The sequence below is a fragment of the Alkalihalobacillus deserti genome (assembly GCF_020734105.1).
GTDB classification, from domain to species: domain Bacteria; phylum Bacillota; class Bacilli; order Bacillales; family Bacillaceae_D; genus Halalkalibacter; species Halalkalibacter deserti.
In genome coordinates this window covers 1-57,671 of sequence record NZ_JAJAFR010000010.1, presented here as the reverse complement: position 1 = coordinate 57,671, position 57,671 = coordinate 1, and the positions used below count along the sequence as shown (strand labels likewise).

At 36.8% G+C, this 57,671-nt stretch carries 48 protein-coding genes, 6 pseudogenes and 1 riboswitch (1 of these 55 running past the window's edge); of the genes and pseudogenes, 16 read left to right on the top strand and 38 right to left on the bottom strand.

The genetic code is table 11. The annotated features are described in order from the left end of the window. Positions 1-681, top strand: the 3' portion of a protein-coding gene (mreBH, locus tag LDX58_RS16835; protein WP_289623512.1) for a rod-share determining protein MreBH. 321 nt of this gene lie to the left of the window's left edge; 681 of the gene's 1,002 nt are visible here — the last part of the coding sequence; its start codon lies off the left edge, out of view; the stop codon is at positions 679-681. Positions 682-824: 143 nt separating this feature from the next. Here the strand turns inward: mreBH and LDX58_RS16830 are convergent, their stop codons facing one another. The 16 genes and pseudogenes from LDX58_RS16830 to ggt all read right to left on the bottom strand — a co-directional run bounded on the left by LDX58_RS16830 (position 825) and on the right by ggt (position 17,297). Further along, complete coding sequence (locus tag LDX58_RS16830; RefSeq protein WP_227937975.1) at positions 825-1,619, bottom strand: carbon-nitrogen family hydrolase; 795 nt, start codon at positions 1,617-1,619, stop codon at positions 825-827. Continuing rightward, a complete protein-coding gene (locus tag LDX58_RS16825) occupies positions 1,616-2,212 on the bottom strand; it encodes a DUF3052 domain-containing protein (RefSeq protein WP_308017550.1) in 597 nt (198 codons plus the stop codon). Before LDX58_RS16825 ends, LDX58_RS16830 begins: the two co-directional genes overlap by 4 nt. Positions 2,213-2,246: 34 nt before the next feature. After that, positions 2,247-2,345, bottom strand: a riboswitch (TPP riboswitch). A gap of 232 nt (positions 2,346-2,577) precedes the next feature. Continuing rightward, on the bottom strand, positions 2,578-4,452 hold the full coding sequence (locus LDX58_RS16820; RefSeq protein ID WP_227937974.1) for a PTS fructose transporter subunit IIABC: 1,875 nt from the start codon (positions 4,450-4,452) through the stop codon (positions 2,578-2,580). A 1-nt stretch (position 4,453) separates the two neighbouring features. Beyond that, positions 4,454-5,377 (bottom strand): 1-phosphofructokinase, encoded by a 924-nt coding sequence (pfkB, locus tag LDX58_RS16815; RefSeq protein WP_227937973.1) that lies wholly within the window; start codon positions 5,375-5,377, stop codon positions 4,454-4,456. Then, entirely contained in the window at positions 5,374-6,126 is a 753-nt protein-coding gene (locus tag LDX58_RS16810; RefSeq protein ID WP_227937972.1) for a DeoR/GlpR family DNA-binding transcription regulator, read from the bottom strand. Before LDX58_RS16810 ends, pfkB begins: the two co-directional genes overlap by 4 nt. Positions 6,127-6,374: 248 nt before the next feature. Continuing rightward, complete coding sequence (locus tag LDX58_RS16805) at positions 6,375-8,267, bottom strand: ABC-F family ATP-binding cassette domain-containing protein (RefSeq protein ID WP_227937971.1); 1,893 nt, start codon at positions 8,265-8,267, stop codon at positions 6,375-6,377. Between the two features lie 112 nt (positions 8,268-8,379). Next, positions 8,380-9,141, bottom strand: a pseudogene (locus LDX58_RS16800) (nitric oxide synthase oxygenase). Positions 9,142-9,302: 161 nt separating this feature from the next. After that, the gene (locus LDX58_RS16795) at positions 9,303-9,782 is read right to left on the bottom strand and encodes a glutathione peroxidase (RefSeq protein ID WP_227937970.1); all 480 of its coding nucleotides are present in this window, start codon (positions 9,780-9,782) and stop codon (positions 9,303-9,305) included. 80 nt (positions 9,783-9,862) lie between these two features. Beyond that, positions 9,863-9,946, bottom strand: a pseudogene (locus tag LDX58_RS16790) (trehalose operon repressor); the annotation flags it as partial. Positions 9,947-10,152: 206 nt separating this feature from the next. Further along, positions 10,153-11,460, bottom strand: a complete 1,308-nt coding sequence (locus LDX58_RS16785; RefSeq protein ID WP_227937969.1) for a polysaccharide biosynthesis protein — start codon at positions 11,458-11,460, stop codon at positions 10,153-10,155. A gap of 164 nt (positions 11,461-11,624) precedes the next feature. Beyond that, entirely contained in the window at positions 11,625-12,320 is a 696-nt protein-coding gene (locus LDX58_RS16780; RefSeq protein WP_227937968.1) for a pseudouridine synthase, read from the bottom strand. Further along, the gene (locus LDX58_RS16775) at positions 12,317-13,630 is read right to left on the bottom strand and encodes an ATP-binding protein (RefSeq protein WP_227937967.1); all 1,314 of its coding nucleotides are present in this window, start codon (positions 13,628-13,630) and stop codon (positions 12,317-12,319) included. Before LDX58_RS16775 ends, LDX58_RS16780 begins: the two co-directional genes overlap by 4 nt. A gap of 451 nt (positions 13,631-14,081) precedes the next feature. Beyond that, positions 14,082-14,399, bottom strand: coding sequence for a LysM peptidoglycan-binding domain-containing protein (locus tag LDX58_RS16770; protein ID WP_227937966.1), 318 nt, complete (start codon positions 14,397-14,399; stop codon positions 14,082-14,084). 113 nt (positions 14,400-14,512) lie between these two features. Further along, positions 14,513-15,043 carry a chromate transporter gene (locus LDX58_RS16765; RefSeq protein WP_227937965.1) on the bottom strand — a complete coding sequence of 177 codons (531 nt, stop codon included), beginning with the start codon at positions 15,041-15,043 and terminating at the stop codon, positions 14,513-14,515. Continuing rightward, complete coding sequence (locus tag LDX58_RS16760) at positions 15,043-15,615, bottom strand: chromate transporter (RefSeq protein ID WP_227937964.1); 573 nt, start codon at positions 15,613-15,615, stop codon at positions 15,043-15,045. Before LDX58_RS16760 ends, LDX58_RS16765 begins: the two co-directional genes overlap by 1 nt. Before the next feature lie 38 nt (positions 15,616-15,653). Next, positions 15,654-17,297, bottom strand: a complete 1,644-nt coding sequence (gene ggt / locus LDX58_RS16755) for a gamma-glutamyltransferase (RefSeq protein ID WP_227937963.1) — start codon at positions 17,295-17,297, stop codon at positions 15,654-15,656. 583 nt (positions 17,298-17,880) lie between these two features. On the opposite strand from ggt, the gene LDX58_RS16750 reads away from it, so the two are divergent. The 3 genes and pseudogenes from LDX58_RS16750 to LDX58_RS26060 all read left to right on the top strand — a co-directional run bounded on the left by LDX58_RS16750 (position 17,881) and on the right by LDX58_RS26060 (position 19,366). Beyond that, the gene (locus tag LDX58_RS16750) at positions 17,881-18,270 is read left to right on the top strand and encodes an EAL domain-containing protein (protein WP_227937962.1); all 390 of its coding nucleotides are present in this window, start codon (positions 17,881-17,883) and stop codon (positions 18,268-18,270) included. A 115-nt stretch (positions 18,271-18,385) separates the two neighbouring features. Further along, a pseudogene (locus LDX58_RS26065) lies at positions 18,386-18,607 on the top strand (protoglobin domain-containing protein); the annotation flags it as partial. 240 nt (positions 18,608-18,847) lie between these two features. Further along, positions 18,848-19,366: a methyl-accepting chemotaxis protein gene (locus LDX58_RS26060; protein ID WP_308017554.1), complete on the top strand. Its 519-nt coding sequence runs from the start codon at positions 18,848-18,850 to the stop codon at positions 19,364-19,366. A gap of 72 nt (positions 19,367-19,438) precedes the next feature. Here the strand turns inward: LDX58_RS26060 and LDX58_RS16740 are convergent, their stop codons facing one another. The 7 genes from LDX58_RS16740 to LDX58_RS16715 all read right to left on the bottom strand — a co-directional run bounded on the left by LDX58_RS16740 (position 19,439) and on the right by LDX58_RS16715 (position 27,137). Then, positions 19,439-20,257 carry an Fpg/Nei family DNA glycosylase gene (locus LDX58_RS16740; RefSeq protein WP_308017552.1) on the bottom strand — a complete coding sequence of 273 codons (819 nt, stop codon included), beginning with the start codon at positions 20,255-20,257 and terminating at the stop codon, positions 19,439-19,441. Positions 20,258-20,500: 243 nt separating this feature from the next. After that, positions 20,501-21,016 (bottom strand): hypothetical protein, encoded by a 516-nt coding sequence (locus LDX58_RS16735; protein ID WP_227937960.1) that lies wholly within the window; start codon positions 21,014-21,016, stop codon positions 20,501-20,503. A gap of 214 nt (positions 21,017-21,230) precedes the next feature. After that, the gene (cydC, locus tag LDX58_RS16730) at positions 21,231-22,949 is read right to left on the bottom strand and encodes a thiol reductant ABC exporter subunit CydC (protein ID WP_227937959.1); all 1,719 of its coding nucleotides are present in this window, start codon (positions 22,947-22,949) and stop codon (positions 21,231-21,233) included. Continuing rightward, positions 22,949-24,664 (bottom strand): thiol reductant ABC exporter subunit CydD, encoded by a 1,716-nt coding sequence (gene cydD, locus LDX58_RS16725; RefSeq protein WP_227937958.1) that lies wholly within the window; start codon positions 24,662-24,664, stop codon positions 22,949-22,951. The genes cydC and cydD overlap by 1 nt, the downstream gene beginning before the upstream one ends. A gap of 3 nt (positions 24,665-24,667) precedes the next feature. After that, a complete protein-coding gene (gene cydS / locus LDX58_RS26795; RefSeq protein WP_372459223.1) occupies positions 24,668-24,769 on the bottom strand; it encodes a cytochrome bd oxidase small subunit CydS family protein in 102 nt (33 codons plus the stop codon). A 14-nt stretch (positions 24,770-24,783) separates the two neighbouring features. Continuing rightward, a complete protein-coding gene (locus LDX58_RS16720) occupies positions 24,784-25,800 on the bottom strand; it encodes a cytochrome d ubiquinol oxidase subunit II (protein ID WP_227937957.1) in 1,017 nt (338 codons plus the stop codon). Continuing rightward, a complete protein-coding gene (locus LDX58_RS16715) occupies positions 25,797-27,137 on the bottom strand; it encodes a cytochrome ubiquinol oxidase subunit I (protein WP_227937956.1) in 1,341 nt (446 codons plus the stop codon). The genes LDX58_RS16720 and LDX58_RS16715 overlap by 4 nt, the downstream gene beginning before the upstream one ends. Positions 27,138-27,462: 325 nt before the next feature. Between LDX58_RS16715 and LDX58_RS16710 the strand changes: the two genes are divergently transcribed. Then, positions 27,463-27,825 carry a DUF2188 domain-containing protein gene (locus LDX58_RS16710; protein ID WP_227937955.1) on the top strand — a complete coding sequence of 121 codons (363 nt, stop codon included), beginning with the start codon at positions 27,463-27,465 and terminating at the stop codon, positions 27,823-27,825. A gap of 255 nt (positions 27,826-28,080) precedes the next feature. Here the strand turns inward: LDX58_RS16710 and LDX58_RS16705 are convergent, their stop codons facing one another. The 9 genes and pseudogenes from LDX58_RS16705 to truA all read right to left on the bottom strand — a co-directional run bounded on the left by LDX58_RS16705 (position 28,081) and on the right by truA (position 37,139). After that, complete coding sequence (locus LDX58_RS16705; RefSeq protein ID WP_227937954.1) at positions 28,081-28,446, bottom strand: cupredoxin domain-containing protein; 366 nt, start codon at positions 28,444-28,446, stop codon at positions 28,081-28,083. Positions 28,447-29,098: 652 nt separating this feature from the next. After that, positions 29,099-29,872 carry a HipA family kinase gene (locus LDX58_RS16700; RefSeq protein WP_227937953.1) on the bottom strand — a complete coding sequence of 258 codons (774 nt, stop codon included), beginning with the start codon at positions 29,870-29,872 and terminating at the stop codon, positions 29,099-29,101. Beyond that, complete coding sequence (locus LDX58_RS16695) at positions 29,869-30,966, bottom strand: glycosyltransferase family 4 protein (protein ID WP_227937952.1); 1,098 nt, start codon at positions 30,964-30,966, stop codon at positions 29,869-29,871. The genes LDX58_RS16700 and LDX58_RS16695 overlap by 4 nt, the downstream gene beginning before the upstream one ends. Positions 30,967-30,996: 30 nt before the next feature. Then, the gene (locus LDX58_RS16690; RefSeq protein ID WP_227937951.1) at positions 30,997-31,830 is read right to left on the bottom strand and encodes a hypothetical protein; all 834 of its coding nucleotides are present in this window, start codon (positions 31,828-31,830) and stop codon (positions 30,997-30,999) included. Positions 31,831-32,496: 666 nt separating this feature from the next. Next, positions 32,497-33,179: pseudogene (locus LDX58_RS16685) on the bottom strand (acetate uptake transporter). A 135-nt stretch (positions 33,180-33,314) separates the two neighbouring features. After that, positions 33,315-33,914, bottom strand: a complete 600-nt coding sequence (locus LDX58_RS16680; RefSeq protein WP_227937950.1) for a response regulator transcription factor — start codon at positions 33,912-33,914, stop codon at positions 33,315-33,317. Beyond that, positions 33,911-35,047, bottom strand: coding sequence for a sensor histidine kinase (locus LDX58_RS16675; RefSeq protein WP_227937949.1), 1,137 nt, complete (start codon positions 35,045-35,047; stop codon positions 33,911-33,913). Before LDX58_RS16675 ends, LDX58_RS16680 begins: the two co-directional genes overlap by 4 nt. Before the next feature lie 132 nt (positions 35,048-35,179). Beyond that, entirely contained in the window at positions 35,180-36,232 is a 1,053-nt protein-coding gene (desA, locus tag LDX58_RS16670; protein ID WP_227937948.1) for a Delta(5) desaturase DesA, read from the bottom strand. Positions 36,233-36,404: 172 nt separating this feature from the next. Further along, a complete protein-coding gene (truA, locus tag LDX58_RS16665) occupies positions 36,405-37,139 on the bottom strand; it encodes a tRNA pseudouridine(38-40) synthase TruA (protein ID WP_227937947.1) in 735 nt (244 codons plus the stop codon). 267 nt (positions 37,140-37,406) lie between these two features. On the opposite strand from truA, the gene LDX58_RS16660 reads away from it, so the two are divergent. From LDX58_RS16660 to putP, 5 genes are all read left to right on the top strand, one after another. Continuing rightward, positions 37,407-37,544: a hypothetical protein gene (locus LDX58_RS16660; protein ID WP_227937946.1), complete on the top strand. Its 138-nt coding sequence runs from the start codon at positions 37,407-37,409 to the stop codon at positions 37,542-37,544. Positions 37,545-37,982: 438 nt separating this feature from the next. Then, complete coding sequence (locus tag LDX58_RS16655) at positions 37,983-39,026, top strand: ATP-grasp domain-containing protein (protein WP_227937945.1); 1,044 nt, start codon at positions 37,983-37,985, stop codon at positions 39,024-39,026. Between the two features lie 104 nt (positions 39,027-39,130). Then, entirely contained in the window at positions 39,131-40,240 is a 1,110-nt protein-coding gene (locus LDX58_RS16650; RefSeq protein WP_227937944.1) for a M20 family metallopeptidase, read from the top strand. Between the two features lie 1,806 nt (positions 40,241-42,046). Beyond that, entirely contained in the window at positions 42,047-43,612 is a 1,566-nt protein-coding gene (locus tag LDX58_RS16640; RefSeq protein ID WP_308017548.1) for a sigma-54 interaction domain-containing protein, read from the top strand. A 301-nt stretch (positions 43,613-43,913) separates the two neighbouring features. After that, positions 43,914-45,440 carry a sodium/proline symporter PutP gene (gene putP, locus LDX58_RS16635; RefSeq protein ID WP_227937943.1) on the top strand — a complete coding sequence of 509 codons (1,527 nt, stop codon included), beginning with the start codon at positions 43,914-43,916 and terminating at the stop codon, positions 45,438-45,440. 202 nt (positions 45,441-45,642) lie between these two features. Here the strand turns inward: putP and LDX58_RS16630 are convergent. The 5 genes and pseudogenes from LDX58_RS16630 to LDX58_RS16610 form a co-directional block, all read right to left on the bottom strand. Continuing rightward, a pseudogene (locus tag LDX58_RS16630) lies at positions 45,643-46,508 on the bottom strand (aldehyde dehydrogenase family protein); the annotation flags it as partial. Positions 46,509-47,329: 821 nt separating this feature from the next. Further along, on the bottom strand, positions 47,330-48,346 hold the full coding sequence (glsA, locus tag LDX58_RS16625; protein ID WP_227937942.1) for a glutaminase A: 1,017 nt from the start codon (positions 48,344-48,346) through the stop codon (positions 47,330-47,332). 139 nt (positions 48,347-48,485) lie between these two features. Next, on the bottom strand, positions 48,486-48,737 hold the full coding sequence (locus LDX58_RS16620; RefSeq protein ID WP_227937941.1) for a biotin/lipoyl attachment domain-containing protein: 252 nt from the start codon (positions 48,735-48,737) through the stop codon (positions 48,486-48,488). A 13-nt stretch (positions 48,738-48,750) separates the two neighbouring features. Then, positions 48,751-50,046 (bottom strand): Glu/Leu/Phe/Val family dehydrogenase, encoded by a 1,296-nt coding sequence (locus LDX58_RS16615; protein WP_227937940.1) that lies wholly within the window; start codon positions 50,044-50,046, stop codon positions 48,751-48,753. A 59-nt stretch (positions 50,047-50,105) separates the two neighbouring features. Further along, positions 50,106-51,023, bottom strand: coding sequence for a proline dehydrogenase family protein (locus tag LDX58_RS16610; RefSeq protein ID WP_227937939.1), 918 nt, complete (start codon positions 51,021-51,023; stop codon positions 50,106-50,108). Between the two features lie 416 nt (positions 51,024-51,439). On the opposite strand from LDX58_RS16610, the gene LDX58_RS16605 reads away from it, so the two are divergent. The 6 genes from LDX58_RS16605 (at position 51,440) to LDX58_RS16585 (ending at position 55,755) form a co-directional block, all read left to right on the top strand. Then, on the top strand, positions 51,440-51,625 hold the full coding sequence (locus tag LDX58_RS16605; protein ID WP_227937938.1) for a hypothetical protein: 186 nt from the start codon (positions 51,440-51,442) through the stop codon (positions 51,623-51,625). 612 nt (positions 51,626-52,237) lie between these two features. Then, positions 52,238-52,369 (top strand): sigma 54-interacting transcriptional regulator, encoded by a 132-nt coding sequence (locus LDX58_RS26785; RefSeq protein WP_227938038.1) that lies wholly within the window; start codon positions 52,238-52,240, stop codon positions 52,367-52,369. A gap of 24 nt (positions 52,370-52,393) precedes the next feature. Beyond that, the gene (locus LDX58_RS26990; protein WP_443627131.1) at positions 52,394-52,561 is read left to right on the top strand and encodes an AAA-type ATPase lid domain-containing protein; all 168 of its coding nucleotides are present in this window, start codon (positions 52,394-52,396) and stop codon (positions 52,559-52,561) included. A 91-nt stretch (positions 52,562-52,652) separates the two neighbouring features. After that, positions 52,653-52,844: a helix-turn-helix domain-containing protein gene (locus tag LDX58_RS26780; protein WP_227937937.1), complete on the top strand. Its 192-nt coding sequence runs from the start codon at positions 52,653-52,655 to the stop codon at positions 52,842-52,844. Positions 52,845-53,530: 686 nt separating this feature from the next. Further along, positions 53,531-54,937, top strand: a complete 1,407-nt coding sequence (locus LDX58_RS16590; RefSeq protein ID WP_372459222.1) for an alanine/glycine:cation symporter family protein — start codon at positions 53,531-53,533, stop codon at positions 54,935-54,937. Between the two features lie 179 nt (positions 54,938-55,116). Further along, positions 55,117-55,755 (top strand): transposase, encoded by a 639-nt coding sequence (locus LDX58_RS16585; RefSeq protein ID WP_227937935.1) that lies wholly within the window; start codon positions 55,117-55,119, stop codon positions 55,753-55,755. A gap of 537 nt (positions 55,756-56,292) precedes the next feature. Here the strand turns inward: LDX58_RS16585 and LDX58_RS16580 are convergent. Further along, positions 56,293-57,572 (bottom strand): annotated as a pseudogene (locus LDX58_RS16580) (IS110 family RNA-guided transposase). Positions 57,573-57,671: the final 99 nt, after the last annotated feature.

Below are 57,671 nucleotides of genomic sequence, written 5' to 3'. Positions count from 1 at the left end.
GGTTCAACTTCTGTTGAGCGTCGCGCCATTCTAGATGCTATTAAAAGCTGTGGTGCCAAAAATGCTCATATCATTGAAGAACCATTAGCGGCTGCAATTGGCGCCAATTTAACGGTAGAAGAACCTATTGCCAATGTCGTGGTCGATATCGGTGGTGGAACAACAGAAGTCGCTATTATTTCTTTTGGTGGCGTTGTGACCTGTCATTCCATTCGTATCGGTGGAGATAAGTTTGACGAAAGCATCATCCAGCATGTACGAAAAACCTATAACATTATTATCGGTGAACGAACAGCCGAGCGGATTAAAATGGAAATTGGATATGCCCCTATTGCACATGAAGAACTGGAAACGGAAGTTAGAGGGCGAGATCTTGTTCACGGCTTACCCAAAACAGTAACGTTACAATCAACCGAGATTCAAGAAGCTTTAAAAGAAGGAATGCTTCAACTTCTTGAATCAATTCGAGCGACACTTGAAGATTGCCCTCCTGAATTAAGTGGTGACATCGTTGATCAAGGGGTTACCCTTACTGGTGGAGGGGCTTTGTTAAACGGCATGCAGGAATGGTTAGCAAATGAAATTTTCGTTCCTGTTCATATAGCTCCTAACCCACTAGAAGCTGTAGCTATTGGTACAGGGCGTTCTTTAAAATTCATTGATAAATTACAGAAGGTATAAGAAAAACGGCTCTAGCCGTCTTTTCTTATCGAGTAGTCTTTCATCCTTATTGAAGACACATCGTGTATTCAATCGAATTTTATGCTTTCTTATCTTTTTAAAAAAAGGATAACTCAGGAAAATTTGAGTTATCCTTTTTCTTTTTAAAACGTTTCGTATAGCTTTGGTACTCTACTTGAAAACACAGGTACTTCTTTTCTTATGCGATGAACCTCTTTTAAATCTAATGTTACACGAATGGTTTCTTCCTCAGTTTGAGAAGCTTTGAAGACCATTTCCCCCCAAGGATTAACCACCATGGAGCGACCTGCAAACAAAACCCCATCATACGTTCCAACACGATTACAGCTGACTATATAAACTTGATCTTCAATTGCTCTAGCCTGTTGGAGGATTTCCCAATGTGACGCTCTTGCTTCTGGCCATTCTGCCACAACGAAAACCACTTCTGCTCCTTGCAACGCCAGTGATCGAATTAATTCAGGAAAACGCAAATCATAACAGATAATGACCCCCATCTTTTTCCCATCTAATTCAAAGACACGTCCTGTATTTTCACCACCTTTTAAGTAAAGATGTTCGTCTAGCATCGGTACTAGGTGCATTTTATCATACGTATGAACGATTGAACCTTCGCGGTTAACGATGATTGACCGATTATACATGCTACCCTCTTCCTCAATAGCAAAAGAACCTGCAACCAGATTTACGTTAAACGTTTTAGCAAGGTTTTTTAAGAAGGGTTCTGTCATTCCTTTATCAGCCTTTACGATCTTTTCTAACATAGGAAGTGTATAAGCGGTAGTCCACATTTCAGGTAGGACGAGAACATCGACATTGCCCTCCTTACAAACTTCCTTCACCCATTCTTGGACTCTCTTTCTATTTTCAGACGGATTGCCCGGTACCAAGTCCATTTGATAACTAGCTATTCTCATGTCGTTTCCTCCTTACTTGTTCGTTCTTTCCCTTCTTTAGTTACAGCAAATGTTCTATTCATTGTTTTTATCAAGCTAACATGGCGGAAGCGTAACGCGGACCAATCCTCATCAACTGCTACTTGACGGACTGGCTCAAAACCATGCTCTCCCAATAAGGTTGCAACCGTATCTCTATTACAATCTGAACCTTTGTATTTTTTTGACGTCTTCTTTGGATAACTAAGCCAGAGTAAACCATCTTCTTTAAGTAAGTCAACAACTTGGGTAGCTCTCGTTTTCAAATCATCATTTGTTGTGCCAAACACATGAATAAATCCATACTCATTCTCTTGAAGCTCTGTATGGACCTCAACATCAAAACAAGCCATTGCTTCCTTATATTCCTTAGGCGCATGTAAAACAAGGATAGGATTGATTTCTAGTTTTGACTGAAGCTTTTTCATAACAGGGTGTTGCTCCATCTGGGCGATCATCCTTCCTGCACTTTTTACTCCCTTTATTATATCATTCGTATTGCCTCTGGTAATAGGTTCTAATAAGAAAAACGGCGGCACTAACCGTCTTTTCTTAGAAGCAATCAGCGGAACCACTGCTTTCTTTTAAGCCGAACAACAAATGAATTTCTTCTCGTTTCAGCCACTTCCCTACGCTAGTATGAACTAGATCTGGTTCTTAGAGTTGAGGGTTACCTCTCTCAGTCATTTGACACCCCTAGTGGATAAACAGTATTTAATTGACACCGGTATTATAAGATAGCAGTTATGGAACAAGGTTATTCTTTGAAGCTCATCTAGTGTTGTATTTGGAAACTAAGTTTCTCTACTACCTTTAATTAGGGTTTATCATGAGTATACCGACTCTCTAAATTTATTACGGCTCTTTTGAGAAATACTAGCATGTAATCGAACACCATAAAAAGCGGGAAAGAATCAAAGCTCTCTCCCGCTACAATCGTCTATACTGTTTTCTTTTTCCAAAATCCTAGCATTAGTGCTGTGACAACTGCACCAATTAAAATCGCTATTAAATACATGACTGCACTTCCATAAACGAATGGAATAACAAAAATTCCTCCGTGCGGAGCTGGTAATCCAATTTTAAATACAGCAGTAAGGGCACCAGCAACAGCAGAACCTACGATAATGGAAGGAATCACTCGACCTGGATCAGCTGCAGCAAATGGGATCGCTCCTTCTGTAATAAAGGAAGCTCCCAATATATAGTTCGTTTTACCAGCCTCACGTTCTTGCTTCGTAAACTTACTCTTGAACAAAGTTGTAGCTAGGGCAATTCCAAGTGGCGGTACCATACCACCTGCCATTACAGCTGCATGAGGACCAAAGTTTCCAGCGTCAATCATCGCAATACCGAACGTGAAAGCTGCTTTGTTAATTGGTCCACCCATATCCACAGCCATCATCGCTCCAAGGATTATGCCTAGTAAAATCATATTCGCTGTACCCATACCTCCAAGCCACTTTTCAAGACTTGCATTGAAAGTAGAAAGAGGTCCAACCAACCAAAGCATAACCATACCAGTTAAGAAAATATTTATGACCGGATAAAATAAAACCGTTTTGATACCTTCAAGCCATTGTGGTAAATTTTCTAAAGCTCTGCGTACGAATAATGCTAAATAACCAGCAAGGAAACCGGCGATTAAACCACCTAAGAAACCAGCTCCACCTGTTGATGCAATCAAACCACCAACCATACCAGCAGCAAATCCAGGGCGATCAGCTATACTCATCGCAATAAATGCTGCAAGAACAGGGATCATTAACCCAAATGCATTCCCACCACCAATGGTCATCAGCATCTCAGCAAAAGCATTATAAGTTGGATGATTTGGATCAGCCGCTTCTATACCAAACATGAACGAAATAGCGATTAATATACCTCCACCAACTACAAATGGAAGCATGTTTGAAACTCCATTCATTAAATGTTTATAGAAACCAGACTTCCCTTTGGAAGTAGATTCGGAATCTTCAGTTGAGCTTTTAGAGTTCCCTTGGTAAATTGGGGCATTTTCTGTTTGTATTTGATCAATTAATTCTTTTGGTCTTTTTATTCCATCAGCTACAGGAACTTGTAAAACAGGTTTTCCCTTAAACGGTTCCATCTCAACCTTCGTGTCAGCTGCAACGATAATCCCTTTAGCTTGCTTTATTTCTAGTTCTGTTAAACGATTCTTTACACCACCAGAGCCATTTGTTTGAACTTTAATTGTTATCCCTTGTTTTTCAGCTTCTGCTTTTAAAGCATCTGCTGCCATATACGTATGAGCAATTCCTGTCGGACAACCCGTTACAGCTAAAATCGTATAGCCATCTTGAGCATTAGTTTGCTCTTTTTCTTCTTTTTCTAATGTTTCATTTTCCTTGCTGTCAATGGCGGCTAGAACATCATCTTCTGAATTGGCTTTCAATAACTTATCACGGAACGCTTCATCCATTAAGAATGTAGACAATCTTGATAATGTAGCTAGATGTTCTTCATTTGCTCCAGCTGAAGCAGCAATCATGAAGAACAAATGAGTAGGCTGACCATCAAGTGCTTCGTAATCAAGACCTGCCGTTGAACGACCGAATGCAATCGAAGGTGTTTTAACTGACTCGCTCTTAGCATGTGGGATCGCAATTCCTTCTCCAAGCCCAGTCGTACTTTGTTCTTCGCGAGCCCAAATTGCCTTTTTGTACTCAGTGGCACTATTTAATCTACCTGCTTTATCGAGGTTTGAGACTAGCTCATCAATAGCAGACTCCTTGTTTGCAGCCCTCATATTAAGCACAATTGTTTCTCTTTTTAATAAATCTGAAATTCTCATATTACTCACCCTTTCCCCAATCCAGTATTGTTATTTCTTTTGTTAAGGCTACTACTTGTTCTCTAGAAGCAAATGCCGTTGAAAATGCTGTAGCACTACCTGAGGCTACTGCAAACTTAAAAGCATCCTCCAAAGACATCTCTTCTGTTTTAGCAGCTATGAAACCAGCCACAACGGAATCACCTGCCCCAACTGAATTTTTCACCATTCCCTTTGGCGTATTCGCAAATAAAAGCTTATCTTCAGTCGCCAAGATTGCCCCATCTCCTGCAAAAGAGACTAATACATTTTTAATACCTTGTTCTACAAGTTTTTGAATATAAGGTACAGCTGCTTTCGGAGTTGATATTTTTACTGAAAACAGTTCTCCTAATTCATGATGATTCGGTTTAATAAAAGTTGGTTTTGCCTCAAGCACTTTTCGCATCGGCTCACCACTTGAATCAATATACACTTCCGCTTTTCTTTCAAGTGCCTCCTGGCATAACGCTTCGTAGATGACTACCGGAATCGTCGACGGAACACTTCCAGCAAGTACGAGAACATCCCCTTCATTCAAAAGAGATAATTGCTGTCTTAGTTGTTCAAGATCTTGTTCTGAGATTTCAGGTGATACTCCATTGATCTCAGATTCTGTTTGACTGTTTATTTTGACATTAATTCTTGTATCACCATGCACTTCAATAAAGTTGGTATTAATTTCTTCTTTTTCAATTACTTCTTTTACGTAATTACCTGTAAAACCTCCAATAAAGCCAAGCGCTTCACTTTGATGTCCAAGTCTTTTTAATACTCTTGAAACATTAATTCCCTTCCCACCTGGCGCTTTATGATCTAATTTGGAACGATTAACCGCTCCGAGATTGACCTGATCAAGTTGTACAAAATAATCAAGAGCAGGATTTAAAGTAACAGTGTAAATCATAAGGAAACCACCTCTAAGTTTGTCATTGTCCTATAGTTGTTCGTAATTTCTTCATCTACGTTAGAAGTTATAAGAATGATCTCATCTAGATCGGCAAATTTTGAGAATGATACTTCGCCAAACTTAGAATGATCAGCTAAAACATAACTTTGTCTCGATCTTGCTATTGCATTTTCTTTTATGAACGCTTCTTCTGGATCTGGGGTTGTACACCCATCAAACTTAGTAATCCCATTAACCCCTAGAAACGCTTTATCAAACCGAAACGTCTCAAGTGCTCGAATCGCATTACGTCCGACAAATGCCTTTGTTCCTGCTTTTACGTACCCACCAATAACGTGCGTAGCAATGTTTAAATCAGCCAATAAAGCAATATTCGTCAATCCATTCGTAACGACAACGATGTCTTTTCCTTTTAGAAATGGAATCATTTCAACCGTACTCGTTCCTGCATCGAGAAAAATACAATCACCATTTTCAATAAAAGCAGCTGCTTTTTCAGCAATTCCCTTTTTTTCACGACTGTTTTTGACTGTTTTTTCAGCAACTGACGGTTCATCTAACTTTTTTTGAAGGAGTGTTGCCCCTCCATGAATGCGCTTTAATTTTTTATCGTTTTCAAGATCTGTTAAATCTCTACGTATCGTTGACTCAGATGCATCTAATTCTTCAACTAATTCTTTCATTTTTACGATCGTTTGTTTTTTAAGTAAGTCGAGAATCTTCTGATGTCGTTCTATTGTTAACATTTTATTCACCTCAACTTATCTATAACGTTAGTATACAATCAATAACGACCATAATCAATCACTTTCACTCATTATTCACAAAAAAAAAGAAAGCGGTTACCATTTTATGGTTCCCACTTTCTCTACTATCTATTAATACGCGAACAAATGACTGTTCTTATTGCTCACTACATTGTGAAAAAAAGTGTCAAGAGGTGAGCATTCTCACATCTTGACACTTCTCCATTCAAAAATTTCACCTACATTACTTAGATATTTCGCTCGATTTCTTCTATTAACATGGAGAGTTCTGTCCAGCGATCCATAGCTTGTTCTAGTTTGGACTCCACTTCTTCTTTTTCTTTCATAATCTCTGAGATTTTTCCATAATCACTTCCAGCATCGATTACGCTTTGCTCAAGTTCCTCTATTCTACCTTCAAGCATCATGATCTTCTCTTCAATTTGGTTCCATTCCAGTTGATCTTTATACGAAAGTTTTTTCCTTGGTTCCTTTTTTACGACAGTCGCACCGCTTTTTTCTTTAATAGATTCGTTAGCTCCCTGCTTAGATTCATGAGCTAAATAATCAGTATAATGTCCTTGAAACCGCGAAACGATACCGCCACCTTTGAATACAAGTAAATGGTCTACAACTCGATCTAGGAAATAGCGATCATGCGAGACTGTAATCACAACCCCAGGAAACTGCTCAAGGTAGTCTTCAAGCACCGATAACGTTTCCGTATCTAAGTCATTGGTTGGCTCATCTAAAAAAAGCACATTAGGTTCCGACATTAACACTCTTAGTAAATATAAACGTCGCCGTTCTCCACCTGACAAGCGGCGAATGTACGTATACTGCATCGATCTCGGGAACAAGAAACGCTCAAGCATTTGCTCAGCAGTAATGACCGTCCCATCAACGGTATACACAATCTCTGCAATCTGTTTAATATAGTCGATAACACGTAAGCTACCGTCAATTTCCTCGTCCTCTTGGGTGTAATATCCGATCTTCACGGTCTCTCCCGTTATGATTTCACCCCCGTCAGGAGAAACTCTTCCCGCTAACATATTTAATAACGTTGATTTCCCACTGCCATTTGGGCCAACAATTCCTAAGCGTTCACCTTTTACAATTAAATAATCAAGCGATTGAATGAGGATTTGCTCTCCGTACTTTTTAGACACCTGTTGCAACTCTAAGACTTGTTTCCCTAACCGTTTGGAACCGATCGCAAAGTCAAATTCACCACGCCCAGAGAATCCCTCCTCTTCTTTTAGTGCTTCGACACGTTGAATCCTTGCCTTTTGCTTTGTAGTCCTTGCCTTAGCACCACGTTGTAACCAGGCTAATTCTCTTCTGAGGATATTGGCACGTTTTTGATCCCGGTGTGCTTCTTCAAGTTCACGCTCCGCCTTTCTTTCCAGGAAGGTCTGATAATTGCCTTCGTATTTAAATAAGCGGCCTTGATCGAGTTCGAACATATTATTGGTTACGCGATTTAAGAAATAACGATCATGTGTAATTAAAATAATTGAACCTTTGTATGTAGACAAAAATCCTTCAAGCCACTCGATCGTTTCATGATCGAGATGATTTGTTGGTTCATCTAATAGAAGTAAATCCGCTGGTTGGATAAGCGCTTTCGCAATGGCAACCCGCTTCTTTTGTCCTCCAGATAGTTGTTTGATTGAAGCTTGATAATCATTAACTCCAAGCTTTGAGAGAACCGTTTTGGCTAGGGTATTCGCCTCCCAAGCGTCAAGTTCATCTATTTTTTGTTGTGCTTTCATAAATTGTTTTTGATATTCTTCTTTTTCGGGGTCTTTCTCAAACAAAAGTAAGCTTTGTTCGTATGCTCGCATCGCCTTCATCACAGCAGAATCGCCAAAATAAATTTGTTCAATAACTGTCAAATTTTCTTTTAGATCAGGTTGTTGAGGAAGATACTCTATTTGAAAATCATTGGCATGAATGAGTTGCCCTTGGTCCGGTGATTCTATACTAGCTAGAATTTTCAACAAAGTAGATTTCCCCGTCCCGTTAATCCCAATTAAACCAATTCGCTCTTTTTCACCGATCGTAAACGAAAGATCATTAAATAGCACCTTATCGCCAAACGTTTTAGTTAACCCTTCAATCTGTAAAATACTCATTATCATTCCGCCTTCATTTGATTAGCTTTTCCTTCTATCTTAACGCAAAACAAATTTTGTTGCATTAATTGACCTGTCTCCTGATACGTAAAGCTCTAGATTGAGTATTATTTTAATACAAGCGCTCTTGATAAAAATAGTTTGGTGTCACTACATTATCCTGATACGATTGGTGGAAAATATGTGTCACAGCAGGTGATACAGGAGGGATAAGCCATGACCAATTTTCCGTTATCCTCCTACCTTCTCCTACTTCCCTTTGTTCAAATTGTTTAAATTGTTTTGCGGCCGTAGGGTGTGTTATATTCACCTCACCAACACACGTCTCTGGTATTGGAAACCATTTAGGTTCTTTATTATGAACTTGAACAACGAGAGGAAGGATATCATAAGCTGTCTTATCTCCTTTCCAGCCAAGCGATTCACATATTTTTGTAAATGCAATGGAGTCAGGGTCTCCAAGAACCCCTTCCGTTAGTTCATATCCCGCCTAACGAATAAGCTGATGATTCCATATCCGAACTTGCCTTGGTTGAAATATATTTATAGTAGGAATTACTCGTCCCCCATTCGTTCCATACCGCAAATGAAAAAAGAGGGCATTAGCAATTTCCTCCTCGGTCTCAAGCTTTCTTTTATCGAGAACATGCATCGATTCCCAAAATAAACGACCAATACAGCGATTGCTATTTCTCCAAGCCATTCTCGCTCCATGAGCCAATTCTTCATATGTATGTGTGAACATTCCTGTTTTCCTTATTTCTTCTTCGATCATCAGAAGTCTTTTTTCAATTATCTGCTCACTACTCGCTAGTTCTTGATAGCAAATATTAATAAATGTCTTTGCTTCTGCTAATATATTCGTCAAATTCATCCACCCCTATATGATCGATTTGTTTTTTTATTGTTGGCGAGAATAAACATTTTACACCGGTACTAGCATCATACTTCAGTTTTATATTTTCAAAGGAATATTAAGCTGTACCGTTCATAATTCAGCAAAAAAAAGCCGTTTTTTAAAAACGGCTTTTTGTTCTATATGGCTATTAATCTTTTTATATCGTCTTCAATTTTTTTCGGTTCCACATTTGGTCCATAACGTTCAACCACTTGTCCATCTTTATCAATTAAGAACTTTGTGAAATTCCATTTAATTTCCGAACTTAACAGACCTTTTTTAGCCTTCTTTAAATATTTATAAAGTGGGTGTGCATCTTTGCCATTTACATTAATTCTTGTAAAAAGAGGGAAGGTGACGCCGAAGTTGAGCTTACAAGTCTCTTCCATTTGATCGTCATTAACAGGCTCTTGATTCATAAATTGATTACACGGAAAACCAATTACAGCAAGTCCCTCTTCAAGATATTGCTGATGCAACTTTTCCAATCCATTAAATTGAGGAGCTAATCCACACTTTGTTGCTGTATTGACAATTAAGAGGACCTTACCTTTATACGAATCAAGTTGAACTTCTTCACCATTTGCTTTCAATACTGAGAAATCATGAACACTCATTCTTATCGCCTCCTACATGCTAGCTCCATTATACATAGAACCCATGTCAAGTACGATTATCATGCTCAGGATTGTTCGTGCTATCGTCTAGTAAAATCAACAAAACGAAATTTATCTGGTCGATGCCTCGATTCGGTATACTGAAACATCGTGGCATCATCTAGCTTTTCGCTACCACTATAAATAAACCCAGAAATACGGACTTGATTTACCTTTCATTGGTATTTTACTTAAATAGTTGTGAAATACTCTGTTACACTTCAAACTAGTCGGTTACTTCCACTATAATTAGCCGACTCTTCACACAACAAAGGCCTATACCACGCAAAAAAAAGCGATGCTCACCTAGTGTACATCGCCATCATTACCTTTATTTTAAAAGTAAATTCACATTTATTTTTTTGCAAATAGTTACATAATGCAACAGTGTTAGCAGTACAGCACTCATATTCATCCCCAAAATGATTCCATCCATCTGTAAAGTAGGCATCGAACCAAGGAAATACATCATAGTAAAAGAAAAAATGGTCGCATAGAGTGCATGAACGAATGCATCTTTTACTAAACCGAGTCCGATTAAAAAGGCCTGCATCGGTATAACAAAAAAATGAAATAAGAAATACGGAACCAATAGCTGTAAATATCGAACCGCAGGAGAATTCTCAAAAAAAAGTGCTGTTAACGGATCAGCCCAAAAGTAAAAGATACATACGGCTGGGAGTCCATAACATACTGTTAATAACATCACTTTCCTTAACAATGTACGCAATCGCACTAAATCTCCTTTTGCATAGGCTTCAGAAACAGTAGGGATTAATACAATTAGCAATGAATGAGCAATAAAAGCCGGAAAGAAACCAATTGTAAATGCTACCCCAGCCATTTTTCCATACTGCACCATTGCGACAGTATCTATCATACCTGCTCGAACTAGAGTTTCCTTAATGAAAAATGGCTTCACAGCAAAGGTGGCCGCATGAAATATTCTTAATCCTGTTGTTGGTATGGAAACTTCCAATAAGCTTTTACGTACTTTCTTTCCAGGTAAATGAGCTCTCGGTCTACTTTTCAACACGTGCATTTCCATGAGAAATGTAATAAATAAATAACCGAGAACAAGGAATTCGCTTGCAATAAGTGTACAAAGAGCGATTAATATAGCGGATTCTGATTCAAAGGAAGTAACTCGGAAAATGACAATTAACAATACAAGTTGCCCAGCTCTTCTTAAAAAGTTTGCAACCGCAATTTTCCCCATTCTTTGCGCACCCATAAAATACCCTCTTGCAACTGAGGTAAAAGCAATGACCGGGATGAGTAGTAGAAATAGCCAAGGTACAAGTGGATGATATCGATCAAAGACAGGAATTAACGGAAGGAGCCATAATGCTATAAGTGAAAATACAATTGTACAAATCGCTGCAAATCGTAGTGCATGCATTAACATACTACGATGGAAAATAGGATCTTTTTCAGCAACGAACTTCGAGATAGAAATGGGAAGTTCAAGACTAGCAATAACAACGATAAACAGGATTGTTGGCAGTATCGACATGTATAAGCCGAGGCCCTCTTCTCCCAATTCTCTTGCTAGCACCATGTTAACCAAGAATTCAATGCATTCACCTAGGAAAGCAGCGATAATCAATAGTAACGCGCTTCTAAAAAAAATATTCATCGTTTCTCTCCCCTACTTCCTGTCCATAAATTATATGAAACAAGTTAGTTAAATATGGTTCGTATTGGAAAAAAATGATGATTTCACAATATTTTTTTTACAAGTTACTCATCCTACTTATGCTGGGTAAAAATGAAAGACGAAAAAAAATCCAAGTCAATTAATCACTTGGATCTGAGATGATTTTTCAATTGTTCCGTTTCTCTCACTTCTAGTTCTCTCCATTCACCAACCTCTAAGTGATCAATGGTTAAATGTAAGATTCGGATCCGAATTAATTTTTTTACATGGTACCCGAACACCTTTGTCATTCTACGGATTTGCCGATTTAAACCTTGTGTTAAAACAATCGTAAACGTATCACTTGTAACACGTTTAACCTTACATCTTTTTGTTTGTTGTCCGAGGATCTCCACACCTTGTCCGAGCCTTGCTAAAACTTGATCTGGAATAGGTCTATCAACAGTTACAACGTACTCCTTCTCATGATTTCCTTCTGCCTTCATTAACTTGTTTACAATATCACCGTCATTAGTGAGGAGAATTAACCCCTCAGAATCCTTATCTAACCTTCCAACTGGAAAGACTCTTTCAGGGTTTTTTAAAAAATCAATGATATTATTTTTCACAGTAGGTTGAGCCGTACAAGTAATCCCTACCGGTTTATATAGCAGTAAATAGATACCTCTTTTTTTATTTACAAGCTCTTTACCGTCCACTAATACAACGCTTTCATCTTCCACTACACTATTTTTTGTTGCAATCGTTCCATCAATTTCAATCCGTTGAAGGGCGATTAAGCGATTCACTTCTCTTCTTGATAAAGCTCCTGTTAAACTTATATATTTCTGAATCCTCATCCATTTGATTCCCTTTTACTCTTTACGAGCATTAATTGTTGTTTCTTTGCTCTCTCATCTTGAGCTAACGGTAAAATAACTGTTACTTCTGTCCCTTGATTTAATTTACTTTCAAATCTAAGGGAACCACCCATATCCTTAATAATACGAAAAGATATCATCGTACCCAGTCCAGTACCTTGTTCCTTAGTAGAGTAAAATAATGTTCCTATTTTAGCTAGTTGCTCTTCAGACATTCCACTTCCTGTATCTGTAATCGTAATTTCCACAAAAAAATGAACTAGTCTTACATTAACATGTACTTTGCCTTTTTTAGGAGTGGCCTCAATCGCATTTTTTATAAGATTAATCAGTACTTGTTTAAATTGATTTCGGTCAACGTATATATATAGTTGCTTTGTATTCTCAATTGTTAGCTCAACATTTTCTTTAAGTGAATAAGGTGTTAATATATTAATAATTTCGTTTATGATTTGATTCACTTCTATCATTTTTGGCGAAACTATTTCCGGTTTTGCAAAATTTAAATAATCATTGATTATTTCTTCTGCTCGTTTCATTTCAGTTAGGGCGATTGAAAAATATTCTTTCTTCTTACCAACCTCATCTTTTTCCATCAATTGTAAGAAACCCTTTACAACTGTTAATGGGTTTCTTACCTCATGAGCAATGGAAGCAGCTAATTCACTAATTGCATTCATTTTTACAGCACGCTGCATTTCTTCTTGCATTCGAACTCTTTCTTTCAGTTGCTCGAGCAAAAGTATTGAAAATCCAGTAGCAATAACAAGAGTACTCGTATAAACACTTACATACATTACATAATGTCCAACTTCAGTTTGAAGTTCACCTATTATCTCCAAATAAATTCCTAGTAGAATTGAAACAGCTATACTAGGCCATAGACTAAGGTGTAGCGAAAAACGAACCCGATCCCATTTCTGAGCTTTAAGTTGATAACGATGATAAAAACAATGATAGATCAAAGCAGCTATTAAAATAACAGCATAGCCAATTAGTAAACTATCGTCATTCATGATCGTTCTTGTCACAAGTAAAACCCCACATACCACCCAACCTGCTTTTTGTCCTCCATACCAAAAAGCAAGCATTAGCAAAACATAACGTAAATCCCAATATAATCCCTTTTCTTCATATGCAAACACCATACAAAAAACAGAAGCAATTGCCAACAGCACAACTAATATCGATTTAGACCGTTTTCCTTTTCTATCATTGACAAAAAAACTCACCACTAAGATTGGCATTATTACAATTAGGACATGAAATAGGAGTTTTTCAGCAATCATTAAAGGCTCCCCACCTTTTTATTATGATTCTTAACACTTTCTTATCTATTATAACATCATAAATTCGACAAACTTTCTTTAAACACCTGCAAAAATTGAATTATTATGTAGAAAAATTAACTGTTTTAGGCCTTTACCAAGCTGTAATTTGAGCAAAGAGTCTATATAAATAATCTATCTTCTTCCTAATTAAAAGGATATGATTCAAGAAATCAAAAATAGCCTCCCGCCTTGGTCTATTAATCTCAAATAAGGAGCCAAATCAATTGGCTCCTCAGAAGGCCCTTTAAATATTAAACTTACTAGCAAATTAATATTCGTTTTAACACACCATCAATTACTTGTTATACTGCTATAGAACCACCTTTGTATAAAAAATGTAAAAAAACACTCGGTAACTACCAAGTGTTAGAAAGTTTCGTTATGAAAGGAATCCCCAACCATCCAACAGCTACTCATTTACTCTTTCTGTAATTCGCTTAGGGACTTGAATAAATTGATCAACCTCCATTGTAGCGGGGTTCATTGTTTGGTTAATCAGAATTAAGCGATCAAGTGGCATTTCAAGTCGTTCTGAAATTCTCCACAGAGAATCCCCTTCCTGAATCTTATAGGGAACTAACCTATAACCTGGAATGGATACTTTCATTCCTACAAGAAGTTGATTAGGAGTAACGGAGCGATTAGCATCGATCAACGTTTGAAAAGGTAACGAGAAAAGTTGGCTATAATACGTTAAGCTATCTCCTGAACGAACTGAAACATCCATTGCAACTCCCTCCCATCTACCCAAGCATATGTATAACTCTGGTTAATCATGTACGGTTTTTCACCTAAATAAAAAGAGAGGCAGTCCTTCACCGCTTAACAAATCTTCTCTGATTAACTTAAGAAAATCGCCCCATAGCTAAGACCACCAACTATGACGAAAGCAGGATGTACTTTCCACTTTTCCAACAGAAAAAACCCCACCACTAATAAAAACAATGTATGCCAAATACCTGCTCCAACATACGAGCTTTCTAAGAAACGATATGTTAAGGTACCCAAAAGAATAGCAATCGTTGGGCGAACTAGTGCGGTCATACGCTTTACTTTTGGTGAATTTTTAAACTTGTATAAAAGTCCTAAAAGGGCAATCATTAAAATAAGAGAAGGCGCCACTGTAGCAAAAACACCGACAAAGGCTCCGAAAACCCCTCCAACTTCATACCCAATGTAACCAGCCATTTTCGTGGCAATTGGACCTGGTAACGCATTTCCCAATGCGAGAACTTCACTAAATTCTTCTACTGTCATCCATTGATAGCGTGCCACTACTTCATATTCTACTAAAGGGATCGAAGCAGGTCCGCCACCATAACCTAGTATACCTGGTATAAAAAATGCTAGAAAAATATCCCAGTAGATCATTAGTTTACACCTACTTTCTTTTTAGCCTCTTCTTGTTTTTTTGTCGGTTTTAATAAAGCATAAAAGAGTAAAACCGCAATAATTATTCCTGGATGAACATGAACTAATTCTATTAACAAAAAGCTTATTAAAAGAATGGTAATGCTTATTTTCCAGCCTAACCCTTCATTCGATTTTTTTAAAAAATCCCAAGTTAAAACCGCCATCATCACAACAACAATCGGGATAACGCCTTTGGTCATCCCCGAAACCCAAGGTTGATCCTTAAATGATGTTAGTGTTGTTAACAAAATGATCATCATTAAAATCGACGGAATAATCGAAGATAAAACCGCAATAATCATCCCCGCTATTCCTGCGACACGATAACCAATGTAACCAGCCATTTTCGTATTAATCGGTCCTGGTAATGTATTTCCTAGTGCAAGCACATCACTAAATTCATCATCATTCATCCACTTAAACGTCGTGACAACTTCCTTATGGACAAGTGGAATTGCCGACGGTCCTCCTCCAAAACCTAAAATACCTGATCTAAAAAAAGCGATAAATAAACTTACATAAGTTTTCACTGTTAATCCCCCATTGTAAAATCATTTCATTGTTTTAACTAGTAACCAATCGCTGCTCCATCACCTCTCGGATCCGCACCAGCTAACTTTACATTGTTCTCAGGATTTATAAGAATTGCACCAGCGTGTCCCATGACATCAGTGAATTCCTCAACTACTTCAATATCATGCCCAAGATCTTGCAAAGACTGAACAGTAACTCGTGGGACTCGCGATTCAATTTTTAAGTTATTTGAACTTGCCCCCCATGTTCTCCCATACAACCATCTTGGAGCTTCAATTGCTGCTTGTATATCAAATTTATAGTCAATAATTCTAGTTACGAGAGCGGCTTGTGTTTGCGGCTGACCTTCTCCGCCCATTGTGCCATAAACTAACTTCAAGGCATCACCATCTAAGAGCATAGCTGGATTTAATGTATGGAATGTTCTTTTATTAGGTTCTAAGCAGTTAATATGCTTTTCATCTAAAGAGAAAAAGCTCCCTCTGTTTTGCAACAGTACTCCTGTGTTTTTTGGAATAATTCCTGAACCAAAATCATGGTAAATACTTTGGATAAAGGAAACCGCATTACCTTCGTTGTCGACTACCCCAAACCAGACCGTATCTCCTTTTGGATCTAACTGTTTAGTCATAACCTTCGAAAAATCCATGTTAATTTGTTGTGCCAAATTCATTCCGTGAGACTTAGCTAGCAAATCATCTAAAGGAATATTTATGAATTCAGGATCCGTTAACCACTTATCTCTGTCCGCAAAAGCTAGTTTAGTAGCCTCAATTAATAAATGAAAATATTCAACTGATCCTTCCTTAATGGATGAAAGGTCAAAGTTATTTAATATGTTTAAAATTGATAAAGATGCCATCCCTTGTGTGTTCGGAGGTAGATTATATGCTGTATAGCCTCTATAATCAACACTAATCGGATCTACCCAATCAGATCTGTGATTTTTAAAATCATTAAGAGTGAGTATTCCTCCATTTGCTTGAATGTCATCAACCATTAGTTGTGCAATGGCACCTTTATAAAAAACATCGCTTCCTTCATCGGCAATGGCCTTTAGTGTTTGTGCTAAATCAGGTTGCTTCATCAACTCTCCTCTGTTATATAGAGAACCATCCTTCTTCAAAAATACGCGTGAAAATTCTTGAAACCGTTGTAAAAATCTAAATTCTGTATCATCTTTGTTTACATTTACATTTGTCCAATGTTCCTGACTAGGGGTAACAGCAAATCCATTTTTCGCATAATTAATTGCAGACTGTAATAAGCGTTTCCATGAAATGGTCCCTTTGAGTTGCTCTTTTGAATATTGATAGGCCTGATCCCAACCAGCCACAGCACCTGGAACTGTATTAGCAGATAAGAATCCTCTTGCCGGGATTTCACTCAAATTATATTCCTTGTAGGTTGAAATAGTAGCTTTTTCGCCTGATCTCCCACTACTGTTCAGAGCTTTCACTTCTTTTGTATTCGCATTGTAAATTAACCAAAAATTATCTCCGCCAATACTATTCATATGAGGATAGACAACGGCGATGGTTGAAGCAGCAGCAATTGCTGCCTCAATAGCATTTCCGCCATTCTGTAAAACATTAACACCAGCTTGTGAAGCTAAATAGTGTGGAGTTGTAATTATGCCATGCGGTCCCATTGTCGTTGTGCGATATACCTGTTTCATACGTACCACCCTCTCTATAACTATATACACCATTGTAATACCACTTGTTAATTTAATTAATTATTTTGCTGGTATCCCTCATGTCGACAAATTGCCAGCATCATCTGGGTGAAGTCTTGGCATACCCCTTTTTTTTGACAAACACCTTTTTATCTTTTTTGTACGATTTGACTAAACCAAACATGAAGTTCGTTAGATTTACTGCCACAAAAATTAAAGTCTGATTCTTCCAGTCAAAGCCAAAAGGGGTTTTCCCTATTAAAACAGTTGCAATTATAATAAATATAATTATAAAAAAAGTAGTAGTCTCCCTATTAATTCGTGTGAGATAATTTACATATATAGTAATTCATTAAAACAACAAACGTTTGATTAACCCTCTAGTAGTAATGACGATGAAGAGTTCATTTATCCTTATGAGAGCATAGAGGAAGTTCAACAGCTTGCTCACCAGATTATTCAAGAGATTTTTTCAAATCCCTTTTAACTTCGGCAAAGAAATTTATCTTTCTGTAAGTATTCGTATTAGTCTTATCCGCAGGCGTTGAAGAATTACTTAAACAAGCTGACATTGCCATGTATAGTGCAAAAAAAAACGGCAGGTAGCCGATATATATTCTATAGTGATGAGCAACAAGAAATCATTGTTGAAAGACTTAAAATAGAAAAAGGTTTGAGAAAAGCTATTGAGAAAGATGAATTTGAACTTTACTACCAGCCAAAAGTGTATATCCGAGCAGGCAAAATAGTTGATTTAGTGGCTCTTATTCGTTGGCATCATCCTCAAGAAATTAACATTCAAGATAACCGAGTAGAGTTAGCTATTATTGATGCGATTAATAGTCATACTTTAGGGTACTCGGTTATAGCTGAAGGGGTTGACACAAAAGATCAATTAGAATTACTGAAAGAAAAGAATTGTAATGAGATACAAGGTTCTCTTTTAGTAGACCTTTATCTGAATCAGCTTTAGATTCTTATTTGATTGAAAATAAGGGTGTTTTTTACTAACTTATCGTTAATGAGGATGTGTATAGAATGGGTAATTTTTTTGGATTTAAGAAAGAGAAACACCATTTAGTGGTCAACTTAACGATGCTTTCATTAAACAACGAAATGTAATAGCTCATGTCCATGTCCGAATCGGTTTACAACCAAAATGGTATATGTGCGCATTCCAAGATTTGTTGCTTTCTTTAGTCGATATTATTGATCAACATACTTTGAACAAAGATGAATTTAAAAAATCGATAACAGCCGTTACAAAAATCTTAAATTTAGAACAACAACTTGTTTTAGAAGCTTACGAACTAGAAACCGAGAGAATTCGAAATGAAGCTGAAGCTCAAACGAATGAATTGAAAAATAAAGTAAATAAAAATGCAGAAGAATTAGCGGCTGTAAGTGAAGAAACAAGTTCTTCCTTACAAGAGATATCATTTAAAACAACTGAAATTAAAAAACTTACTGAATTCAGCTCAGGTATCGCCGTTTTAGCCGAGGCAAAATCAAAAGATGGAAAAAAACGTTTAATTAGTTTAGAGCAGATTATGATTGGTACACAAGGAAATATGAAAAAAATCTCAATTGAAATGGAGCAACTAATTTCAACCTCTAAAAAAATCGAACAGATTTCACAAATTGTCACTTCAATAGCTGACCAAACCAACTTACTTGCCTTAAACGCCTCAATTGAAGCAGCTCGAGCAGGCGAACATGGAAAAGGTTTTGCTGTTGTAGCAAGTGAAGTTCGTAAATTAGCTGAAAATACAAAGGATACAGTTTCTGAAGTATCTAGCCTAGTAAACGAAATTAACCGCTATACGAATACGATGTCAGAATCTATTGCAGAAAACAACAAATCAATTGAAAAAGGAAAGATCGAGTCAAGCCAAACGAATCATTTTTTTGATGAGATCTTAAAATCGATGGAAGAGATGAAGCTTCAAAATGTTGTGATTGCAGACGAAATGAAAAACTTAGCAGAGATCTTCGAAGAAATTAATCAAGCTGCTGAACATGTTGCTGCAGCTTCAGATCGATTAACAGGTATTACGTCCAGTCTATAATAATGCTAAGAGCTAGAATCTTGTTGATTCTAGCTTTGTTGATTTCTTGATTAGATTCTTAACCACGGCTATTTAATTCTCGCATTGTTGGCAAAAGAATGTCTTTCGAGAAGAGATCACATCTTTAATAATTGGGGCACTACAACGAGGACATGGTTCACCTTCACGATCATAAACATAACAATTATCGTTATAACTCCCTGTTAGTATGTCTCCTTTATAAACAGGTAAATCAATATACCCTCCAAGTGAAATTCCTCTTCTTAACACCGATTGAATACTGGTATAGAGCATTGTTTTTTCTTGATTATTCAATTCATTCATTTGTCTTTTCGGTAGTAACTGGGCTACAAAGCAAATTTCATCAGAAGATAAATCCCCAATACCTGACATTACTTTTTGATTAACTAAAGTGGTTTTGATCACCCCTCCCCTCTTTCCCATCACAGAATTAAATTCCTCTAATGTGAAAGATGCGTCTAGTGGTTCCGGACCGAGGTCTCTAAATTGTTTTTCTAATTCTTCTTTCGAAAGTAGATGTAGATAACCTAACCGCAAACCTATAAAGAACAATTGAGTCTCACCAAAAGAAAGCGTCACTTGTTTAGTACGGTCAGGACTATCACTTAAAGTACCTACATACATAAGACCACCTAACATCAGGTGCAGCAATAGCCCTTTTCCTGAATCTAGTTGAAAGACTAGATGCTTCGCACGGCGCTCAATCTTTATAATCGTTCGACCCTCTACTTCATTTATAAACTCATCAACTGACATGTTAATTGTTTTTTCTCTCGTGACAATAACTTCGGTAATTTTTTTACCACTAATCTTCTCCATTAATAAATGTTTGTAATTTTCCATTTCAGGTAATTCCGGCAATACCCTCACCCTACCTTTGTACATTTAATTGGTTCTAGTATCTGTACAAGATTCAATCAAATACAGGGACTTATTTTTCAACCCAAAAAGCAAGGTCCCTCACAAATGAAGTTACCTTGCTTTTTTTAAAAATGTCTTTATCTCCCCTGTCTTTCTATAACATCTTAAAGTTTTGCTCTCTGGCGATCTTTATTACAAAATAACCAGTGTTTCCATTTTCAAACGGGGTTTATCAATCTCTTACTTTTATCATTATATCCTATTTAGTGCTAGGAGAGTTTGCATAACATGATCAACAAGCTCAGGAATATCAGCCATCTGATCTTCATTTATCTGACGATTAAACTTAATTTCTATCTGATTGTCGTACAGATTATTCGCTTCTCCATAAGTAAAACTTAACGTTTGAGTTGGCTCGATCTCTTGGTTCCAAATTCGCTGAACAAGAGTTTGAATTTGCCTACACTCTAAAGTTACATTTATTATTGGCTTATAAAAGCGGATTAGTAAGGTACATCCAGGATTCACAATAGGTGTTTCCAAAATTTCTGCTGCTAAATCCTTTAGAGAAGCTAATAAAATGATTTCGGCACTTACCTCTTTTTGATTAACAAGGTTGAATTCTAGTGCAAACTCTCTGGACATTACAGACATTTCCAAACGATCCTTTCGATTCGTAACCTCAATTTGCCCAGTGACATTATCAAGATCATAAACATGATTTTCCATCGCAACCTTAAGATTTTCAAAGATAGTCGGATCAAACATCATTTATCTCCCCACCTCTTTCTGCTTTTAACTCCTATGTATTATTTACCCATTATGTATTAAATAATAAAAGCCCTGCAAAAGATTATATGCTACTCTTTTTATATTCAAGAAAAGGGAATAAATTCGATTCCCTTTTCTATATAAACAATTTAAGTTTTCCAGCCAGCTAACTTCATGCTTTTCCCTAAGGAGAACCACAGCTTTACATACTTTATTGTAAAATGACTTTCTCGACTTGCTTGAGTTTATAAAAATAACCTTTTGCCTCTAAAAGCTCAGTGAAAGTACCGTTTTCAACGACCTTCCCTTGATCCATCACTATAATTTGATCCATTAGCTCTAACCCTGCAAGTCGGTGGCTGACAACGACTACCGTATCGTTCTTAGCTCGGTGATATAAGAGATCATAAAGACGGCGTTCCGTCCATGAATCTAAAGATGAAGTAGGCTCATCAAGAAGCCATAAGGAGGCTCCTTTTGCAATAGCACGAGCCATCGCCAGTCGCTGCTTTTCACCGCCAGATAAATTTTGACCTTTCTCCATTACCTGATCGGATAAAGAAAAACCAGCTAAATCAGCATCCTGTAACAGTTGTTGTAATTGTTCATCTGACCACAAGTCGGTCGACAATAAGAGGTTTTCTTTGATCGTTCCAAAGAAAAAGTGATTCTCTTGAAGCACTACGTTTGTCCTTTTCCAAAGGCTCTCTTGTTCAATATGACTAACTGGCACCCCACTCAAATAAATTTCTCCTTCTGTTACTGGATATAAGTTAAGAATAAGCTGTAATAGAGTCGATTTTCCTGACCCACTTGGCCCGACAATAGCCGTTTTCGAACCCGCCGGCAAAAATAAATTCACATGATTTAATGCATTGCGATGCTCATCAGGAAAAGTGAAATTGAGCTGTTTTAATTCAATTGACGGTGCGTCATTTGAAATTCCGTTTACTTCTTTGGATAAGGACTCTTTTTCTTGATCCTTTTCTACAACTGAATACAAACGTTTCGCTGCTCTTTCACTATCTTCATAATAAATAGGGAAAGCCGCCATCGGTGTAGAATGCTCAAACACGGTCAAACTAACCATGACAAGCATCGCTAAAAACAAACCATCCAAATCTCCGTTAGCTACTAAGAATGCGCCTACAGCTAACACCGACCAAGAAATGAATAATGAGAATGCCAGATTAATAGACTGATTATTGCTAGACTGAATCCCTTCTCGTTGCTGTTCCTTGATATAAGCATCGGAAGCCGATAAAAGTTGTTGCTCTTTCTCTTCTAGCTTTTGATGAATCTTCAATTCACGAAAGCCATGAAACCACTCCGTTACTTCCGAAGATAAATAAGCTCGCTCCTCACGTATTTTGCTGCTCGTTTTTTTCTGTTGTTTTGCAAACCAGACTGGAATGATTAATCCTGTCAAAAACAGTCCGCACATTAGTAATATCACGATAGAAATAGAATAAAAAGAGACAAATACAATCGTACTTACAAATACCATAATCATAATGATTGGAGGATATAACACACGGAGGAAAAAGTTCTGCAAGCTTTCAACATCTCCGACAATCCGTGCTAAAAGATCCCCGCTTCGATACTGTTGGAACAAACGAGGCGCATGGAGTTCAAGCCTTTCATAAAAATAAACTCGTACATCACTCAGCATCGTAAATGTCGCTCGATGTGAATAATATCGTTCTGCATAACGACTGAGTCCACGTAAAAAGCTTCCAATCTTCACAACTGCGACCATCGTAATTAATACATAAAGCGGAGGCTCAAGAGCAGCGCGTGAGATTAAGTATCCGTTTGCTGCAAACAAACCGACCGCTGTTACACCTGCTAAATAGCCAAACACGATAGATAGGATTACATCTTTCTTTTTCATCATAATGAAACCAACAATGCCTATAAGCTCTTTCATCAATGCTCCTCCTCTTGTCTAGAAAATAACTCTAGATAAGCAGGAACAGATGCCTTTAAATGGTCATGTGTTCCTTGTGCCACTAAAGTACCTTGTTCCAGAAAAAGAATATGACTAGCATGCTTGATCGTCTGTAATCGATGAGCGACGGTAATAATTGTCGAACGCTGCGCTAGTTCTTGAATGGATTTCAAAAGTATCTGCTCAGTAAATAAATCAAGCCCTGTTGTTGGTTCGTCAAACAAAATAATCGATGGTTTTTTTAAAAAGGTACGTGCGAGCGCAATCCTCTGTTTTTCTCCTCCAGATAGCCCTCTGCCACCTTCTCCAATCTTCGTGTCATATCCATCTGACAGGGTTTGAATTAAATCAGAAATGCCAGCTTTACAAGCCGCCTTCTTGATTTCATCTTTTGTTGCATCGACACCAAGAGCGATATTCTCTGAAATGGTCCCTGCAAATAAATAAGGATGCTGTGTAATATAACCGATTGTTCCAAACCATTCTTCTTCCTTATAATCCGAACGTATCCGTCCGTCCACTAGGATCTGACCGTTTAAAGGAGGTAACAACCCTGCTATCACATGTAATAAAGTCGTTTTACCTGTACCACTTTTACCGACAATAGCAACTTGACTTAAAGGCGGGATGTGTACATTTATATCTTTCAAGGTAAAACCCTCTGATCTATATTGAAATTGTACATTCTCTAATTCAATCGACACAGGATTCGTAGGGAGTAGACGGTTGCCCCACTCCATCACTTTATCTCCTTTTTCAAGTTCTTTATCTATTTTCACAGCAGCGCCAAGGCTACTACGTCCCGCATGGAAAGCGCTACCTAACTCCTTAAGGGAAGCGTAAAACTCCGGCACTAATAAAAGAATGAAAAAAGCTGTAAAAAAACTAATCTCACTAAATACAACAAGCCGTAACCCTAACTCCAATGCCACAAGTCCAATACTCAGCATCGAAATAAACTCAAGCATTAAAGAGGAGGTAAACGCTACTTTCAATATACTCATTGTCGCATTACGAAAGTCTAGGCTACTCCGGCGAATAACATCTTTATACTGTTTGGATCTACCGTACAATTTCAAACTAACCAGACCTTGAAGTGTATCAAGAAAGCGACCCGAGAACGCCGCTAAGCTATCAAGCTGGGCTTCTGATTTACGTTGAGTTGACCCGCCAATAATGATCATAAAAAGCGGGATGAACGGTGCAGTTAAGATGATAATAAGACCGGAGTACAGATGCTGGCTAAATATAACGACTAAGATCATGAGCGGAACGACTGTCGTCAAAATTCGTTGCGGAACATATTTACTAAAAAAACTATCCAACTCATCTACCGCATCTAGTATTACACTCACTTTTTCACCGGACTGTCCTTTATAGGATGCGACTAATGAATTACGCGAATGAGCTTTAAGCAACTTCTCTCGAAAGGACCTTTTTACTACAGCAGCCATTTTGACACCAATTTGACCACTCCAATAAGAAAGAAACGCTCTAACAATAAGCACACCCAATAAACCAAATAAGAAAAGGTAAATTTGATCAAACGTTTGTTTATTTAGAAAAAGATCATCCACAATCGTAACGATCATAAAGGCTTGCAAAATAATGACAAACCCTAAAACAAAAGCCAAAATAAATAGTGCATAATAGCGTCCCTTCTGAGCAGATGCGAGCTTCTGAAGTGACTTCATTACTTAATCCTCATATTTCGTGCTTTTTACTGCGACGAATACGGAAGTGATCATGGCAAACACAACAACTAGGAGCGGTGCGTAAAAAATTAAGAAATTATGCATGTTCGCTTCCTCCCTTAAGATTTTCTTTTTTGAATGTAAGGCTTGTTCATAATAAATAATTTAAAGACTAAATAAAGGGACGGGATCAATAGCACAAACCCAAAGATAAACGCCGTGATAAGCGCATAAGCCATCGTTTCATTCGTAAACCCATCATAGATTGTTAGATTCGGATACAATAAATAAGGGTAACGGGATAATCCATAACCATAAAAAGCAAGTGCAAACTGAAAGACTACGAATATAAAAGACCATCCAAATTCTCTTTTTTTCAATAGCCATAAACTAGCAATAAAACAAACAAATGATAAAGCAAACAGCCACCAAAGAGAAATTAAACCTTCAAAGTGAGAAGGATTATGCCATTTCATCTCAATAATGATTCCAATCGCTGTCACAATCGTTGGAAAGCTCCAAATCCATGTGTAACGTTGGAATAGCTTTAGCGCCTCTTTGTCTTTTGCAACAGAAGAATAATAAGCCAGGAAGCTAGCCGAAATAAATAACACGCTCACAAGACTAAGTGCGACAATCGACCATGCGAATGGACTTGTAAACAGAGCAAGATAATCCAACTCTATTCCCCCTGCTTGCGTGTCACGAATAAAACCTCCTTGGGACACAATTAAAGCCGTCGACAATGAGGCTGGGATCAGAACACCGGTTACCCCATACATAAGGGTATAACCAATATGTCCTTTTGTTCCATATGTTCCAAAAGCATAATAACTTCCACGCAGCGCTAACAAAATAATTGAAATGCTTATTGGTATTAATAACACGGTACCGAAATAGTACGCAGTCTTTGGGAAAAATCCAATCATCCCAATAAAAAAGAACACAAGAAACACATTGGTGATTTCCCAGACAGGAGACAAGTACCGCTGAATCACACTGTTTACGATATGATTTTTTCTAGTAATAATTGTCGATGCATTGAAGAATCCAGCTCCAAAATCAATAGACGCTACAATGACATAGCCGAACAGGAACATCCACAAAACTGAAATTCCTATCACCTCAATCGTCATTTCGCCACACTCCTTTGTTCAATAGAATCTTTCTCTAATTCACGCTCAACAGGATTCTTTTTGAACATACGTGTTAACACTACGGCTGTTCCAGACACTAGGATGATATAGAGCACAGCAAAAGCAATGAACATAAAGCCTACATAAGGTGAATCCGTTGCTCCATCAGCGGTTCTCATAAATCCATTCATAATCCACGGCTGACGTCCCATCTCTGTAAACCACCAGCCCGCTTCAATCGCAACCATCGCTAACGGCCCAGATGCGACAAGCAATAACCGGAATGCACGTGTTTTAATAAATGACCAATTACGAGAGAGGGCCACCCAATAAAGCAGCGAAAGAAACGTAAGCCCAATCCCAATCGTAACCATAATGTCAAAAAAGTAATGAATAAAATATGGTGGGTGGACTTCCTCAGGGATGTCATTCAACCCTGTTACGACTCCAGTTGGATTGCTGTGTACAAGGAAACTAAGTGCATAAGGAATCTTAATCGCATACTTCACTTCATTCGTTTCTGTTAACACACCATAGAGAACGAGCGGTGCCTCCCCTTCTGTTTCAAAATGCCATTCTGCTGCCGCTAGTTTCTCGGGTTGATATTCTGCAAGATACTTCCCTGACAAATCACCGATAAGTGCTGTCGCAATTGAGAAAATAAGCGCAACCTTCATCGTTAATGCAAGTGCCTTACGATGATACGGATGACGATTCCCCTTCCATAAATGAAAAGCTGCAATCGATGCTAGTAAGAATGCTGTTGTCATATAAGCAGAAGATAAAACGTGTGCCACTTTCGTAGGCATTGCAGGATTAAACATCGAAAGTAACGGCTGAATGTTTGTCAACTGACCATCGACTAGCGTAAAGCCTTGTGGTGCATTCATAAACGCATTCACCGATGTAATAAATAATGCTGACATGGCAGAACCTAAAACAACTGGTGCAAGTAAATAAAAATGAAGCTTTGGATTCTTAAAACGATCCCATGTATATAAATAAATCCCAAGAAAAATAGCTTCAAAGAAAAAGGCGAATGTTTCCATAAATAAAGGAAGCGCAACAAGCTGACCGGCAAATTCCATAAAACGAGGCCATAAAAGTGCTAACTGTAACGCAATCGCCGTACCGGTTACTACACCAACAGCTACACTAATTACATAGCCGCGCGCCCAGCGTTTAGCTAGTAATAAATAATGCTCATCTTGTCTTTTTAAACCCAACCAGTGAGCAATTGTTATCATGATCGGAACGCCGACGCCGACCGTTGCAAAAATCACATGTACTGACAGTGTCAGCATCGTTAAATAACGGCTAAATTCTACAGACTCCATTTTCTTCCTCCTCTTTAAATGTTTCTATTGGAGATATGAATATTGTATATGCTATATGTATGTGAAATACATCACAAATTATACGATTTAGTTACAGAGAAGTGATCAATTAATGACAAAATACAATTTCACACTATAATAATCCTAAAAATGTAAATTAGAAAGAGTCTGCTTATTTGTGATCGCTTTCCCCTAAAATAAAATATTTAAACACTACCAATTACAACGTTCCTCCGTCTCTATAAATCAGTGTATAAAAACTAGTTTCACAACCCATTAAACGGGTAAACCATCCATAATTAAATATTTAAAGGAGTTGATATTCATGCCTTGGGATAAGCACGATTATCCTGACTCTATGAAAAATCTTGAAGGACCGATTAGGGACAAAGCAATTGATATTGCTAATAAACTTGTTGAAGAAGGCTATGAAGAAGGAAGATCGATCGCTATTGGTATAGCACAAGCAAAAAAATGGGTAGGTGAACAAACGCCTCCTCATCATTTAGTCCCACACTCAGATGGTTGGGCAATACGAAGAGAAAATGCCGATAAAGCTAGTCATATATTTGATACAAAAGCAGAAGCACTAAAAAAAGCTCAAATGGTTGCTAGTAATCAAGAAACAAGTCTTATTATACACAGACAAGATGGATCAATTGAGCGACAACAAAATTTTTCACGTTAGGTAAAAGCTAAGCGAGTCCCCATCAAGCCTTCTCCATTAGAAGCGAGGGCACTGAAAAAGTTAAAATCCGACCTTTAGCACTTTGAGGAAGCGACAGTGACTTCGCCTGCTATGAGAAACCCACTCATAGCAGGCTTAAAGGTGTGAGAAGCGTCTTACACCAATCGCAACGGCTTCACTCATTGCTTAAGAGGCTACTAAAAAAAGAAAGTCACCCTTTTTCAGTAGCCTCTTAGATAGGAGAAGACTTATTTTCTATTCTTCTACAATTAAGGTTCCCACCATTTCTTCATGTCCCTCTTCATCACAAAACATTTCATACTTTCCTGCTTTATTTGCTATAAAAGTGATAGAATCTTCCTGATTAGGGTTAGCTTCTAGTCGGATTTCATTTTCTCCATTCGAAATATCAATAGGTTCTATAATTAGATTATGAAATACATTACCACGATTATTAAAAGTTAGAGTGATCTCTTCCCCTTTTGGAATAGTTATTTCTTCAGGAATGTATTCAAAGTCCCTTCCTTCCACTTCGATTGACGTCTCCATCTCATTACTACAACCTACGATCATAAAGACCATTCCTACCAGAAAATAAATAGTCAAATTTCTATAAGACATTAACTTCCCCCCTTACATTTTGCATTGACTTCACTCGCTGATTGCTTCGAGGTTATTCAATTAGGGTAAAAACTGACCATTTTGAACAATCTCTTATACTTTACCAACCTTAAGGCATAATGAAACTACTTTCCCTATATGTTTCATTTTTATTGCAATGGGAACGGCTTTTTAAGAATATATTAAAATTCTTTTTCACTTGAGACTTTCTTATTTTTTGTTAAGGAGGGTTATTATGTCGGCTGATATGATTGGATTTAGTATTATATTAATCGGATTCTCCTCTTATTAGGAAAGACGAGTAGCGAACGGAGCCATTGCAAGTATTATAGAGTACCTTTTTGATCACGCTCTACTAGCTTTAACTGGTATCGTATGGAATATTGCGGCGTTTGTTTTTTTAGCGCTTCGAATGATTCTAGAAAAATGGTTTGAACGGTCGGGGGCGGACCATTCACTGCCGCATCTGTTCCGCTTATTTATCAATTCGGTGCATTCCTATATTTATTTTCTGTTTAATGATCATGATTATTTGGATCGCAATAGGTTTATTCTATTTCGGGAAAAAATGATCATCAATTTCATCCATTTTCGGAGCACATAAAAAACAACTCTAAGTATCGATCACAGAATTGTTTTACTAAAGAGTTGTTCAACTTTTATTAGTCTGAAGAGGACGGTATACTTTTCTAATAAATTTCTCAATTAACAGGTGCAGCGTAAAGTAACGTCTGAAGTTAAGAGTTTTTATTAATTCTTGTTTTTCATCAGATGATAAATTCCAATCTTCTGGAATGCTCGATACGATTTCCTCTATTAATTGTGTTGGAATAACTTGAATTAATTGAATTGCCTTTTTAAAGTCCTTCTCTTTTTTAACATGTTTCGCGAGCATTTGATGGGTCGCACTTTCAATTATAGTTTGAGGACGATTCTCAAGGTCATTAATTGTCCAAGATATTGAACCAAAACTATCGGCATTATCAATAATCCAACAGTAGTGACTCGTGGGTGTGTTTTCTTGTAGTAGAATATTTTTCCGAGTTCTATCTACATTATATAACCAATAATCAAAAACGATAATCTTGGCCAGATTAGAATAGTTCGTAATGTTCGTAACGTTTACTTCGTGACCGTTCTTACAATTATTTATATACTTACTTGCAAACTGTTTGGAGGTGTATTTAGTGTCAGTACTCTTAGGAATCTTATCAAAGAATTCTTTAGGGATCTCTACTAGATAAGAATATGGTATTGGCAACCTCAAAAAGCGTGCAAAACAATAAGCAACCCACTCATTAATGAGCGCTTTTCTTTCAGTTTCTTTATACAGTTTTACGACATAATCATTGCCGTCATCGAAGGTAATAAGGTGTGCATTATTCGTTTTACTTTCAAAGAGCTTCTGATAAGAGGTCGGTTTCACTTATTTCCCCTCCCCTTTGTTATTTCCTTTAATGTTTCAATATACTTATTAGCACAAAGAGATAGAGAAAACATCTTTTCAACTCGCTCCCTTGCTTTATTCGAAAGTTTCTCATATTGATTTGGCCGATTTACAATTCGATATATATGCTCAGCCGCACCCCTTATATAATTTTCTCGATATAGATAACCTGTTTCACCGTTTACGACAATCTCTGGGATAGAAGATATACTTGGTGCAATAACAGGAACGCCACATGCCATGGATTCGATGAACGTATTTCCGAAAGATTCTGAGCGAGTTGTCGCAATCGTACACCCACCTGAATGCTTTATTTTTGCATAGATAGTTGGCATTTGATGATAGGGAATAACAGGAAACCATTTTACAACATCGCCTAATTTTTTATTCTTCCGCTCCTTTTCAAACAATTCCTTTTCAACACTTTTGTTTCCACCAATTACCCAAAACTCGATATCCTTTCTTTCCTTAGATACCATCTCTGCAATCTTTAGAAATAAACGCCAATTTTTTCGATGATCTAGTCGACCAATATAAGCGACTATTTTTTTATTCTCTGGCAAAACTGGTTCATTTCCCTGATTCATTTCTTCTTTTTCAAGGGGGCGAAAAAACGATGTATCGATAGAATTGTGGATAACTTCGATTGGTTTTGGTTGATCTAGTAAAATAGATAGGACGCCTTTTTGATATTCAGAAGGAACAATAAATTTTTTTGGATTAATTTTTTCTTTTCCTTGCAAATTCTGTTTTAGTTTGGTAATTTCAGGGGTGCGTGCTTCGATAATTATAGGGCCTTTATAATTCGTTTCCTCAATCCATGTATATGCTTGGCTTGTATCAACAACGATAATAGCATCGTACTGATTCCCTTTAATAATTTGGTGAATCTTATCTTTATCTTTTGTTAAAAATACTTCGGCAACGTCTTCCATCATATGCATTCCGCCAAGGTCTTTAGTATAAAGGAAATCAGTAGTAATGCCGTGTTTCTTAAAATAAATCGCTCGGTTCCTCCACCCAGCATTTACCCCACCAACCGTCAATAAACGCCAAATGACTAAGATTTTCAATCTATATCACATCCTTTATGGTTGACCTTATTACTTTTTATCTTTTTTCTTCTTTGATTTTCCTTTTTTTCTTTTTTCTTGTTTTTCTTTTTCTCTCTTACTTTGTTCTTTTACTACCTTACTAACAAGATTTTCTAAACTCTTATAATGCATATCAGGGTCTTTTGTTGTTAACAATTTATTTGTTTCTTGCTTAAGCTGCTTTGTATCAACCTTTTCTTTATTTACAAGTACACCATATAATCTTTTTGATATTTCCTCCATTCTCATATAATACTCCCACTCTTCATAAAGGTCTGAATCGATTTTTTTCACATGCTCTATAAATAAGTTTCTATAGTCAACTCCTAAGCTTTGCAAAAGCTTACGTGGATACGGGTAAGTTCTGTTTCTCCAAACCGTTCTTCCAACATCAATTACTTTTAATGAGCCATCATTCTGTAAATAAATTTGTCTTTTATGATGATCAATACGCTCATAGCCAATTTCTTTAAATGTAATCAGCATTTTAATAAGCTCGTGAGAAAGTTCTTCTGTTAATGGCTGGGATTGCATATATTCACGTAAATCGACACCATACACCATTTCCATTACTAAAAAGTTGTTTCCTTTACAATAAATTTTTGGTAGGAGTGATGTATGTTGACCTAAAGACATCGCGTAATGCTCCCGTTCACAGTCGTCGACATCACCATATACTTTCACACAAATGTCATCTGTAATTAAAAAAACAGCACCTTGTCTTCCCTTCCCTATCATTTCAAGAGCAGAATTATTAACGACAAAAACATCTTCATCCTCATAATTCTTCACTTTAATTTTCTTGACATGCCTTTCAATTTCTTTGCAGTCGAGTGCACTCATTTCCGCGACCTCCTCTTTTCTTTCATTTTCAAACAATCATTCAGTAATTCTCTTAAATCAATCTATTCTTTCAATCTAGTACAATGGGGTGGTTGTTTATTATTATTTATATAGATTTGTTGAATATTTGGAACGCTATTTGTCCAAGTATTAAGAATTTGTGTTAATTTACTAAAAAGTGGAACAGGGTTGGAATCATTAAAGTCTAGAGGAGTGGAATATGTGAATTGGCGACATATCAGAGTATTTTGTCTCCCAGGGATCAGGCTGCCTAGCGTTTATTTGCAAAGAGGTACAGTTTAAGCATCGATTCCGGCTTTATTGCATTTTTCTGACTCCCTCTTATTCCTTTTGTTCGAGGTTTTGAACTTTATTCAAGCCTTTTAACTCCCTTTTTCCCTTTTGTTCAAGGTTTTAGGCTTTATTCAAGCTTTTTAACTCCCTTTTCCCTTTTTTGTTTGAGGTTTTGGGCTTTATTCAAGCTTTTTAACTCCCTTTTTCCCTTTTGTTCGAGGTTTTGGGCTTTATTCAAGCCTTTTTTGACTCCCTCACTTACCTTTGTTAGCGTTTTCTATGCTCAGTGTTTTTCACTTTACAGAAAAAGCACCTATACTCACTTGAGTATAGATGCTCCGATATTCATTCTAAAGTAGTACAGTATACGTGTTAGACTACTTGTACAATACTTAATTTTAAAACAATATTATTTTTTAATATCCCAACCGGTTTGCCTACGGGTAAGAAAACTTTTCCGAGCTGTATGTTTAACACAACTGCTGCTGAACCATAGAAAGAGAGTAAAGCAATACCCATTCTGCTACTGCAGCTATCATATGGGTTGCATCAAACATAACATGTAAAGAACTTGGAATTAATCCAATAAATAGAAAATCAATTAAGACAAAAATAAAAACAAAACTTTATGTGTTTCCATTACACCAATTGTCATAAAGATACTGAAAATTAAATAGCCAAGAAATGCAAATCCAAGTTGTTTAGGATCTCCATTTTTAGCGAGGTTTTCTCCAAAAAAACCTAACTGAATCAACTATGTTGTTCCAAGCCAAACGCACCAAACGCCGTTTTGCCAAAAATATTATTATACTTTGAATCTAGTATCGCAGCAATTACCTGCTCTATTCCACCTCAGAAAAAAGCCCACGGAAAGATAAAAGAAAGTCCCTAGTCAATCCTAGCTTTTGTGATGATGCTACAAATGTTACCATTGCTAGACCTAACAAGCCTAACGCGGATGGAACTGCTGTTGTTATTTTTATCTGTGTTTGATTCTGAGGCTCCACAAATACACATGAAATAGTCGATTTATCAGGAAAGAGATGGAGATACATTCTAATCACAATAAAGCACCCCTACCTTTATATGGGATAAAAACCATCTAGAAGTAGGGGTGCTTTGTTATTTTTAATGCTTACGTACCTGCCTAAAAATATAATTAAACCGTCAGAAATTGCCTAAGTCTAATATTATTTAAACCAGCCTTTTTCCTTAAACCTCGAGATAGCCTCAATTCGGTTACTGACATCTAACTTATCAAGTATAACGGAGATGTAATTGCGGACAGTGCCATTTGTAAGGTAGAGCTCTTTCGCAATCTCGTTTGTGCTTTTCCCATCGGCAATCAATTCCATCACCTGCTTCTCGCGCTTAGTCAGGGGATTTTTGTTATCGTAAGCTAGATCCACTAACTCCGGAGCGTAAATACGTCGTCCATCCATAATCGTACGAATGGAATTCGCTAATTCTTCACTAGGACTGTCTTTCAACAAATATCCACTGACTTCAGCGTTTCGTGCACGCTCAAAGTATCCGGCACGGGCAAAAGTAGTTAAAATAATGACTTTACAAGGTTGATCGATCAATTCTTCTGCCGCATCAAGTCCAGTTTTAACTGGCATTTCAATATCCATGATGCAAATATCAGGCTGGTGCTGCTTCACTAAAGTCAACGCTTCTTCCCCGTTCCTCGCTTTACCAACCACTTCCATATCCTCTTCCAAATCAAGTAAAGAACCAAGAGCCCCAAGTAACATCCGCTGATCTTCGGCAATTACAATTCGAATCAAGTCAATCCCTCCTGTGTCATTTGTTGAATGACATTCGGCACCCGAATATCAAGAATTGTTCCATCTGATATTACAATGTCTAAACTACCATTTACAAACTCCAACCGTTCTCTCATCCCGCGAAGCCCATAACCTTTAGCAGAATCACTTTTATCTGAGATTCCAATCCCATTATCCTGTATCATGATTTGTAGTTCATCGGGCGACTCCTGAATGATCACTTTACAGGTGGTTGCCTGACTATGCTTTATAACATTGGTTACTGCCTCTTTCATACACATACTCACAACACTTTCGACGTATAAAGGCGTGTTGGTTAGCTTGGCTGTTCCTTCCAACCTAAATTCCATTTGAGCAGCTTTTAGAATTTGCTGAATATGAATCATTTCATCTTCTAACTTTGCGCCGCGCATATCTGACACCATTTCACGCACTTCTTTCAACGCAGTTCTTGCTGTTTGATTGATATCACTTATTTCCACTTTTGCCGAATCAGGATTTATCTCAACTAATTTTTTAGCTAGATCACTTTTCAATCCAATTAATGATAATTTTTGGCCAAGCGTGTCATGTAAATCGCGTGCAATACGCTGACGCTCTTCCATAACCATCAGCTGGGCAATTCGTTCATTTGCGTCTTCTAACTGACCTTCCAGTTTTTCACGTTTATTACGATTATATGTATTAAATGGCAGCAGAATAACGCCTATGACAGAAAGAATAATAAATGGAAACTGAGCAAAAAACAATTCATTTTGCGTGAAAAAACTCAAACTTGCCGCAATAATAGTTGTTAAAAGATGAACGACATACAAAGTGAAATAACCCATTTTACTTTGTATGTTTCCAATGAAAAATGCTAAGAAAAGAGCAAAGTAAACGTAGCCATAAAACAAGGTCATCCCAATGCTGATCGCCATTTCAATACCTACCCAAAGATAAACAAGCCAACTTTTTGAGATAAAGGATAGCCGATATGCAACAAAAAATATCAAAATCATAATAAAGCCAAAAATAATCTCTATACCTGTAGAGGATCTAAAGATAAAATAGAAAGGTAATAAACAAAAAATGATCCATACATAGATACTTAGCCCTGTATTTTTCGGAAAAATGTTATACCAACTTTGCATAATAACCCCCTCTCTCTTCTCTATTAAAAATAAATCTTCTTTTACACTGAACTTCATCGAGCATTCTTGCTATTCTACGTTTTTTTGCAACGAAAAACCCTTCAATAAGCTGAACGGTTTTTCGTTTGCTATTTACTTTCCTTGTAAGCTTGTCTGTCTTTTCTTGATCTCTACGTTAGCTTTTGATTTAGGAAGGAGATGCTTAACCTCGTTAAAGCTTACAAACGTTTTTCTGTTCTCATCGTATAGGCGAAAACGAATCGACTGTAGACTAGTTCCCATCGTAATCGTCGTTGCTTTTTGTAATGGAGGTGTAGTTTCATGTGCCTTTTCCAAGTTATAGTTCGGAACTCTTGGACTTAAGTGGTGAACGTGATGATAGCCAATATTTCCTGTTACCCACTGTAAAATTTTCGGTAGTTTATAATACGAGCTACCATCAACAGCAGCTTTTACATAATCCCACTCTTTTTCATCTTCAAAGTAGGAATCTTCAAATTGATGTTGTACATAAAATAACCAAATACCTAGTGCTCCTGCTACGAAAAGAATCGGTGCTTGGATGATCAGAAAAGCCTGCCAACCAACTGTCCAGATCACTAAGGCGTAAAGCACAATGATCGAAACATTAATCAAATATGTGTTTAATCTTTCTTTTCTTCTAGCATCTTTTCGATTGATTCGACTCGTAATCAAGAATAAATAAAGTGGTCCGAGACCAAACATCACAAGTGGATTACGATAAAGTCGGTAAGCCAATCGTTCTTTAAATGATGCTGCCACATATTCATCTACTGTCATTACCCAGACATCACCTGTACCGCGCTTATCTAAGTTACCGCTTGTTGCATGATGAATTGAGTGCTCACGCTTCCACTTTTCATAAGGAAACATCGTAATGATACCCGTAATGGTCCCAAGAACACTATTTGCCTTTTTGTTTTTAAAGAACGATCCATGAGTACAATCATGGAATATAATAAAAATTCTAACGACAAATCCAGCTGCTACTACCGCTAAGGCAAGAGTTAACCAGATTGAGACGGATAAGCTCTGGTAAGCTAAAAACCATAATAAGAAAAAGGGTGGAATTGTATTTGCGATTTGCTTTATGCTCGTTTGAACATCCGATTTCTCAAATGGTGCAACACTTTTTTTAAGTTGAGCTAATTTTTGATTACTCATAATTTCCTCCTTGAAAGGATTCACTTTTATTTGTTGGAGAACTAATTAACTTAATATTAAAGGAAAAGTATGTGGTCAAGAAGTCATGAACGTCAAGTAAGAGGTATGACAGTTGTCATATCTCTTACTAAATTAATTAGTCAAAAATTTTATAGAAATCGTCGATCAGTTTCTAAAACTCAATCTTTTCCAAATAAAGCCCCATTGCATCAGCGAATCCTACTTGGTTTCGTTCTTTTGATTGTATAATGCTTGGTATCTCTTCAGCCTTTTTTTCTCCTAAACCGATTTCAATCAAAGTCCCAACCATTTTTCTGACCATATTATAGAGAAATCCATTCCCTCTCACTCTAATTTGTACCAAACCCGCATTCTCTTCTATATCAATCGCATATATGTGCCGTACCGTAGACTTTTTCTTCGATTTAGCATTGGAAAAAGCAGTGAAATCATGTTCACCGACAAAATACTGAGAAGCTTTTTTCATACTTGTCACATCCAACTTTCGCTCAACATGAGTACTTAATTTTCGCAAAAATGGATTGGTATGTTCCTCGTTCCATATTTTATACAAGTATGTTTTATCCTTGGCATTGTAGCGGGCATGAAAGCGCTCAGGAACTAATTTAACAGAGGTAACGCTGATATCTTGAGGCAAATATTTATTGAGATAGGTTTTTAATTCTGACTCAGTCAGATTTCCATTAAGCCTCACATTCGCTATTTGCGCCAGAGCATGTACACCTGCATCTGTTCGGCTCGATCCAATAATTTCAATTGGTTTTCCTATCATTTCTGACAAGACATTTTCTATTTTACCTTGAATGGTATTTTCACCATTCCCAAGTCGTTGCCATCCCTTATAGCGCCCACCATCATATTGAATAGTTAATTTATAATTGTTCATTGTTTTCTCCTTAATAGGATAATTCCTGATGAAAAAGATCAATTGTGAGGCTACTGAAAAAGCAATGAATGAAACCATTGCTGCTTCCTCCAAACTACTAAAAAGGTCTTTTTCAGTGGCTGCTCAATAGTAAACTTTATAGTTAGTGTGTGATCATTTTATTAATATATCAACAGGATTATCTTGTACGATTTAACCACCATTTTATACTAAAAGTGTCGCATATGCTAATCCTACAATAGGGACCATTTCGAGTGGAGAGTAAAAATGAAGGATAAAAAGGTTGAGCAAGTTATGCACTTTGCTCAACCCTTTTTAATAAGACAGCACTATTTTGCAACGTATCTCTCTACTCTATTTCGTCAACTTATTAAACCTGTTCTTCGCTTCTGTTATTTAAAATGAAAAGGTGTATGTATTAGTTTCTCTAATTTTTTATAAGCGCCTTCATCATTAGTGCATTAAACCATCAGTTTACTATATACCCTAAACCTCTCATCCATATTGTAAATTTCAACAATGTAGCATGACATGAGACCTTTAATTTCTTGATATTACCGATGCAAACACATGCTATTTTTTTCCAACAACAAAAGTATCTTTTGTACTATTTTTTTACCCTTTTTATACTTACCATGAATGTTAACGTTAGTATAAAGTTGTTAATCCTTATTAAGCTTGAATTTTCTTTATTGTAACTACAACTATCATATATGGAGAAAACTAAACTCTAAAACAAGCAATTTTTTCATTTTTAAAAAAGTTGGTTAAGGTTTGTGATGATGGGTATAAAGAGTAGTGTCTTGATTAGGAGACAGATTAAAGAGCGAGGAGAGGATGAACTTGAATATTTTACTAACATCAACTGCTAGACGAATAGACTTTGTATGTTTTTTTCAAGATGCTTTAAAAGATGCTGGTCTCAATGGAAAAGTGATTGTTGCTGATCCAGAGCATAACGCTCCATCGCTCCAAGTCGGGGATGAAAACTATGTGATTCCAAAACAAACAGACCCGCATTATATCGAAGCGATATTTGAGATTTGTAAAAAGCATAACGTGAATTGTCTTGTTCCGTTAAATGATTGGGAAGTACCCAAATTATCTGCTCACAAAGAGCAGTTAAAAAAATTAGGTGTATCCGTTTTTACACCGGACCCAAACATTGTCAATAAGGTACGGGACAAAGGAAAATACCGCGAGCTGCTGAAGTCGTTCGAGGTAAAGGCTCCACTCTCTTACATTAACCTAGAAGATGCTGAGGAGGCATTAGAAAATAACGAAGTCTCATTTCCGTTAATTGTGAAGCCTCGAAACGGATCTGCTTCGATAGGGGTTGAATTTGCCCACAGTGTTGAAGAGTTGCAATACGCCTACAAGCATGCCGTTCAGCAAATTAAGGAAAGTCCCTTAGATGATGCCACTTCCAAAGCACCAGAGGAAAACGTCATTATCCAGGAGGTCATCGAAGGAGAAAAATTCAGTGTTGATATGTTCAACGATTTAGATGGTCATTTTCTCGCTTCCTTTATTCGAAAACAATTGGATATGAGAGGTGGAGATATCGATAGGTGTATTACAGCGAACCATTCTGAATTACTAGGTATTGCACGGCGAATGGGAGAAAACTTAGGTCATGCAGGGTACATGAACACGGATGTGTATTACGATGGCACCGATTATTATGTCATTGATATAAATCCTCGCTTTGGCGGGGGCTATGCCTTTTCCCATAGAGCCGGGGCTGATATTCCTGCTGCGATCATTGCGTTAACAGCTGGCAAAGAGGTCAACGAAGATTGGTTGACTCAAGATTCAAATATTGAACTAGCCCGTCATGACGTGGTTGTTCGGATCGATCATCAAAAGGCAAGTGTACCCCTTTGATTCAATTAACAAGTAAATTATGATCTGCCTAGCCGATCGGTCTAGACAGTTTTTTTTTAAAGACATATCAGTTAAAGTAAAAAAATCTTGGTAGGAGGGATAAAGTGGGTGACCCAATCCCCTTGTTAGAAAATTTAATAAAAATAGACAGCTCTAAAAAAGCAGGAGCCAATGATGCTGTCGATTATTGTGAAAAATGGTTAGAAGACCAAGGCCTCGAAGTGAAAAAAATAATTAATAATGGGTATCACATGCTAGTGTGTGAAATTGGCCATGGTGAGGACACAATTGTGTTAAACGGTCATGTCGATGTCATCGAAGCAGAGGATAACCAGTTTCAACCTTATATTGAAGATGGAAAAATGTATGGACGCGGTTCGATCGATATGAAAGCAGGAGTAGCGGCAATGATGGAGACGGTCGCACAGTTAAAAGACAGCAACCCCGCAACGCGAGTCATGCTTCAGATCGTGCCTGACGAAGAAACAGGTGGACTCAACGGCACCAAACATTTGACTGATAAAGGGTATGTGGGTGATTTTATTATTTGTGGCGAACCTACACACTTTGGTATTGCCATCCAATCTAAAGGAGTCCTGCAGCTAGATTTTGAAATACATGGCAAACCAGCTCACGGAAGCCGGCCTTGGGAAGGCCATAATGCAATTAAGAAAGCTTATGATCTCTATGAAGACATTCTTCAACTTCCTTTTGCAAAAGAGACCGCCCCGCCCATTTATGACAAACCATCTATCAATCTCGCCAAGCTAAAAGGGGGAACCGTCTACAATAAGGTACCTGAGCATTGTGAGATGTCTCTAGATATTAGATATTTGCCAGATCAATCGCCCGATGAGATTTTCAATCAAATTGAAGACATTACGGATGGTAAAGTAAACATTCATATTTGCAACGGCCCGGTTAAAACGAAAGAAGATAACCCCTATGTCGAAGCACTGGCCGATTCTATCAAAAGGCAAACTCAGCTCGAACGAGTCAATATTTATGGCCAACACGGCTCTAACGATGGTCATTTTTTTACAGAGTATGGAGGTTCCGCGGTTGAGTTTGGACCCGTTGGCTTTGACTGGCATGGTGAGAAGGAAATGGTTTACGTAGAGTCTGTGAAAGAATACCAAGAAGTACTTAAAGACTTTGTAAACTCTTTTAATCATAAAACAAATAAGAGATCAGTCAAAACAGAAGAGCTATAAAAAAGAAGCCCATCAACAGTTAATTGATGGGCTTTAATAGTTGCACGAGAAAGAAGCTGCTGCTGTGTAGTTGATGCGAACATCGTAACAATTCCGACTACTCCCTATCATTGATCCTTTAAAGGTATGTGCTAGATTAATGAGTCGTTTCGATATACTACCACGCTCCATTAAACTTCCTGCTAGAAAAAGGTACCGCTAACAAAACAAAAGAATCGAGCATCAACTATGCCTTAATCACGTATCTTTGAAATTCGTGTTTGTTTTTTCTCATAGTATAGCAGTGGTTTGTTTTTTTGAGTCTTATGTTAAACGCAACAAAGTACTCAACTCAACTTTGATGAAAACAGCAGGAATGTGCCAACGAAGATTATTCCCTTAACATTTTAAAAGCCTGAAAGACTTTATATCGATAAAAGAGCTTACACCAAATATCCTGCATTCACTCGTTAAGAAGATTCTTGTAAACATGACGGTCGTGTCCATATTAAATATAGCTTTATAAATCCACTTCAAGAAACGTAAAAGGCAACGCCCCAAAAGATTAGTTGCCTTCTTTTAAAATGAGTTGCGAGATGCACTCCACGTGTGTTGACTTGTTGGCCACTACATTTAAACCACCATATTTAGCGGATTAGCAAACTCATAGTGTATTGTAATCCCGCCCCTCCTCTTTGACTTCAATTTGCTCTATTAACCGATGTAACACTTCTTCGTTTAAATCACCGAATGTTCAAGTATTTCCGGCAATACTGTGATAGGCACTACAATATAATTTTGTAGATTATTAACCTCCCTTGCTTTAACAGTTACACTTTTTTGTTGTACTTCCTCCCTGAACTAAGTCACCTAAATGTGGATTATGAAGAATTAGTTTAACAAAAGGGGCTATGATTTGGTCCAATTTCCATTTCGCGCTGTTTCTCTATATCAGGATTGATGTTCCCTATATTCGTTTGACGAATTAACATCATACTTATAAAATGTATTATCTCTAACTGAGAAGGTAGTACTCAACTTCGCGCGTTCGATAAAGTAGGAGATGAATTAAACATCTGCAGCTTGTGGGTTTAGATGGAATGTTCTTGTTCAGAATCAGTTATATGAAACAAATTGTGGATTCAAAGAAAGAGCATAAAGAAGAAAAGGGCATTTTCTTTCTCCAATTATCCTCAAATGAGACCTCTGTGGAAGCCTCAACCGTCTGCGGAACTAAGTGGACAATCACTAGATACCGAGATGTCTTTAGAGTCAGTTGTTCAATCCTTGCAAACAATGAATCAAACAAGTGTACAAACACCTCTACTTCCAACGTGAAAATGATGATAATGAAATTAGAGAATTACAACTTCGAAGCCAAGAACTTGAGCGTGAATTAAAGAAAATAAAACTTGATAATGTATTATTGAAGAGGATTATCAATCTCTTATTCAAATCATGAATCGTGCTAGAAGAATGGCTCTATTATCAACTCCCTTTCTACTTTTCGAACGGGTGTATTTTACATGCAGACAGAAAAAAGCAACATACTGTGTTATTAATTACGTTTTGCTTAATATAAAAAGGCTACCCACTCCCCTATAGGAGATATGGGTAGCTTGCTATTGACATAAGGTTTATCTAGGTTACTTTAATTCATAATAAATCTATTACAACCCATTTTTTAAAGAGCAATAACTTTATAACGAAATAGGTAAGTCTAAAAAATATATACAATTTTTAGTCAATTCCGTCTATAATAAAGTCAATATAGACAGACATGTAAAATATATTACAGACTCTTAATTTTGTTGGGAGGTTTTTTATTTGCAGCATCATATGACTCTTGAAACATTAGCACTACCATGGAAAAGCGATCTTGATATAAAAAAAATGAAGGTATACAGTCATACCACTCTTTTATCGGACATTGACAATATCCAAGAAGGTAATGATATTGCTTTAAAAGGGGCAAATGATGAATATTACGGATGGGTTCCATATGCAACATTTATGAAAGAAGTTTTTAAACAATGGAAATTAACAAAAGCCTATTATAATGCTCTTCTTAACTCAGTAGAAGCTGCTATAACAACTGTTGATGGTAATGGAAATTTCTTATTTTTGAATCATAAATCAGAAGACATGTACGGACTAACACTTAACGAGGTGTATGGCCAGTCTATTACAAAATTTTTTGAGAAAGAGGCCATTGTTCTAATGTCAACGATGAAAGAAAAACAAGGAGTCACAAATAAATACAACCAGCCCCACCCTAATGTTCATGTATTAATTAATACAACTCCTGTCTATGTTGATAAACAAGTCGTTGGAGGAATATCAATAGAAAGAGATATTAGTGACATGGTCAGATTAAATGATGAATTGTCTTCAACAACCGCCTACTTACATGAATTAGAAAGCACTAGTCAAATCCAACAGAACCTTTCACCTTTTAGCAAAATTAAAGGTAGAAGCCCTGTTTTAAAAGAGGCTATTAATCTAGCTAATAAAGTAGCTAAAACAGATGCCCCTGTTTTAATAACAGGAGACAGTGGTGTTGGTAAGGAGTTGTTCGCCGAAGGAATTCATAATGCTGGAAAACGATCTAACCAACCCTTTGTTGCCATTAACTGTGGTGCCATCCCTACCGCGCTATTTGAAAGTGAACTTTTTGGATATGAACAAGGCGCCTTTACCGGAGCTGTAAAAGGTGGCAAAAAGGGAAAATTTGATGCTGCAAAGGGAGGTACAATCTTCCTTGATGAAATTGGAGAAATGCCGCTTGAATTACAAGTTAAGTTATTACGCGTATTACAAGAAAAGCACTATTATCGTGTTAGTGGAAATGAAGCACTTCCAACAGACGTACGGATAATTGCTGCCACAAACCGAGATCTAGAAAAGATGATCGCTGAAGGAAGTTTCCGGGAGGATTTATATTACCGTTTAAATGTCATTTCAATATCTATTCCTCCGTTACGGGATCGTATCGAAGACATTCCTGAGTTAATCCAATTATTTTTAAAGGAATTCTCTCTTAAATATTCGATGCCTATTCCTGAAATCGATCCAGAAGTTATGTATACCTTCCTTCAACACTCATGGCAAGGAAATATACGGCAACTTCGTAACATTATTGAACGCATTATCATTTTAGCAAACGATAACGAAGTGATTAAACCCCACCATCTTCCAAAAAACTTTGTGAAGGAAAATAATCCTCCTACCTTAAACATTCAATTTGAGGAAATGAAGAAAATTAACGGTCAAAGTAAAGAAGAGATTCAATATGCACTACAAAAAACGTTTGGAAATAAGGCGGCCGCAGCAAAATTATTAGGTATTTCAAGGGCCACTTTATATAACAAACTAAAGAAATATAATTTATAGGGATAGAAAAGGTGAGAACGACTAGTTCCCACCTTTTTTCATTTGTGTCAATTTTCTAAACAGTTTAGACAGTATTCAAAACACTTTTGTCTAAGTATTGCAGCTAAAACTATTAAAACAACACTTATTATGATTGGCACAATTTTTGCAAGTATAAAGAAAACGCTTTCAAAGGAAAGGAGTGTATAACGATGAGTGATAGCCTTTCATTTACCACATGGATTTGGGTCTTTATTCCATTTATAGCGATCATCGTCCTATCTATTTTAACGCTAATTTTCGAGAAGGAGTGACAAACTGAATGAATACAGCAACTATTATTACATTTATTGTTTATTTAATTGGAATGTTAGGTATTGGTTTATGGACCTACAGAAAAACAAATACTATTTCCGATTACTTCTTAGGAGGGAGAAGTCTAAATAGCTGGGTAGCAGCAATGAGTGCACAAGCCTCTGATATGAGTGGTTGGTTACTTTTAGGTCTTCCTGGTGCTATCTATGTATCAGGCTTAAACGGTATGTGGATCGCCATCGGATTAGCGGTTGGTACCTATTTAAATTGGCAGTTCGTTGCAAAACGATTACGCAAATACACTGAAGTTGTAAATTCAATTACTATACCAGATTATTTCGAAAATAGATTCAAAGATTCGACTAAGACATTACGTATTATTTCCGCAGTCACGATTATTGTCTTCTTTTTATTCTACGCATCCTCTGGTATGGTTGCGGGAGCTGTCCTATTTGAACAAGCTTTTGGTATTGACTATAACTTAGCATTATATATAGGGGCTATCGTCATTGTTTCTTATACCTTTCTCGGTGGGTTTCTAGCTGTAAGCTTAACAGATTTTGTTCAAGGAATATTAATGTTATGTGCATTAATATTTGTACCGACTTTAATGATTGTTTCACTCGGAGGACTAACAGGGCTATGGAGTAGCATCGGACAAGTAAATGTTGACTTGCTCGATATTATGAAATCTGTTGGAATTGAAGATAACATGTGGATAACAAATGTAACCTCATTTAGTATAATTGGAACTATTTCTTTATTAGCATGGGGACTTGGATACTTTGGACAACCACATATCCTTACTCGGTTCATGAGTATTAGAAGTGTTTCTGAAATTCCAAAAGCTAGACTTATTGCTGTCGTATGGGTTGTCCTCTCCCTTATTTGCGCAGGATTGGTAGGACTTGTTGCAATCACACAATTTGATGTACCATTGGACAATCCTGAAAGTGTATTTATACTCCTAGTACAAAACTTGTTTAATCCCTGGATAGCAGGTATTCTACTCGCTGCTATTCTAGCAGCCATTATGAGTACAATTGATTCACAATTATTAGTTTCTTCGAGTGCAATAGCGGAAGATTTTTACAAACAGATTTTCAGAAAGAATGCTAGTGAAAAAGAGCTTGTTTGGGTCAGTCGTGGTTCTGTTATTTTCATTTCAATCCTTGCTGTTGTATTAGCTAAAAGCGGAGGAAATGTATTAGAGCTTGTTTCTTATGCATGGGCTGGTTTTGGAGCAGCATTTGGTCCAGTTATTATCCTCTCACTTTTCTGGAGTCGGATGACGAAAAATGGAGCTCTTGCTGGTATACTATCTGGTGCTTTTACTGTTATTCTATGGGGAAATATTCAAGTATTAAATAGCATTGGCTTATATGAACTCGTTCCCGGATTCATCCTAGCATGGATTGCCATTGTCATCGTTAGCCTCATTGATAAAGACCCGTCCTTTGAAATTAAAGAGGAATTTAATCTAGCCGTTAGCCATTCAGGTAAACAACAACATGAGCATAACAAATCTGTATAAACAATAAAGATAGAAATTGTCTATGTTTAACTCTTTCAATACAAACATAAAGGTAGATGGACCTCACGCCTCCACCTACCTTTTTCTGATCTGTTCTGTTGAAATCGTTTCAGCTCTCTAAGGAGTATTGGCAAATGTGTTACATAGGTCATCTAACCGAAAAATATAAAAAACAGTGGGAGCTGGTCTCCCACTGTTTTTCTTAATACATTTCTGATACCGTTTTAGCTAACATGTGAAGGGCTAGATAATCTGGCCCGCCTGCTTTTGAATCAGTGCCTGACATTTTAAAAACACCAAACGGATGATATCCAACAATCGCACCAGTAGAATTACGGTTAAAGTAGAGATTCCCAACATGGAAGTCTTGCTTTGCCTGTTCAATATGCGCACGATTATTTGTAATCATGGCTCCGGTTAAACCATATTCTGTATTGTTAGCTATTTCAAGAGCGTGATTAAAGTCGTCAGCCTTGCTGAATCCTACCACTGGTCCAAAGATTTCTTCCTGCATAATACGTGCCTTTGGATCTAAATCAGCAAAGATCGTTGGCTGAATAAAGTAACCTTTTGAGTCATCTCCTTCACCGCCTGTTACTAAACGCCCTTCTTTTTTTCCAATACGGATATAATCCATTATCTTATCAAAAGCTTTCTGATCGACAACAGCACCCATGTAGTTTTCTCCAGAAGTAGGATCACCCACAGTCAGTTCCTTTGTTAATTTAATCGCTTTATCCAATACTTCATCATATACATCCTTATGAATAACTGCTCTGGAACCTGCAGAACATTTTTGACCAGAAAAGCCGAACGCTGATACTACAATCGACTCAGCAGCAAGGTCAAGATCAGCCTCTTTATCAACAACAACCGTATCCTTCCCACCCATTTCTACATACTCTTTTTAAATGAGTTTGCCCTGGTTGAACAATAGCAGCTCTTTGGTATAATCGCGTCCCCACTTCACGAGACCCCGTAAATGTAATTAACGGAGTCTTTGGATGATCAACAAGGTAATCGCCAACTTCTGCACCACTTTCCTGGAATGAAGTTAACAACGCCCTTTAGTTTACAAAAGTGTGCACTGTTTACACTTTTGTATATGAAAATAGAGAAGAACATTTTCGTTTCCCACTTTTATACACTTCAAAAAGCCTTATTACTTAAAAGGCCTTAAGCTTAATTCGTAAAAGATTTATATTATACAAGAGAACTAGTTATCACCCTTTGTAAACCTCCATAAACTCAAAAGAGCCTTTTCTATTGAAAAGGCTCTTTACTCACTATTACATCTTATAATGACCTTCCCTTAGTAACGCACAGCACTCTACATATGTTGAGTGTTGGTCACTACATTTTAGACAACCAAATTTAGTGATTAGCGAACTTATAGTGGATTGTTATCTCGCCACCCTCTTTGATTTCAATTTGCTCTATTAACCGATGTAATATCTTTTCATTCAAATCTCGTATGTTAAAATCTTCTCTGCAATACTGTAGAACTTTTGTAATTGTTGCTTACCCATTGTATCTTTTTTATTATTCCAATTAATCATTTCTAGCCTTAACTTATTTAATAGCTCTTGATTAATAATTGTGATGTCCCCTGTACTTCTCTTGGGTAATTTACTCCATTTACTAGCAACTTTAAATACTTCTTATTTTCATTTTTCCAGCTTTTCAACATCATGTTCCAATTTGGCAAATTTCTTTTTGCTTTAGCTGTCTTGATCTTTTTCTCTATTATCTCATAGTTGCTATCTTTATTAATACTCGATTGTGTTCATGCACGCAAATCATCTATCATTATCATCTTTTAACGCATAACAATATTTCTCTTTAACCATTCTAACGCTTTTCATAGAATATGGACTAATCCGAATTGCCTAAAAGATAGATAAATCCAATTCATTTGATAGTTGTTCGAGTAATTTTACTCCTACTACACTATTTCCCTTTTTATCTAAAGGAGGAGATAGTATACCCATCCCCATTCTATCTGTCACACAAGCTAAAATACCACCAGAAACACCACTCTTAGCCGGAACGCCAATCTTTATTGCAAATTTAGAAGGTGCATCATACATTCCGCTTAGTAACATGTAAGCTTTTACTATTTTTGCATATTTAGACTCTATTAACTGTTTACCTGTTATAGGTTCTCTTCCCTTATTCGCTAATATAACGCCTATTCTAGCAAGGTCCTTTACCGTTACACGGACAGAACATTGAGAAAAATATAAATCGAGTGCTTGGTTAACATTATTAACTACTCCTGAATCTTGTAGAAAGTACGCGAGCGCTCGATTACGATAAGCCGTTTGCTTTTCAGACTCATAAACACCTGTATCAACATCGCATTCATTAGTTGTTAGGAGATTAATAAAGTCTAATAGCTTCTCTTTTGCTTTTTCTCCATATTCCTCTTCGATCATTGAACAAGTTACAAGTGCACCTGAATTAATCATTGGATTAAACACATTTCCATCTGGAGTTGATTGAAAGCCAGTAATTGAATTATAAGGGTCACCTTTTGGTTCTAATGTAATTTTTTTAAATACGTGTTCTTCTCCAAATGTTTGTAATGCAAAAAGAAATGAAATCACTTTCGAAACACTTTGTAATGTAAAGGTATGGGTTACATCTCCTACAGAAACCACTTCACCTTTTACATCCATAATACTAACTGCAAACGTCTTGGGATCGATTTTAGAAAGTGCAGGAATATATGAGGCAACTGTTCCTTCTTTTATAGACGGGATACACATGTTGCACAGGCTACTAATTTGTTTTTCAGCTTCAGTTACCTGTAGACTATATTGTTGCTGTTGTTGAATCGATGACGTCTGGTGAAGAAAACGCCTTTTATCTAATTCTTCTAATTGGTGTATTGAACGGTTCATTAAGATGACTTCCTTTCAAAAAAATCGAAATGAGATATATTAATCTTTGTATTTCATCTAATACAGTCATCTGTTTCTTCACTAAGTTCTTCTTTAATTGTTTCGCTTTGAATTACTAAAGTAGATATAAGTAGCAATGTTAATCACAACCACTAGGCAGATCATCTTCTCTTAGTATTGCTAAAGTCATATCATGTATGACTTTATCACCCGGTTTCACATTTAGAGAAAGGATATTCCCGCCTACCCCCATCTCTATCTTTTTCAGTACACCCTCATTCGTCTTCAATAGAAATAAAGGTTCCCATTCATATACATAGTCCCCTTCATTTACAAATACCTGATCAATCGTTCCATTAGAAACACTAACAACTTCACAGTAAGTATTCACTAATAACCCCTCCTTAAATCCACCCTCGAAATTTTGAAGCTTCAGCCATTTTTCTGGATCCAACCATATAGGCGGCTAACCGATTATCAATTTTGTGAAGAGTTGCTGTATCAATAACATGGTTAAAAGCTTCTATTAATTTTGTTCTTAATTTAATGGAAACCTCCTCTTCCGACCAATAATATCCTAAATTGTTCTGTACCCATTCAAAGTAAGAGACTATTACCCCTCCTGAACTAGCTAACACATCAGGAATAATCAACACATTTCGTTGACTAAGAATTTGTGTGGCCTCCATTGTTGTTGGACCATTTGCAGCCTCAACAACAATAGCCGCCTTAATATTAGGTGCATTTTCAGCAGTAATTTGATCCGAAATGGCAGCCGGTACTAAGATATCACACGGAAGTTCAAGTAACTCCTGGTTGGTAATGGTATGTTTAAATAAATTCGTTACGGTTCCAAAAGAATCTCGTTTCTCTAATAAATCATTTATATCTAGTCCTTCTTCATCATAAAGAGCTCCATAAGCATCAGAGATACCAACTACTTTTGCTCCTGACTCATTAAGAAACTTTGCTAAATAACTCCCCGCATTTCCAAAACCCTGAATCACAACCTTTGCTTTTTTTAATTCTATATCTTTACGCCTTGCTGCTTCTTCTATACAAATTGCTACACCTCTTGCCGTAGCTGTTTCCCTGCCATGGGAACCGCCTAAAACAAGAGGTTTTCCCGTAATAAATCCCGGTGAATCAAACTCGCGTATCCGGCTATACTCATCCATCATCCAAGCCATTACTTGTGAATTAGTAAATACATCAGGAGCGGGAATATCTTTTGTAGGACCAACAATTTGACTAATCGCTCTTACATACCCTCGACTTAATCGTTCTATTTCACCAAAGGACATTTCCCTGGGATCACAAATAATGCCACCTTTCCCTCCCCCATATGGAATATTGACAATGCCACATTTTAAAGTCATCCAAATAGATAACGCTTTCACTTCCTCTTCTGTTACTTCTGGATGAAAGCGAACTCCTCCTTTAGTCGGCCCTACTGAGTCATTATGTTGAGAGCGATATCCGGTAAAGATTCTTACGTTACCATTATCCATCCGTATAGGTATACGAACGGTTAGCATCCGAAGTGGCTCTTTAAGTAGTTCAAATACTTCACTCGTATACCCCAATGTATTCAAAGCTTCTTTAATAATTATTTGTGTTGACTCTAATTGGTTAGGATTTTTAGAATGCTGTAGATTTACTTCCTCTAACTTTTCTTCTTCTTTTATGGACAGACTCATTTTATTCACCTCGAATGATTACTAGAAAACGATTCTCAAATAAAAGCATTTCTCGCTGCCTATTTTGAAAGTAAACCTCTTAATGCAAATGCTACATTTTGCGGACGTTCAGCCATACGTCTCATAAAATATCCAAACCAATCCTGTCCAAATGGTACATAGACACGCACGATGTAACCTTTTTTCACTAATTCTACCTGTAAATCTGTCCGAAATCCGTAAAGCATCTGAAACTCAAATTGACTGTTATCGATTTGGTTCTCTTTTACAAATGTTATCACTTTTTCAATAATTTGATGATCATGCGATGCGATTGCCGTATAACTTCCACTTAGTAAATGGTCTTTGATGATGTTGAAATAATTTTCATCGATTTTCTCTTTGTCTTGAAAGGCTACTTCAGGTGATTCTTTATACGCACCTTTTACTAGTCTAAGAGAAATGCCTTTTAGGTTTCTAATATCTTCTTCAGCTCTATTTAGATAAGCTTGAATAACCGTTCCAACATTGTCATAATCTTTTCTCAACTCTTTCAGAATATCTAATGTCTGTTGGCAGTGTGAGTAATCCTCCATATCAATTCTTACAAAATTGTGATACTGTTTGGCAGTACCAACAATACGCCGCATATTTTCCAAACAAAACTCTTCGTTAATATCTAAACCAAGCTGTGTCATTTTAAGCGATAAATTGCAGTCAACACCTGAAGATGCAATGGCGTCTAATGTCTTAATACAATATTCCGTCGCTTCTATTGCTTCTTCCTTACTGTCTACAAACTCCCCTAAATGGTCAAGTGTACACGTTAACCCTTGTTTATTTAATTCGTTCACTTTAGCAATTGCACTCTCAATGTCTTGTCCCGCTACTACTTGAGATGCTCCTACTTTTAACCCCCACCTTTTTGCGGCAACATTCATTGCTTTGTTTTGAGAAAGAAACATAAAGAAGATTTTCATTGGTTGATGTAAAATCATTTTGATCCCTCCAGTTTTTAGACTAAAACTTTCTTGTTACCCTTCTACATGCAAAACGCATGCCAATTAATTTTATAAGGTTATCCAAGAATTTATTGAAAAGCAATGTCTAATTACACACACTTCTGTTCAATATAAAGTCCAATTAAACACAAGTGTAAACTCTATCATTCTATAATTTACCTAGACCCATAATGAGTCTGATTACTACAAACTATCTTTTTAAAAGGAATAAAAGTTGTCTTAAAATAATACTGGCTTTTTTAGAATGTAAAATAAAATAAGTATAAGTAACAGTCTAAAAAATATATAGAAAAAACATATACAGTTTCAATCAATTCCATCTAAATCAAGCCAATATAAACAGACATGTAAAATAATTCCATAACCTTTAATTTGGTTGGGAGGTCTAGAATTTGCAACACCATATCACTCTTGTAACACTAGCACTGCCATGGAAAAGCGATCTAGAAAGTAATAACATGGAAATATATAGTCATACCACTCTTTTATCTGACATTGACATTATCCAAGAAGGTAGAGATATTGCTTTAAAGGGGCAAATGATGAATTTTGTAGATAGATTCCTAATTCAATATTAGAAAGAATTTTTTAAACAATGGAAACTAACAAAAGCTTATTATGATGCTCTCCTTAACTCGGTTGAAGATGCTGTAACAACGGTTGAAAAGTAATGGGAAAAACCTATTTTTGAATCGTAAAGCAGAATGAATGTATGTGCTTTCCTCCAAATGAAGTGTCTGGCCAATCTATTACACTGTTTTTTAAAAAAGAGGCCGTTGTTTTAATGTTAACGATAAAAGAAAATCAAGGAGTTACAAACAAATACCACCAGCCTAATCATGATGTTTATGTTTTAATTAATATATCGCCATCTATATTGGTACAGAAGTCGTTGGAGGCATTTCAATTGAAAGAGATATTACTCAGATAGTGAAATTAAATGATGAGTTGTCTTCAAAGAACGCCTACTTACATGATTTGAAAGTACTACTCAAAGCCAACAGAACCTTTCTCCTTTTAGTAAAATTAAAGGTAGAAGCCCCGTTTTAAAAGAGGCTATTATTCTAGCAAATAAAATTGCCAAAGCAGATGCCCCTGTTTTAATTACTTGGGAAAGTGGCATCGGAAGAGTTATTTGCTAAGGTATACACAATGCTAGAAAACGCTAGCCATCCCTTTGTTGCCATTAACTGTGGTTCCATCCCAAAACTGCATTTTTTGAAAGCAAACTTTTCGGGTATGAACAAGGAGCTCTTACCGGTGCTGTAACAGGGGGGAAAACAGGAAAATTTGATGCTGTAAAAGGAAACAATTTTCCTTGATGAAGTTGGGGAAATGTCCTTGAATTGCAAGTTTTGAGGAATTCTCTTTTAAGATACACAATGCCCGTCCCTGAAATCGATCCAGAAGTTATGTATACCTTTCTACAACACCCATGGAAAGGAAAGATACGGCAATTTCGTAATATTATCGATCGTATGATCATTTTAGCAAGTGATAACGAAGTGATTTAACCACATCATCTTCCTAAGAATTTTTTAAAGGAAAATAATCATCCTAGCCAAAACACTCCATTCGAGGAAATAAAAAAACCGAACGGTCAATGTGAAAAAGGAGATTCAATTTACCTTACAAAAAACGTATGGAAATAAAGCAGTAGCAGCGAAGTTATTGGGTATTTCAAGGGCTACTTTATATAATAAACTTAAGAAATATAAATTATATAAAGAAGTGAAAACACCTGTTTCTCATCTTTTTATTTGTGTCAATTGTCTAAACAGTTTAGACATTTATTAAAACACTTTTGTCTATGTTGTGTAGTTAAATTATAGAATACCCAATAATTATTATTGGCATAATTATTGCAAGTAAAAAAGATACCCCTCCAATCAAGAAAACGCTTTCAAAGGAATGGAGTGCAGAACTGAATAAATACAGCCACTATTATTACATTTACTGTTTATTTAATTGGAATGTTAGGGATAAGTTTATGGACTTACAAAAGAACAAATACCATTTCTAATTATTTCTTAGGAGAAAGAAGTCTAAATAGTTGGGTATTAGCAATGAGTGCACAGGCCTCTGATAGGAGTGGTTGCTTTTAGGTCTTCCCAGAGCTATTTATGTATCGGGCTGAAATGGAATGTGGATCGCCATCGGATTAGCGGTTCATACTTATTTAAATTAGCAGTTCGTTGCAAAACGATTACACAAATACACTGAAACTGCAAACTCAATTACGATACTTGACCAACTTGATAATAGACTCGGCTAAAGTGTTACATATTATTTCTGCGATAACGATTATTGTCTTCTTTTTATTCTACGCACCCTCTAGTATGGTTGCTGGGGCTGTCTTATTTTTAAAGTCACCCATTAAAGGAATTGGCGATTTTAACCGTTAGGACTTCTGACCATTCAATTTACATAAAAATCAAGCGGGTGTATAGTAAAAATTACTCTAATAGTTCTTTTAAAGAGAGGTGTTTCTTTTGCAAGTAATTAATGATTTTTTTTGGACTTATGTATTTATCGGTGGTTTGCTTGGGGCTGGTTTATATTTTACGTTTAAAATTGGATTTATGCAGTTTCGCTCAATCGGTGAGATGTTTCGTGTTATTACCGAAAAGTCAAAAGACGTAGATGGCATGAGAAGTATTAGTCCATTTAAGTCGTTCGCCATTGGTGCAGCGACGCGTATTGGTACAGGAAACCTGGCAGGGGTTACTGTTGCAATCGTCTTAGGTGGACCAGGTGCGGTTTTCTGGATGTGGATCGTAGCTCTACTTGGTGGTGCTACTAGTTTTGTCGAGTCTACTCTCGCACAAGTGTATAAAATTCGTGATAAGGAGGCATACCGAGGTGGTCCAGCCTATTACATTGAAAAAGGGTTAGGGCAAAGATGGTTGGGTATTATTTTTGCGGTATTGATTACTCTTACATTTGGACTTATTTTTAACTCAGTTCAAAGCAATACGATTGCTGGAGCTTTTGATAATGCATTTAACGTGAGTCCGTGGGTCATGGGTGCTATTATGACGGTGTTAACGGGGGGAATTATTTTTGGTGGGGTTCACCGTATAGCGAATTTCTCTAGTGTCATCGTACCCATTATGGCAGTTTTATATATTATTATTGCGTTTGTTGTCGTTGTCATGAATATATCTGAAATTCCTGCTGTTCTAGGATTGATTGTCCGTAGTGCATTTGGTTTTGAACAAACAGTTGGTGGAGGGATTGGAGCTGCCATTATGATGGGGGTTCGCCGTGGATTATTCTCGAACGAAGCAGGAATGGGGAGTTCTCCAAATGCAGCTGCAACGGCAAGTATTTCTCATCCTGCAAAGCAAGGATTTGTTCAAACACTTGGTGTATATGTAGATACATTAGTTGTGTCTTCAGCAACAGCATTTATCATTTTGTTAAATACAGACTATCATACAAGTAAAGAAGAAGGGATTCAGCTGCTCCAAAACTCTCTTAGTCTTCAGATTGGCGGATGGGCTAGTTACTTTATTGCTGCAGCGATCTTTATGTTTGCTTTTAGTTCGATCATTGGTAGTTACTACTACGGTGAAACAAACATTGAATTTATTAAAAAGAGCAAAACAGCAATTAATGTTTATCGTGTTGCGACAATGGCGTTCGTATTCTTCGGTTCTGTCGCAAGTTTAAATCTTGTATGGGATTTAGCAGATTTATTTATGGCTTTCATGACTATTATTAATGTAATAGCGATTTTACTTTTAGGTAAAATTGCCTTTAAAGTATTAAAAGATTATGAAGAGCAACGAGCTCAAGGTATTGATCCAATCTTCAATCCTAAGAAACTAGGAATTAAAAACACAGAAGCTTGGGATGAAGAGGAATCAGATAAGATGGTTGGATAAATGAGATGAACAGCTTACTATAATGATTAAATGTTACAAAATCAGGACTATTACCATTTAATTTATTATTTTTCATCACGAGAAATGGTTTCCCATCAATTCTAGCTATCTTAGTTCATAATGTAAAAACCATTAATCTCAAATTCATACTTATATTCTATGATTCATCACCAAAAGTTGTGAAAAATTATAAACAAAAAGAAAACATCTGCGAAATCCTGGCATTAATGGTAGCTACCAAACATTGCTTAGGAACGACCATCAAAGATGCAGTAAAAAGCAAAAGATTCCCTATACAACGCTTGAGCGGATCTTCTATAAAACTCGCTGAAGAAAAAGCTCAAAAGCAACAAGAACAGGTACAAGACCAAACATCCGTGATAAGCATTGATAAAGTAGCTGTAAGAAAAGGTCATTCCTATGAAACGGTGATAACAAATCTAGCTGTTGGCAATGTCCTTGGAATGACAAAGGATCGCACAACAGAAGCTGTTTCTACTTTTGTTCAAAACGAGAAGGGATTGTCCCCAGAGTCCATTCAAATCGTCGTTATTGAAATGCGGGAGCCATTTTTCAAGGTTGTAACCGTTCAGTTTCCCAAAGCTACTGTCGTGATAGATAAATACAAACAGCTGGGAAAATGGTATGAACGGCTTTATGGAATGGGTTCCACATTCAACGACGAGTGTTTGCACATACGTATTAGAGAGAATGTTTTTGGTAACAGTAGTTTAGTAGTATTGCCCCACCTATCACTGCACCGACTGGACCTAAAAAAATCAGTCCTGGAATACTTGCTACTATTATATAAAAAATAGTCATTTAATCTCTCCTAATAATTTTGAATGTAAGTTATATTGTTTTTTATTTTAACATTTGTAGACCAATTTAAGGATACAAATGTTGGTATCGTTATTCTACTAACCTCCCTCTATATAGAAAGGTAAATCTTTCGATTTCTAGCCTTTTCTCACTATTTCATAGTCATCCATTGTTAATAGACATTGATAACATGGGATAAAGTTGTTTTATAGGTATATTTTGGAGTTGAGAAGCAAAAAAGACTGTATGCACCCAAACCACCTCTATCCAAAAAGTGGATATTAAGTTGAAGTATGGTCGCACTGGTGGATGTCTACATTTCTCATGGAGGTCAACCCTCCCATATCTCGCAGAGTCTATGCTCCAAAATTCCTTCGTCCAACCTTTCCATGAGGTAGATGTCAGTTATGCTGCCCGACAGGATCAATGTCCGTATTTTAGTTGATTTACTGACTAATCCGTGCTTCAAATGTCTATTAATTATTGAAATAATCTACTTAAAAACCATATTATTTTCCTAGTATCGAGAAAAATTAAGCTACCTTTGGCAATTCAGTCATATGAGGAATATCCTTTAGCATTCTATCTTCACTAAACTCAAACTGCTTCTTACCGATTGCAAATAACACTCGTATCAATTTATTACATAAGGCTATCAGTGACTGCATCTTTTTCAATGGATTATCAGGGCGTTTTGTATAGTATTCGTGTAAGGCTTTAAAAGCAGAATTCTTAGCCACAAGCGGCATAATGACTCTAAACAAAAGGGCTCTTAGATTTTTCCTGCCTCTTTTGGTTATTCTAGTTTGTCCCTTATGTTTGCCAGACGTGTGCTCCATCAAGCTTAGCCCAGCTAGTTTTATAATTTGTCGAGGGTGTGAGTAGTAACGTAAATCTCCTACCTCAGCAAAGAATCCAGCTATTGTATCTTTTCCGATACCTGTGATCGCTAACATTTGTTGAACACCAGGAATTCGTTCTAGTAGCTCGTCCCTCTTAACCTCAAGTTGTTCAAACTTCTTAGTAATGAGTTCATACTTATCTAACAACGTGCTCAACTCTAATTTAGCCAAATCTGAACCCTCACGGATTCCAATTGAAACACTAGCTGCCTTCTTTAATTCTATTATTCTACTTATGCCCACTGCACGTTTCACAGCTTTTCTTAGATGAGTTAATATCTCTCGATCAGGGAGTTGAACTAACTCATGTGGTAGTAGATTTAGCTTTAATATTTGAAGAGCTGACTGCCCTTCCCAATCCTTAAACACTGTTAAGAATTCAGGAAAATATCGATCAATCCAATTGTGAATTTGTCCTTGTAGAGATCAACGGATAATAGATCACGTATTTTTCTTGCGATTCGTAGATCAGCATATACTCCCTCTGGAATTTTAGGTTCAGCGTATCTTCCGTCTTTCACTAATTGAGCAATAACCTTAGCGTCTTTCACATCATTTTTTGTGGGGGAATTATCATCTAATTCCTTCGTCTTCTTAACATGCATTGGATTAACAACGACAAGCTTGAGATTAAGTTCTTTAAGATAATGAGCTAAATTAAGCCAGTAGTGACCAGTAGGTTCAACACCGACAATTACTTTATTCATATCTTGTTGACCCTGAATCTCTCTAATCCATTCAACAAATACATCAAAACTATCTTTTGTATTTTCAAAGTGTAAAGGTTTTCCAAACTCCAAACCTCTGAAGTCTTGAGCACGAGCTACGTGCTTGAATTTCGCAATATCAACACCTATAATGAGTGTTTGAGAAGTAATTTGAGCAATTTTATTATTTTGGTTATAATTCATTTGAAGGCCTCCTGGTTTATATAATTTGTCCTTTCGCTGGCCAGCTTCGGACATTTATATCATACCAAGAGGTTATTTTTTTGTTCAAACTCCATTTTT

Excerpts from the sequence above, each read along its gene's own strand:
- LDX58_RS16830 (WP_227937975.1), bottom strand. The coding sequence starts at position 1,619 with ATGAGAATAGCTAGTTATCAAATGGACTTGGTACCGGGCAATCCGTCT.
- LDX58_RS16820 (WP_227937974.1), bottom strand. The coding sequence starts at position 4,452 with ATGAGAATTTCAGATTTATTAAAAAGAGAAACAATTGTGCTTAATATG.
- pfkB (WP_227937973.1), bottom strand. The coding sequence starts at position 5,377 with ATGATTTACACTGTTACTTTAAATCCTGCTCTTGATTATTTTGTACAA.
- LDX58_RS16810 (WP_227937972.1), bottom strand. The coding sequence starts at position 6,126 with ATGTTAACAATAGAACGACATCAGAAGATTCTCGACTTACTTAAAAAA.
- LDX58_RS16805 (WP_227937971.1), bottom strand. The coding sequence starts at position 8,267 with ATGAGTATTTTACAGATTGAAGGGTTAACTAAAACGTTTGGCGATAAG.
- LDX58_RS16795 (WP_227937970.1), bottom strand. The coding sequence starts at position 9,782 with ATGAGTGTTCATGATTTCTCAGTATTGAAAGCAAATGGTGAAGAAGTT.
- LDX58_RS16785 (WP_227937969.1), bottom strand. The coding sequence starts at position 11,460 with ATGAATATTTTTTTTAGAAGCGCGTTACTATTGATTATCGCTGCTTTC.
- LDX58_RS16780 (WP_227937968.1), bottom strand. The coding sequence starts at position 12,320 with ATGAGGATTCAGAAATATATAAGTTTAACAGGAGCTTTATCAAGAAGA.
- LDX58_RS16775 (WP_227937967.1), bottom strand. The coding sequence starts at position 13,630 with ATGATTGCTGAAAAACTCCTATTTCATGTCCTAATTGTAATAATGCCA.
- LDX58_RS16770 (WP_227937966.1), bottom strand. The coding sequence starts at position 14,399 with ATGGATGTTTCAGTTCGTTCAGGAGATAGCTTAACGTATTATAGCCAA.
- LDX58_RS16765 (WP_227937965.1), bottom strand. The coding sequence starts at position 15,043 with ATGATCTACTGGGATATTTTTCTAGCATTTTTTATACCAGGTATACTA.
- ggt (WP_227937963.1), bottom strand. The coding sequence starts at position 17,297 with ATGAAACAGGTATATCGCACAACGACAATGGGACCGCATGGCATAATT.
- LDX58_RS26060 (WP_308017554.1), top strand. The coding sequence starts at position 18,848 with ATGATTGGTACACAAGGAAATATGAAAAAAATCTCAATTGAAATGGAG.
- LDX58_RS16735 (WP_227937960.1), bottom strand. The coding sequence starts at position 21,016 with ATGTTTGATCCGACTATCTTTGAAAATCTTAAGGTTGCGATGGAAAAT.
- cydC (WP_227937959.1), bottom strand. The coding sequence starts at position 22,949 with ATGAAAGAGCTTATAGGCATTGTTGGTTTCATTATGATGAAAAAGAAA.
- cydD (WP_227937958.1), bottom strand. The coding sequence starts at position 24,664 with ATGAAGTCACTTCAGAAGCTCGCATCTGCTCAGAAGGGACGCTATTAT.
- cydS (WP_372459223.1), bottom strand. The coding sequence starts at position 24,769 with ATGCATAATTTCTTAATTTTTTACGCACCGCTCCTAGTTGTTGTGTTT.
- LDX58_RS16720 (WP_227937957.1), bottom strand. The coding sequence starts at position 25,800 with ATGACGATTGAGGTGATAGGAATTTCAGTTTTGTGGATGTTCCTGTTC.
- LDX58_RS16715 (WP_227937956.1), bottom strand. The coding sequence starts at position 27,137 with ATGGAGTCTGTAGAATTTAGCCGTTATTTAACGATGCTGACACTGTCA.
- LDX58_RS16710 (WP_227937955.1), top strand. The coding sequence starts at position 27,463 with ATGCCTTGGGATAAGCACGATTATCCTGACTCTATGAAAAATCTTGAA.
- LDX58_RS16705 (WP_227937954.1), bottom strand. The coding sequence starts at position 28,446 with ATGTCTTATAGAAATTTGACTATTTATTTTCTGGTAGGAATGGTCTTT.
- LDX58_RS16690 (WP_227937951.1), bottom strand. The coding sequence starts at position 31,830 with ATGAGTGCACTCGACTGCAAAGAAATTGAAAGGCATGTCAAGAAAATT.
- LDX58_RS16675 (WP_227937949.1), bottom strand. The coding sequence starts at position 35,047 with ATGCAAAGTTGGTATAACATTTTTCCGAAAAATACAGGGCTAAGTATC.
- desA (WP_227937948.1), bottom strand. The coding sequence starts at position 36,232 with ATGAGTAATCAAAAATTAGCTCAACTTAAAAAAAGTGTTGCACCATTT.
- truA (WP_227937947.1), bottom strand. The coding sequence starts at position 37,139 with ATGAACAATTATAAATTAACTATTCAATATGATGGTGGGCGCTATAAG.
- LDX58_RS16660 (WP_227937946.1), top strand. The coding sequence starts at position 37,407 with ATGAAGGATAAAAAGGTTGAGCAAGTTATGCACTTTGCTCAACCCTTT.
- putP (WP_227937943.1), top strand. The coding sequence starts at position 43,914 with ATGAATACAGCAACTATTATTACATTTATTGTTTATTTAATTGGAATG.
- glsA (WP_227937942.1), bottom strand. The coding sequence starts at position 48,346 with ATGAACCGTTCAATACACCAATTAGAAGAATTAGATAAAAGGCGTTTT.
- LDX58_RS16615 (WP_227937940.1), bottom strand. The coding sequence starts at position 50,046 with ATGAGTCTGTCCATAAAAGAAGAAGAAAAGTTAGAGGAAGTAAATCTA.
- LDX58_RS16610 (WP_227937939.1), bottom strand. The coding sequence starts at position 51,023 with ATGATTTTACATCAACCAATGAAAATCTTCTTTATGTTTCTTTCTCAA.